Genomic DNA, 53,663 nt, shown 5'->3' on the forward strand with positions numbered 1-53,663 from the left:
GCTCGCCAGGTCCTTCATCTCGTTGGAGATGGTGGACAGCGTCTTTTCATCGGCATGGCGGATGATCGGCGTGATCAAGCCGCCGGGGATCGACACGGCGACGCCGACATCGGCGTGCTTGTGCTTGACCATGGCGCTGTCGGTCCACGAAGCGTTCGCATCCGGCACCGCCATCAGCGCCACGGCAAAAGCCTTGATGACCATGTCGTTGACCGAAAGCTTGTAGGCCGGCGCCTCGCCCTTTTCGGTCTTCTTCATCGGCGCTGCCGCATTCAACTGCGTGCGCAGCGCCAAGAGCGCATCGAGCTCGCAGTCGAGCGTCAGATAGAAATGCGGGATGGTGGACTTCGCCTCGACCAGACGGCGCGCGATGGTCTTGCGCATATTGTCGTGCGGCACGAGTTCGTAGGAGCCTTCGGCGAAAAGCTTCAGCACCTGATCGTCCGACATCGGCTTAGGTGCGGTAGCCGGAGCCGACGCTGGCGCGCCTGCCGGCGCCTTCGCCGCCGGTGCGGCCTTGGCGCCGCCGGAAGCGATCGCGGCCTCGACGTCGACCTTCACCACGCGACCATGCGGGCCGGAGCCGGTCATTGCCGTTACATCGACGCCGGCATCCTTGGCGATGCGGCGGGCCAGCGGCGATGCGAAGACGCGGTCGCCAGAGGCGTGCCCGTTGGCGGCGGGAGCGGGCCCGGCCTTCGCCGGTGCGGGCGCCGTAGCGGCTGCTGCCGCTTTCGGCGCTTCCTTGGGCGCCTCGGCCTTCGGAGGCTCGGCCTTGGGTGCCTCCGCCTTCGACGCGGCATCGCCACCGCTCTTGGCCGCGGCTCCGGCATCCTCGCCTTCACCGGCCAGGATGGCGATCAGCGCGTTGACCTTGACGCCTTCGGTGCCGGCCGGAACCACCAGCTTGGCGACCGTACCTTCGTCGACGGCTTCGACTTCCATCGTCGCCTTGTCGGTCTCGATTTCGGCGATCACGTCACCGGGCGAAACCTTGTCGCCTTCCTTCACGAGCCACTTGGAAAGATTGCCTTCTTCCATGGTGGGCGACAGGGCCGGCATGGTGATGTTGATAGGCATCGCTCACTCCTGGATGAATTTGAACAGGCCGCGCATGACTGTCAGCGTGGCGACGATGAACACCGGTGGCAAGACACCGAAATGGAAACCGCTTTTGCTCATTTCCAGGCTCATCATGGCGCCTGTCTGGTCGACCCGAGCGGAGCCGGTCGCAACAATGGCGAGAACAAGCGATGCGGCGCCGCTGAACATCAACAGGATCGCGTCGAATTTGCCCGTCATGGAACGCACAAAAAAGGCAACCGCGACGGTGGGAAGGATGACGGCAGCCAAGACCCAGAAAGACGGCATTGGCGTAGCCCCCTAGCGATAGGTAACGGCTTTGACGGCCTCGACGACCTCGCCGACATTGGGCAAAGCCAGCTTCTCGAGGTTCGCCGCGTAAGGCATCGGCACGTCCTTGCCGGCAATGGTGATCACCGGCGCATCGAGGAAGTCGAAGGCGCGCTGCGAGACCTGGTTGGCGATGTGATCGCCGACCGAGCTCTGCGGGAAGCCTTCCTCGACCACCACCAGCCGGTTGGTCTTCTTGACCGAGGCGATGATGGTGTCGAAATCGAGTGGGCGAATGGACCGCAGATCGATGATCTCGGCATCGATGCCCATGCCGCGCAGTTCGGCTTCCGCCTTGACCGCATAGGTCATGCCGATGCCGAAGGAGACGAGGGTGACGTCCTTGCCCTGCTTGTGGATGCGCGCCTTGCCGATCGGCAGCACGAAGTCGTCGAGCTTCGGCACGTCGAAGGACTGGCCGTAGAGGATCTCGTTTTCGAGGAAGATGACCGGGTTCGGATCGCGGATCGCAGCCTTGAGCAGGCCCTTGGCGTCGGCTGCAGTGTAAGGCATCACCACCTTCAGGCCTGGAATGTGGCTGTACCAGGCGGCATAGCACTGCGAGTGCTGGGCAGCGACGCGGGCGGCGGCGCCGTTCGGGCCGCGGAAGACGATCGGCGCGCCCATCTGGCCGCCGGACATATAGAGCGTCTTGGCGGCCGAGTTGATGATCTGGTCGATCGCCTGCATGGCGAAGTTGAAGGTCATGAACTCGACGATCGGCTTCAGCCCAGCCATCGCGGCACCCACTCCGACGCCGGCAAAGCCATGCTCGGTGATCGGCGTATCGACCACGCGACGCGGGCCGAATTCCTGCAGCAACCCTTGAGTGATCTTGTAGGCGCCCTGGTACTCGGCGACCTCCTCGCCCATGACGAAGACGTCGCCGTCGCGGCGCATTTCCTCGGCCATGGCGTCGCGGAGCGCTTCGCGCACAGTGGTCGAGACCATCTCGGTGCCGGCGGGAATGTCGGGGTCCGCAGCGACTTCCGTTTTCGGCGCGGCGGCGGCAGGTGCCGCGGCCTCGCCCTTGGCTGCGGCGGGTGCCGGCGCCGGCGCTGCGGCCTCAGGCTTGGCAGGCTCTTCTTCGCCGATGCCTTCGCCGGCCTTGTCGACGTCTTCGCCGTCGACGGCAAGCACGGCGATCACCGCGTTGACCTTGACGCCTTCCGTGCCGGCAGGAACCACGATCTTGGCGAGCGTGCCTTCGTCGACGGCTTCGACCTCCATCGTCGCCTTGTCGGTCTCGATCTCGGCGATGACGTCACCGGCGACGATCTTGTCGCCTTCGTTCTTCAGCCATTTGGAAAGATTGCCCTCTTCCATGGTCGGGGAAAGCGCGGGCATGAGAATTTCGATCGGCATGTCCTTGCCCTCTCCTTAGAGTACGATATCGGTCCAGAGCTCGGACGGATCCGGCTCGGCGTCGTGCTGGGCGAATTCGGCGGCGTCGGCGACGATGTCGCGGACTTCCTTGTCGATAGTCTTGAGCTCGTCCTCGCTCGCCCACTTCTTGTCCATCAGCCGCGCCTTGACCTGTTCGATCGGGTCGTGTTCGGAGCGCATCTTCTGCACTTCTTCCTTGGAGCGGTACTTCGCCGGGTCGGACATCGAATGGCCGCGATAGCGGTAGGTCTGCATTTCGAGGATCAGCGGACCGTTGCCGGCGCGACACCATTCGGTGGCAAGATCGGCCGCCGACTTCACGGCGCGGACGTCCATGCCGTCGACCTGGATGCCGGGGATCTTGAAGGAAGCGCCGCGATGCGAGAAATCGGTCTCGGCCGACGAGCGCGACACAGACGTGCCCATGGCGTAGCGGTTGTTCTCGATGATGTAGATCACCGGCAGCTTCCATAGCGAAGCCATGTTGAAGCTTTCATAGACCTGGCCCTGGTTGGCGGCGCCGTCGCCGAAATAGGTCAGCGAGACATTCTTGTTGTCGCGATAGCGATTGGCGAAGGCGAGGCCGGTGCCGAGCGACACCTGCGCGCCGACGATGCCATGGCCGCCATAGAAATGCTTCTCCTTGGAGAACATGTGCATGGAGCCGCCCTTGCCCTTCGACAGGCCGCCGCGGCGGCCGGTGAGCTCGGCCATGACGCCGCGCGGCGACAGGTCCATCGCCAGCATGTGGCCATGGTCGCGATAGGCGGTGATCATCTGGTCGCCTTCGATCAGCGCCATCTTCATGCCGGTGACGACGGCCTCCTGGCCGATATAGAGGTGGCAGAAGCCGCCGATGAAGCCCATGCCGTAGAGCTGGCCGGCCTTCTCCTCGAAGCGGCGGATCAACAGCATGTGCCTATAGGCGGAAAGCTCTTCTTCCTTGGTGAAATCCGCCGGCTTCGGCGCTGACAGATTGGGCTGTTTGTCGGATCTGGATTTGGCGGGCGCTTTTTTGGCGGCGGTGGCCATGCGTCACTCCCTGTTGGCGTCTCTTTGCGGACATTCGGGGAGATCGATCGTCTCCCCACCGATTTCTGGGAAGCTAACACGCAAGGATGTATTGCGCCATGCTGAAAAGTGCATGGCTGGCATGCATCTAAGCGATTAGAATCGTTGCAAATAAAGGTGATTAACCGAATTTCGATTATTTCGTCGGAGCAGGCAGCATGATGGTGATTTCGTCAGGATGGGACAGATTGAGCCCCTTTCGGGCCTGCTCGTCAAGCATATCCTTCTCCAGCGTGCCTTCATGCATCAGCTGGACGCGGCGCTCGAAGTCGATCCGGCGCGCCTTGACGGCATCGAGTTGTGCCTGCAATTCGACCTTTCGAGCTTCAAGCCGGTACTTGGAATAGATGCCGAATTCGCCGTGATAGGCATGGAAGCCGAAATAGGCCAGGAACAGCACGCAAAGCGAGGGGATGATCAGCCTGCCGGTGTTTCTCTGCTTGTGCTGACGTGTCCACATGACCCGAACCCTCGCGGCCGCGAACGCAAGCGGCCATGAGTCATATTTCGCCCGATTGTGCTTAATGGACAGTTACGGACGGCCTGATCCGGGATCGCTGGAAACGAAAAAGGGCGGGAATGCCCCGTCCCCTCCGGATTGTTCGAACAGGCTGGATCAGCCCTTGACCACCGACTTGCCGGCGTAGCGCGCCTGCTTGCCGAGCTCTTCCTCGATGCGGATGAGCTGATTGTATTTGGCCATGCGGTCCGAACGCGACAGCGACCCGGTCTTGATCTGTCCGCAATTGGTGGCGACGGCGAGGTCGGCGATGGTCGAATCCTCGGTCTCACCCGAGCGGTGCGACATGACGGCGGTGTAGCCGGCCTTGTGCGCGGTCTCGACCGCGTCAAGCGTTTCGGTCAGCGAGCCGATCTGGTTGACCTTGACCAGGATCGAATTGGCGACGCCCATGCGGATGCCGTCGCGCAGCCGCGCCGTGTTGGTGACAAAGAGGTCGTCGCCGACGAGCTGGATCTTCTTGCCGATCAGATCGGTCAGGATCTTCCAGCCTTCCCAGTCGTCCTCAGCAAGGCCGTCCTCGATGGTGATGATCGGATAATCGGAGGCGAGCTTGGCGAGATATCTGGCCTGCGCCTTCGGGTCGCGGGTCTTCTTCTCGCCCTCATAGACATAGTTGCCGTCCTTGAAGAACTCGGTGGCGGCGCAGTCGAGGCCGAGCGCGACGTCCTCGCCCGGCTTGAAGCCGGCCTTCTCGATCGATTCCATGATGAAATCCAGCGCTGCGGGCGCACTTTTCAGGTTGGGGGCGAAGCCGCCCTCGTCGCCGACATTGGTGTTGTGGCCGGCATCCTTGAGCTTCTTGCGCAGCGTGTGGAAAATCTCCGAGCCCCAGCGCACGCCGTCGCGCAACGTCGGCGCGCCGATCGGCAGGATCATGAATTCCTGGAAGTCGATCGGGTTGTCGGCATGCGCGCCGCCATTGATGATGTTCATCATCGGCACCGGCAGAATGTGCGCCTTGGTGCCGCCGACATAGCGGTAGAGCGGCAGGCCTGCGGCTTCCGCCGCGGCCTTGGCGACCGCCAGCGACACGCCGAGGATGGCGTTGGCGCCGAGGCGGCTCTTGTTCGGCGTGCCGTCGAGCTCGATCATCGTCTGGTCGATATGGATCTGGTTCTCGGCTTCCATGCCGCCGATCGCCTCGAACAGCTCGCCGTTCACGGCCTCGACAGCGCGCTGGACGCCCTTGCCCAGATATCGCGGCCCGCCGTCACGCAATTCGACCGCCTCATGCGCGCCGGTCGATGCGCCCGACGGCACCGCGGCGCGGCCCATCGAGCCGTCCTCAAGCACCACATCGACCTCGACGGTCGGATTGCCACGGCTGTCCAGGATTTCACGCCCGACAATGTCGATGATGGCGGTCATTTGCGATGTCCCCGATTGATCGATTGAAGCGTCGCGACCCTCTTAGCCAAAGCGGAGCAAAAGGCAATCGGCGGGGCCGCAATTATTGCCGCGCGCACGATTCACGAAGCGCAAATTTCTGTCATCATAAGTCATGCGCGCAGCGTGGCCTTCTCATCTATGGTCGCGTTCGCGCGGGGCGAAACAGGAGGAGTTTCGCCATGTCCCAGTTGAGCGGTATCGTGAGTTTGTTCCTGATCGCGGCGGCGTTCCCTGACGTCATGCGACGATCGGAAACCCCAGCAGAGCTCGGTAGAGCTATCGACCCTCCAAGCGGCGCAGTAGCACCAAGCTGAAGGGCTCTCGGCCTGCCGGGAGCCCTTCGATTTCCGTGTGCCGGTCAGTGCGTCAATGCCAATAGGGCTTCACGTGGTAATACTGGAATGAGGCATCGCGAGCGGCTTCACCGTCCGCGCCGGTCAGTTCGTCGATCGAATATGCGGGCGCGGCCTGGAGCTGCTCCTTGGTGAATGGCACGACGTAGCCGCCTCTGTCCTCGTCATAGTCGAGGGTCGCCCACGGAACGGCGTGGTACTTTTCGCCCATGCCGAGAAAGCCGCCGAAACCGATCACGGCGAACATGATGCCGTTCGACATCTTGTCGAGCATGACGTCCTCGATGCTGCCGATGCTCTTGCCCTCGGTGTTATAGACTGACGTGCCGATGACGCGCGAGGCGGCAATGGCTTCGGTATGCCCGGACGGGGTGGTCATGGTGGTGCTCCTCTCGTTTGAATGCCTGCACTGACAATGAGAGGAGCGGGCGAAGGTTCCCCGACTTTTGTGCTCAGTTGTCGGTGAGAATGAAGGTGACCTTCATGTTGACCCGGTAAGCCGCGATCTTACCATCCTCGACCACGATCTTCTGGTCCTGGATCCAGGCACCCTCGACGTTTTTCAGGGTCTTTGCGGCGCGCGCAATGCCCTTTTCGATGGCGTCCTGAAAGCTCTTCTTGGACGACGACGTGATTTCGGTGACGCGGGCAACAGACATGGCTTCCTCCTGCCAGGACGCTCAGTTACGGAAAGGAGCGTATCGCCGGCTCAGCGTAATCACAAGCCGGCGCAGGGTCGGTTCAGCCGCCGGGATCAGAGCCCCTTGGCGATGCGGTCAAAAGCCATCAGCTTTTCCAGCAGCGCCGGCATGTCCTTCAGCGGCACCATGTTGGGACCATCGGAAGACGTCGAGTTGTCCGGGTCCTGATGGGTTTCGATGAAGACACCGGCGACGCCGACGGCAACGGCAGCGCGCGCGAGCGTCTCGACAAAGCGCCGTTCGCCACCCGAGGAGCCGCCCTGTCCGCCCGGCTGCTGCACGGAATGGGTGGCGTCGAAAATCACCGGAGCGCCGATCTCGGCCATGATCGGCAGCGCGCGCATGTCCGAGACCAGCGTGTTGTAACCGAAGGAGGCGCCGCGCTCGGTGGCCAGCACGTTCGGGTTGCCGGAGCCGGTGATCTTGGCGATCACGTTCTTCATGTCCCAGGGAGCAAGGAATTGGCCCTTCTTGACGTTGATGACCTTGCCGGTCCTGGCCGCTGCCACCAGCATGTCGGTCTGGCGCGACAGGAAGGCCGGTATCTGCAGCACATCGACATGCGGGGCGACGATCGCGCATTGCTCCTCGGTGTGGACGTCGGTCAGCACCGGAAGGCCGAACTCCTTGCGCAAATCGTCGAAGATCGGCATCGCCGCCTCGATTCCGGCGCCGCGTGTCGCCGACAGCGAGGTGCGGTTGGCCTTGTCGTAGCTGGTCTTGTAGACGAGGCCGATGCCCAGCCGTTGCGTCAGTTCGTTCAGCGCGCCGGCCATGTCGAAGGCGTGTTGGCGCGATTCAAGCTGGCACGGGCCGGCGATCAGCGACAGCGGCGCATTGTTGGCGAAGACGACCTTGCCGACGGTTACCGATGCATTGGGCGCCAGGGGCTTGCTCATGGGATCTCCCGGAAGATGAAGGCGGCACCCTGCCCGGGCGCCGGCGGAACGACGATATCATTGCCGCACATGTCGTGATCGATTGCGCCTGTCGCAAGCGCGCGTGCGGCTGAAGCTTTGTCGCGGATCGAGAATACAACCGCCTGAAACCGCAAATGCCGCGATGGCTGGGCGACCAGGCCGAAGCGCTGCGCGTAGCTTTCGGGCGTGACGACGCTCAGGATCGCATTCGGCAGCCGCACCGCGTCGTCACCCGCCCCCAACTCGGCCGCAATCGCGTCGGTGGCGATAGAGATCAGTCCGATCTGCGCGGAAGGCGCATCGCTGACCGCGATCACTTCGACGATGCCGGTTACGCCATTGGCATGGGCCTGTAGCGCCGTGCGGTCGATGTTCGGCGCATTGATGCGTTCGGTGGCAAAGAGGAAGGCATCCATTGTCTCTTTGCCAGATGCGAAGGCGAGCTTGAACGATGCCGTGTCGCTCCTGCCATTTGGATCGGTGAAGGCGCGCGAGAAGCTCAACGTATTGCCGGCCGACAGGCCGGCTTCAAGATAGCGGGTGTGGTCGGCGTCGGCATTGCCGGTGCCGAGGGCGACGGCGGAAAAACCGTCGTCGCCCAGCCTGTCGCGATAGAGGCGATCGCGCGCGACGAAGACATTGCCCGAGCCGATCGCCTGTGCGGCTATGGCTTCATTGCCCACTGCCAGAGGCTCCAGATAGGTGCCGTCGACGAAAAAGACGCAAGCATTCTCGGTTCCGAAAGGATGGACGCCGATCGGTGCGACGACAAAACCGAGCGAGGCCAGACGCGTACGCGCGGCGTCGAGGCTCCGTACCGGCAACACCAGATGGTCGAGTGGACGGGCGGATTTTTTGATCATGCCGGCGCGGTGTGCCCCATTCCGGCCGGCGGTTCAAGAGCACTGGACCGACGGAGCGCGCCGCGGCGCGGGCAGTTCAGGCCGCGGCCACGACATCCGCCGAATAGCGCAGTTCGCGCAGCGGCTTCACCTTGCTGGTCGTATCGGCATAAATCGGATGCGCCTTGTAAGCGGCAAGAGCCGCGTCGTCCTCGAACTCGGCATAGACGACCACATCGATCGCGTTGGAGAACAGATCGACCTTGGTGTTGAGCGTCACCTCGAAATGCCTCGAGTGCGGAATCCTGCCGAGCGCCAGCAGGCCCGAGCGCACAGCTTCGACATCTTCCTTGCGCCGCACGCTGAAGAAAACGATGTGCCGGATCAATCCAGCCTCCCTGGTCGTCGGTTCAGCGGTGTTTCTGTGGGAGCAATGCCCGGGCGTCAACCGGCAACGATGTCGCGCCCGCGATGCAAAAATTGGCGAGGCCTACCCGGTGACGTAGCGCACTATGCGCGACATTTCCCGGACGGTCACATCGAGATAGTGACCATGATTGTAAAGGCCGTCCCAGATCAGGAAGAAGGTGATGGCGGCGATGACGATCACATAACGCATAGCTAAAACTATCGCATGTGAACGGCCGGAACCAGAGTAGGGACGTCAGCGATTGATCGAGTTAACTGCTTTTTGCCTGGGACCGCATTCTGCCGACGGCGGTGCCCCCCGAAAGAGGATGTCCGGCCGCATGGGTGCGAGACCACGCGCTCGTGAGGCATGTGATGAAACCGCGATCGCCATCGCATATTTTCGATGCCAGCCGACGCGAGCACTGCAGTCCCGAAGCGTCAAAGCGTGATGCGGCATTTGGCAAAGCCCGCCTCGCCCTCGCCGGCGGGCTCGATCTTCAGGGATTTCACCTCGGCGATGAAATCCTTAGCCCTCGGTCCAGTCTCGAAGACGACGCTGGCGCCGGGCAGCGGCGCGAAGGACCAGTTGCCGTCCGCCGACGGGTTGATCGTGCCCTCGCTGACGATATAGCGCACGATCACGTCGCGGTTGGTGTCCGGCGCCTCGTAGATGATCTTCGAGGCGTTGATGTCGGGGAAATTGCCGCCGCCGCCAGCGCGGTAGTTGTTGGTGGCAACAACGAATTTCGCTGCCGGATCAATCGCTTTGCCGTTGAATTTCAAATCGATGATACGGTTGGAACCGGCGTTCGCGACGCCGCCCTTGGCATCATATTTCGGCGGTTGCGACAGGTCGATCCTGTAGGTGACGCCGTCGATGACGTCGAAATTATAGGACGGGAAGTCGGTGTTGATGAGCGGCTGATCCGGTTTGCCCGGCTCGATACGGTTGAAGATGCCGGCAGACATCTCCAACCATTCCTTCACCTCCGCGCCGGTGATTTCGACCGCGCGCACCGTGTTGGGATAGAGGTAGAGATCGGCAACGTTCCTGATCGCGATGTCGCCCACGGGAACGTCGGTGTAGTAGTCGGCGCCGTTGCGGCCGCCGGCCTTGAAGGGTGCCGCCGCCGACAGCAGCGGCACGTCCTTCCACTCAGTGCTCTTCAATATGTCCTTGAGATACCAACTCTGCGCCTGGTTGACGATCTGCACGGACGGATCGTCGGCAACCAAGGCGAAATAGGAATAGAGCGGTGCCGATGTCTTGCCGACCGGGCGGCGGACATAGGCAAGTGTCGCCTGATGGTCCTGCTCGAGCGCCGCGATGATGTGCTTGTCGTCGCCAACCGTCGCCTTGTTCTTGTTGTCGACCCGCTCATAGATCGGCCGCGCCTCGGAGGTCGCCGAGACGACCCGCCATTTCGAACCGTCGCGCTGCAAAAGCAGGTCGATGAGACCCATATGCGAGCCCCAGAAGCCGCCCATGACAGCCGGCTTGCCCTGCAGCGTGCCTTTCTCGGTGTCGACGCCTTCGAGCGCCTGGAAATCCTTCTTGCCCGGGAAGACCAGATGCTGGTGACCGGTGAAAACCGCGTCGATGCCCGTGACGCCGGCGACGAAGAAGGAGGCGTTCTCCATCTTGTCGCCCAGCTTGATGTCGATGCCGGAATGCGAGAGCGCGATGACGATGTCGGCGCCCTCTTCCCTTATCTGCGGCACCCACGCCTTGGCCGCCGCGACGATGTCGCGCGTCTGGACGTTGCCTTCGAGGTTCTTCAGGTCCCAGACCATGATCTGCGGCGGCACGAAGCCGATGACGCCGATCCTGATCGGCTGCTCGGCTCCGGACCCGTCCTTGATCTTCTTGTCGAGGATGACATAGGGCTTGAGATAGAGCTTGTCGTCGCGCGGGTTCGTGGCAAGCGTGGTGCCGCGGATCAGGTTCGCGCAGACGAACGGGAAATTGGCGCCGGCCAGCACTTTGTCGAGGAAGGACAGGCCGTAGTTGAATTCATGGTTGCCAAGCGTCGAGCATTCATAACCGAGCAGGTTCATGCCCTTCATGACCGGATGCAGGTCGCCATCCTTCATGCCCTTCTCATAGGCTACATAGTCGCCCATCGGACTGCCCTGTAAGAGGTCGCCATTGTCGATCAGCATTGAATTCGTAGCTTCCTTGCGCACCGCGCCGATCAGCGAGGCGGTTCGCGACAGACCCATCGTGTCGTTCGCTTTGTCGGCGTAGTAGTCGTAAGGCAGCAGGTTCACATGGATGTCGGTCGTCTCCATGATCCTGAGATGCGCCTGACCGGCCGCGGCGCGGGCGGAGAAGGGGTGGAGCATGATCAGCGCGCCGCCAGCGGCCGCACCGGCCAGGAACCCGCGACGGGAGAAGTTGCGATGGGAGATGGGCAGTCGCGACATTTTATTCTCCGCTTCGACAACACGACAACCCCTGCCCCAAGCATGGAGCATGGCGCTGAAGACCCTTTGAGTCCATGTGCTCGGAAAACCTTTCGATCACGAGAAGGTGACGCGTCGATGAAGCAGGCGACAGCGAGGAGAAGATCAGCTCTTGTCGTCGTCGCCCTGCGTGATCAGCCGCGCGCTACGCTGTCCGGTGAGGTATATCCATAGCCAGCTAAGTGACACCGCGAGCCGGTTGCGGAAATCGATCAGGAAATAGATGTGGGCAATGCCCCAGAGCCACCAGGCGAGCCAGCCGGTGAGCTTGATCCAGCCGAAATCGATCGCGGCGGCGCGCTTGCCGATTGTCGCCAGGTCGCCGGCATGGCGGTACTGGAAAGGACGCGTTGCGGTGTCGCCGGCAAGTCGTGCCTTGATCGTCGCGGCAACATGCTTGCCTTCCTGCTTGGCCGAGGGCGCCACACCCGGCACCGGCTTTCCATCCGGCCGCAACACATGTGCGGTGTCGCCGATGACGAAAATGTCGGGGCTGCCCGGCACCGTGAGGTCGGGCTCGACCAGCACCCTGCCCGCCCGATCGGCCGCCGCCTCCAGCCACTCGGCCGCCGGCGAAGCGGCAACGCCAGCCGCCCAGATGATCGTTCTTGCCGGCAGGCGCTTGTCGCCGAAGACGACGCCTTCGGCATCCAGTTGAGTGACGGGGCGCCCGAGTTCGACGGTGACGCCGAGCCGTTCGAGCGCCTTTTGCGCATAGGCCGACAGCTGCGGGGCGAAATTGGCCAGGATCCGGTCGCCGGCCTCGATCAGGACGACGCGCGCCTGCCGCGTGTCGATGTTGCGGAATTCGCCGCGCAACGTGTCATGCGCAAGCTCGATGATCGTACCGGCGAGTTCCACGCCTGTGGGACCGCCGCCGACAATAACCAGCGTCAGCAGTGCCTGACGCTTGGCCGGATCGGTTTCGCGCTCTGCCTGCTCGAAAGCGAGCAGGATGCGGCGGCGGATCGTCGTGGCGTCCTCGAGCGTCTTCAGCCCCGGCGCGAAAGGCTCCCATTCGTCATGGCCGAAATAGGCATGGCGCGCGCCCGTGGCGAGCACCAGCGTGTCGTAGGGAATAGAGCTGCCGTCTTCGAGGAGCACGCGTTTGCCTGCGCGGTCGACGCCGGTGACATTGCCCAGTAGGGTCGTCACGTCCTTGCGCCTGCGCAACAGATGACGGATCGGCCAGGCGACCTCGGAGGTCGCGAGCGACGTCGTTGCCACCTGGTAAAGCAGCGGCTGGAACAAATGGTGGTTGCGTTTGTCAATCATGGTGATGCGCACCGGAACACCGGCCAGGGCGCGGGTGAGCTCGAGACCGCCGAAGCCGGCGCCGACGACAACGACCTTATGCTCGGTTTCGCTCATTTCATTCCACCTCGCCAAGTGCGATCGCCGTCCATGATGTAAGTATTTTTGTGCGCTGCAACAATATTGCATCCGGCAATGATCATGCCCGGGAGTCGTCGCGCGGCGTCGTGAATGCACAGGCGACCACATAAGCGCGAGTATAGCGTGAAACAAAACGACAGGGAGCCAAGCATGGCTGACGACCGCGATGACGAAGGGCCGGCACAATACGCTTCACCACCCTGCTTTATGCATGAACTCGACCCGGAATACCGGGAGCCGCTCTCCGATTGGACGGACGTCAGGCGATGGCGCAAAGCCGAGCGCGAGCGGCTCATCGGCGCCCGCCTCGCCGTTTCAGCCGATGCTCGCACCGCAATGTCGGCGCGTGTTGCGGGCGGCCTCGATGCGCTGATCGGAGACATCGCCGGCCGGATGGTCAGCCTCTACTGGCCTTTTCGAGGCGAGCCGGATTTGCGTGGCTGGATGGCCGCGGTCAACGAGCGCGGCGGCCGCACCGCGCTGCCTGTCGTCATCGAGAAGGGACAACCGCTGGTATTTCGCGCCTACAAGCCGGGCGACCGGCTTGAAAAGGGTGTCTGGAACATTCCGATCCCGGCCGAGGGCGATCCGGTGTTGCCCGACATCGTGATTTCGCCGATCGTCGGCATCGATCCCGGCAAGTACCGGCTTGGCTATGGGGGCGGCTTCTTCGACCGCACGCTGGCGGCGATGCCGTTCAGGCCGCTCGTCATCGGCGTCGGCTATGAATTGCAGCGCATCCCGACCATCTATCCGCAGCCGCACGACATTCCCATGACGACCGTGGTGACGGAGGCTGCCGGCGCTTAGCAACGCCTAGGCCATCTCAGGCCGCAGCCCGACCGCCGTGCGATCGACGATCTCGCGCAGCGCGAAGGACGAGTTGATCTTCGTCACATGCGGCATGGCCGACAGCCACTCCTTGTGGATTCGCTCATAGTCGACGAGATCTTTCGCCGCGATGCGCAGGATGTAGTCGTATTCGCCTGACATCAGGTGGCAGGAGAGCACGTTCGGACAGCGCTTGATCGCCGCCTCGAAATCCGACAGCGTCTTCTCGAACTGGCCTGACAGCGATATATGCACGATCGCCGTCATCTGGTGGCCGAGCGCGCTGTTGGAGAGCCGCGCGTGGTAGCCGCGGATGGTTCCGGACTTCTCCAGATTGTCGAGCCTGCGCGAGCAGGCCGATTGCGAGAGGCCGACCTTCTCGGCAAGCGCAGCATTGGGTATCCGACCATCCTTCTGCAAAGTCTCCAGAATGGCGATATCAATCCTATCGAGCGGCATTTTTCGTGGTTCCTGCGAATTTCCTGCCATTTTGCGCAACGATTATCGAAGAACGGTCATTGCCGCAAGTGCATTCGCAAACACATACGGAACGATTCGTGGTTGACTGCGGTTACTGCGTGTCCGCCTCCACATTTGGAGCCGGCGGCATGCACGAGTGACAGGGAGAGCGCCCCTTGAAGGGCGCGGACAGGAGAAGAAAGATGCGCGTCGGCTGCCCCAAGGAAATCAAGAACCATGAATATCGCGTCGGCCTGACGCCCGGCTCGGTCCGCGAATATGTCGCGCATGGCCACGAAGTGCTGGTCGAGACCGGAGCGGGCGCTGGGATCGGCGCCGACGACAACGCCTACCGCGCAGCCGGCGCCACCATCGCCAAGACGGCCGCCGACGTGTTCGCCAAGTCGGACATGATCGTCAAGGTCAAGGAGCCGCAGCCCAACGAATGGATCCAGCTGCGCGACGGCCAGATCCTCTACACCTATCTCCATTTGGCTCCGGATCCGGAGCAGACCAAGGGTCTTCTCGGTTCAGGCGTCACCGCGGTTGCCTATGAGACAGTGACCGACGATCGCGGCGGCCTGCCGTTGCTCGCGCCGATGTCGGAAGTCGCCGGCCGCCTGTCGATCCAGGCCGGCGCGACCGCGCTGCAGAAGGCCAATGGCGGCCGTGGCGTGCTGCTTGGCGGCGTGCCTGGCGTGCTGCCCGGCAAGGTCACCGTGCTCGGTGGCGGCGTCGTCGGCCTGCATGCGGCCAAGATGGCAGTTGGCCTCGGTGCCGACGTCACCATCATCGACCGCTCGATCCCGCGCCTGCGCCAGCTCGACGACATCTTCGGCGGCCGCGTCCATACCCGCTACTCGACCGTCGAAGCGCTGGAAGAAGAGTGCTTCTCGGCTGACGTCGTCGTCGGCGCTGTGTTGATCCCGGGCGCCGCGGCGCCCAAGCTCGTTACCCGCGAAATGCTTTCCGGCATGAAGAAAGGCTCGGTGCTGGTCGATGTGGCGATCGACCAGGGCGGTTGCTTCGAGACCTCGCATGCCACGACCCACGCTGATCCGACTTATGAGGTCGATGGCGTCATCCACTATTGCGTCGCCAACATGCCTGGCGCCGTGCCGGTCACTTCGGCGCATGCGCTCAACAACGCGACGCTGCACTACGGCCTGCAGCTTGCCGACAAGGGTCTCAAGGCGCTGGTTGACGATCATCACCTGCGCAACGGCCTCAATGTCCACAAGGGCAAGATCACCAACCGCGCCGTCGCCGAGGCGCTCGGCTACGAAATGGTCGAGCCGAAGGCAGTGCTTGCCGCCTGACAAGCTCGCAGAGCTTTCTTCCAGTCGCCCGCCGGTCATTCCGGCGGGCTTTTTGTTGCGCGGAAACTGGCTCCCGTCGAGAAATCCTGGCAACAAAAAAGCGGAGCAAAAGCCCCGCTTCCTCGGTGTTGCGATCTGCCGCCGGTCCATCCGCGGTCGACAAATCATCAACCATTACTTTTTAGCGCGGTAGTACGACGGGAATACGACAGTCTTGAAATGCGCCCGGTCTTGATCTTCCCGGCCATTATGCGTGCTTGTGTGAAATGCTTCACATTCGCTCCGCGGGAAAGTTGCCTAGACACGTGCCGTTACTGGCGGCCTGAGCTGCTCGCCGGGTCGGACAAGTCCGGCCCGGACAGCACTTGCCGACAGCTTCTGTCACAGACCCTCCAACGGCCCGCCAGACCATCGGCGGGCTTCTTTTTTGGTTTGGGTCATGCCCGCTCGATGCGGCATTGATAGCAGTTGTTCCGCGCCGAGCGGACATGTATGTAGGCGACGTCGTCGCGGGCGAGCAGCGTTTCCGCGCGGGCGGCAATATCGCCCGTCGGCGTGACGGCGCCGGTGCCATAGACGATGCGATCGTCGATGCCATAGCCCCTGACGATATAGTCGCTGCCTTCGAGCATCTCCGGCAGCGCATCCCCTTCGGCGGTGCGCTCGCATTCCTCGGCATGCAGGAAGATCGGGCCGGTTTCGGCGTAGGGCTGCAGCTCCGGGAACGGCCGGTAGGCTACGATCAGGTAGCCTTCGCCTGCCGCAACATTCTTCATGCAGTGCCTGCAGGGCACGCCGTCGCCGTCGGAAATCCGGTGCTCGGGGGTGCGGCCGTAGGCATCGGGCCCTCCCTGCTGCAAGGCGCGCACGGCTTCGGTCGGCAAGGCTTTGAACTGGATGCTCATGGCAAAATCTCCGGTGTCGATATCCGGAAACTATGCCCCCTCGACGAGGGCTCCCACCCGATTCCTGACGGGCGGCCTGCGCGTATGAATGAGCCCGGCTGCTTTGAGCAACCGGGCTCTCGATCACCGGCATTATCGGCTTGAGCGTTACCGCACGAAATCGTCGAAGCGGCGCAGCGTCACGCGGCGGTTGCGCCAGTTCTCCTGCTGGGTCTGCACAAGCAGGAATTCCTCGCCATAGCCAACGGTCTCCAATGCGAAGGCGGGAACGCCGAACGCGCCTGCCAGCGTCCGCTTCAGGGAGGCGGCGCGGCGTTCGGACAGGACCTGGTTCGATTCGAAAGAGCCCACGGCGTCGGTGTGACCCTCGATCTGGATACGGGCGCCGCGGTCGCGTCGCAGGATGCGATGCAGCGCATCGGCAATGATTTCGACCTTGCCGTATTGCGAGGGCGCGATGGCGGCCGAGCCGAACTCGAAATTGATCGACTGGATGTCGATCGAACGCGCCATGCGCCGAAGATCCGGCCGGCGCTTGAACTCACGAATGGTGACACGCTCGTTGGGGCGCAGCTTCTTTCTGGGGGCAGCATCGAGCTGGCGCTCGATGGTCGCGGCGGAGGGCGTGGTCGCCTGCGCGGATGCCAGGCTCGGCATGGCAATTGCCGCAATCACGGCCACGGCAAATGTACGTCGGGTCAACATGTCTTTCTCCTATTAGCTCGGCCTCGTAATGCGACCGGACAATGGCAAAGACAGCCTGAAGCGGCGATGAACGAGGTGTTCAACTAGGCTCGCATGACGCTGGCCGAACGCTCGGCGAAGGTCAGCGGATGCACGACTTCCTTCTTTTGCGCCACCGGCGTGAAGCCGAGCTTCTGATAAAGCGGCAGAGCCGCCGGATGGTCGAGCGTGCAGGTCTGCACGGTGACACGCCTTGGTCCATGTACCCAGGCCGCCGAGATCGCCGCACCGAGGAACCAGCGGCCGATGCCCTGGCCATGCGCATGCTCCATCATGCCGAAATAGGCGAGCTCCACTTCGTCCGGCAGATGCGGCTTGAGGTCGAAGAAGCCGGCGGGAGCGCCGTCGAGATAGAGCACCCGGATGTCACGGTCCTCGCGGTGCAAGCCGGCGGCAAGCTCCTCGTCGCTTAGCCTGAGCACATTGACCCAGTGCCATTTGCGCCCAACGCGATCCATCAAATAGCGATAAAAATGGAGCGGGATATCCTTCGTCTTCAACAGCGCTATCTGGCGGTTGTAGGGGATTGGCGGCGAAATCGCCGGCGCGGCATGCATCTCCAGGAACGTGACCGTGACGTCGATATCTTGCAGCGCGCCGTTTTCCATCATTGTTTCCCCGTCACCACCGGCGTGTCGATAAGACCGCCCCATTCTGTCCAGGAACCGTCGTAAAGCCGGTTGTCGCTATGGCCGAGCGTCTCAAGCGCCAGCGTGATCGCCGCCGCCGTGATGCCCGAGCCGCAGGACGTGACAACCGGCTTCGACAGGTCGATGCCGGCACCCTCGATCACCTTGCGCAAGCGGTCCTTGGACAGCAGCTCGCCATTTTCGGCAAGCGCCGTGATCGGGACATTATGCGCACCCGGCATGTGGCCTGAACGGACACCCGGGCGCGGCTCCGGATCGGTTCCGGCAAAACGGCCGGCCGAGCGCGCGTCGGCGATCTGGCTCTCGCGGCCGTCGACGATCCCGCGCATCTCGTCGAGGCCGACGACCCCGCCTGCATCGAAATCGGCATGGAAGATGCTCGGCGCGATCTTTGTCGGCTCAGCCGTCACGGGTCGCCCCTCGGCCCTCCAGCGATCGATGCCGCCGTTCAGGATGTAGACCTGGAAAACGCCCATGACCCGGAACATCCACCAGGCGCGCGGCGCCGAGAACAGGCCCGGCCCATCATAGACGACGATGGTGTCGTCGGCCGAAACGCCCATGGCGCCGACATATTGGGCGAAGTGCTGCGGCGACGCCAGGGTGTGCGGCAGTTTCGAATCCGGATCGGAAACCGCATCCTGATCGAGGAAGCGCGCGCCAGGGATATGAGCGGCGTCGTACTCGGCGCGGGCATCGCGCTTCTGCGCCGGCAGATACCAGGAGGCGTCGATGATGGTGAGGCCGGGCTCGCCCAGCCGCTTCTGCAGCCAGTCGGCGTCGACGATGAAAGGACTGTCCTGCGCCATTCTTCTTCTCCCTGCCCCGCGCTCGTTCAGTTCGCCGGCATCGGCCCGAAGCGGATGCGGAAGCGTCGGTTCTCGCGGCCTTTCTTCTCGATCTTGCCGATATGGATCTCGCCGACCTCGCCGGTCGATTTCACATGCGTGCCGCCGCATGGCTGGCTGTCGATCGAGCCGTTGTCGCCGATACAGACCAGTCGGATTTTTCCGGTGCCAACAGGCGGGCGGACGTTTTTCGATTTGACCAGGCCGGGATTGGCGGCGAGCTCGTCGTCGGTGATCAGCCGGGTGAAGATCGGATGGTCGGCGCGCACCAGCTCCATCAGCCGAGCCGTCACATCCTCCCTGGTGAAGCCGGCGTCGGGAATGTCGAAGTCAACACGGCTGTCGTTTTCGGCGACCGCCGCCCCGGTGATCGGAAATGGACAGACCACGGTCAGCAGGTGACAGGCGGAGTGCATGCGCATCAAAAGGTGCCGCCGCTCCCAGTCGATAAGAAGCTTCAGCTTTTCACCGACCGACGGCAGCGCCTGATCCGCCGCCGGCACGTGGATGATCTCGTCCTTGGTCTCGCCGGTGATCGTGGCGGCGATCGCGATGCGGCCGCCGTCGGCTCGCTCGAACATCCCGGTGTCGCCCGGCTGCCCACCGGACGTTGCGTAAAAGACTGTACGGTCGAGGAGGATGCCGCCACGGTCGTTGACCGCGACGACCTCGGCCTCCGCCGTCTTCTGATAGGCGTCGTCACGAAACAGCGCCACGGTTTTCCGGGCCATCATGCCACCTTTTCGAACGGCACCGAAATGTCGGCCTTCTCTTCCATCCAGCCCGGCACCGGAAGATTCTTGCTGCGCAGGAATTCCGGATTGAACAGCTTCGACTGATAGCGTGTCCCATAGTCCGCGAGGATTGTCACAATGGTGTGGCCAGGGCCGAGCTCGCGCGCCAGCCGAATGGCGCCTGCGATGTTGATGCCGGTCGAGCCGCCGACGCAGAGCCCCTCTTCCTGGATCAGGTCGAAGATGATGGGCAACGCTTCCTCATCCGGGATCTGGTAGGAGAGGTCCGGCGTGAACCCGTCGAGATTGGCGGTGATGCGGCCCTGGCCGATACCTTCGGTGATCGAGCTGCCATCGGATTTCAGTTCGCCGCTGGTGTAGAAGCTGTAGAGCGCGGCGCCCAGCGGATCGGCTAGCGCGATCTTTACATCCTTGCTTTTGCCCTTGAGCCCGATCGCAACGCCGGCGAGCGTGCCGCCGGAGCCGACGGCCGAGACGAAGCCGTCGATCTTGCCGCCGGTCTGAGCCCAGATCTCCTGCGCGGTCGTGTGGATATGGCCGTCGCGGTTGGCGACATTGTCGAACTGGTTGGCCCAGATCGCGCCGTTCGGCTCCGATCGCGCCAGTTGCTCGGCAAGGCGGCCCGACAGTTTTATGTAATTGTTGGGGTTCTTGTAGGGCACGGCCGGCACCTCGATGAGCTCCGCGCCCAGGATCTTGATCACGTCCTTCTTTTCCTGGCTCTGCGTGTCGGGGATGACGATCACGGTGCGGTAGCCGAGCGCCTTGGCGACCAGCGTCAAGCCGATGCCGGTGTTACCGGCAGTGCCTTCGACGATGAGCCCTCCAGGCTTGAGGAACCCACGCTGCTCGGCATCGCGAATGATGAACAGGCCGGCCCGATCCTTCACCGACTGCCCCGGATTCATGAACTCGGCCTTGCCGAGGATCTCACAGCCGGTCGCTTCCGAAGCCTTGTTGAGCCGAATCAGGGGCGTGTTGCCGATCGCTTCGATCACAGAACGGGGCATGCGGGATTCCTTTATGTGTGCGGCGAGACCCTAAAAACCGGACGCCGCGGTTTCAAGGCAAGATTTTGCCTGGTCCAGTCGCATTCCAGACGCTGCAATGCTCGCGATCATTTCGACGCCAAGCGCAAAAGCGCTCTTTTCATTCGATTTCTTCGCCGCTAGAGCAAGCCCTAACATTCACAGGACATCGCATGACACTCTACCGGGCCAATCCGAAGGACGGTGTCGCCTGGATCACGGGCGGCAGCAGCGGCCTTGGCCGCGCATTGGCCAAGGATCTCGCCAATCAAGGCTATGCCGTCGCTGTGACTTCGCTGCCGGAAGATCGGGCCGACACGCTGATCGTCGAAACGGCGCAAATGTCTGGACATGTGAAGTCCTTTCCGTGCGACGTGACCGACGAGCATGGCATGGCGCGCACGGCGGCGGCAATCGAGGAGCAGATGGGGCCCATCGTGCTTGCCGTCTTCAACGCCGGCAACTATATCGCCACACCCGGCGAGAATCTGGTTGTGCGCGATTTCCACCGTTCCTTTGCCGTGAACTATTTCGGCATCGTCAACGGCGTGGTGCCCGTCGTCGAGCACATGCGGGTACGCGGACGCGGCCATGTCGTTCTGGTCGGATCGGTCACCGCCTATTCCGGCTGGCCGACAACAGCGGCCTATGGCGGCACCAAGGCCGCGATCAACATCCTGGCGGAGTCGTTGAAATACGACTTCGACAAGATGAACATCCGCGTCCAGGTCATCAATCCGGGGTTCGTCGACACACCGCTGACCGAAAAGAACAAGCTGCCGATGCCGGGTCTCATGCCCGTGCATCGAGCGTCGCGCCGCATGGCCCGCGGCATCAAGAAGGGCGGCTTCGAAGTCACCTTCCCGCACCGCATAAGCTTGCCGTTGAAGCTGCTCGGCCTGCTGCCGCGGCCGATCGGCCGCTTTGTCATCGGCCTGACCACCAGCTGGTGGGGGCGGCCGTTGTATTTCGATCGCAGGCTGCCTGGCGACAAAGATCCGTCCCGCGACAAGGCGACATAAGCCGGCGAAACAGCGATTGCTTGCCGTCAGGGACGGCCATAGGTTGAGAATCATTGCCTGGAGACTGTAATGGGGCGGCGGATCGTGCTTGCGGTGCTTGGTCTTGCAGTCGTCCTGGTAGTCGGTTTCTTCCTCGGCCCCCGCGTGCCGGTCGATACGACAATCCGGTTCAATCCGTCGGTGATCGGCGACGATCCGCAGGCCTATCTGGCGCGTGAAGAGGCTGCCGTACCTAACATCCGCGACGGGCTCGACAAGGAAATCATCTGGGCGAACCCGATGGTCCATGCCAAGACGCCTTTGGCCATTGTCTACATCCACGGGTTTTCCGCCTCGAAGGGCGAGGTCCGCCCCTTGCCGGACGACATTGCGGATGAACTGGGCGCCAACCTCTTCTACACCCGCCTGACTGGTCACGGCCAGGACGGCGCGGCCATGGCCGAAGGCAGCGTCAATGCCTGGGTCAACGACTATGAGGAGGCTTTGGCCATCGGCCGCGACATCGGCGACAAGGTGATCGTCATCGGAACCTCGACCGGCGGCTCGCTGGCGGCATGGGCGGCGACACAGCCGGACGCTTCGAAAGGCGTCGCGGCGGTCGCATTCATATCCCCGAATTTCGGCGTCAAGGCCTCCGGCGCCGAGTTGCTGACCATGCCCTGGGGTGGGCAGCTCGCCGAGCTTGTCGGCGGCAAGGAGCGCAGTTTCCCGGCGCGCAACGCGCTCCACGAAAAATTCTGGACCACGAAATACCCCATGAAGGCGGTGCTGCCGATGGCCGCGCTCACCGAGCTCGCTTATGCCGCGCCGGTCGAGAAGGCAAAAATCCCTGCCCTGTTCATCTTCTCGGATTCCGACAAGGTGGTGCGGCCCGATCGGACGCGCGAGATCGCCGGGCGCTGGGGTGCCCCGCACGAGCTGGTGCCGGTCGACGACACCGGCGATCCGGACAATCACGTCATCGCCGGCGATGTGCTGTCGCCGCAGACCACGGCCTTTCTCACGCAGCGCATCGTGGTGTGGGTGAAGGCGCTGATGCAGCAGCAATCAAGCCAGTGAAATGAAAAACGGCCGGAGCGAAGGCTCCGGCCGTTTCGATTTGATCGAGCGAGGAAACTCAGGCCGCCCGATTGGCCGGACGCTTGCCGCCGAAGCGGCGCTTGTTGTTGCCCTTGAAACGCTTGAAGCCACCATCGGGCTTGCGCTCGCCACTCGGCTGCGTGCCTGCCGGACGCTCGCCCTGCGGCTTTGACGCGAATTGGCGCTCACCGCCAGGCTTGCCGCCAAATCGCTGCTTGCCGGATCCGTTGTTGCCGGGACGACGCCCGTCGCGACGGCCGCCATGATGCTCGCGGTCATTGGCCGGTTCGAAATGGCGCTCGGCCTTTTCCTTGGGGTCGCGCTGCGGATCCGGGCTGCCGAGATGGTCGGCGACGACAGGCAGCTTGGCGCGAATGATACGCTCGACCTGCCGCAGCTTGGCGTTCTCCGAAGGATCGCACAGCGTGATCGCGATGCCGTCCCTGCCGTTGCGGCCGGTGCGGCCGATGCGGTGGACATAGCTTTCAGCCTCGTCCGGCAGGTCGAAATTCACGACATGGCTGATGCCGGGCACGTCGATGCCGCGCGCCGCGATGTCGGTCGCGACCAGGATGCGCACCGAACCGTCGCGGAAATCGTTGAGCGCCTTCTGGCGGGCGTTCTGCGACTTGTTGCCGTGGATGACGGCGGCGTCGAAGCCGTCGCGGGCGAGGTCCTTGGTGACGCGGTCGGCGCCGTGCTTGGTGCGCGAGAACACGATCACCGAGCGCATCGCCTCGTCGGCCAGCATCTTGGACAGCACCTGGCGCTTCTGCTTGGTGCGCGCAAGCACCACGCTCTGCACGATCTCGGCAGCTGCCGTGCTCTGCGGCGCGACCTCGATGCGGACCGGGTTCTTCAACAGGCCCTTGGCGAGCTCGGCGATCTCATCCGGCATGGTGGCCGAAAACAGCGCAGTCTGGCGGTCGGGCGCGGTCGCCTTGGCGATGCGCTTGACGTCGTTGATGAAGCCCATGTCGAGCATGCGGTCGCCTTCGTCGAGCACCAGCCATTTGGTGTCGGCAAGGATGAGATCGCCCTCGCGCACCAGATCTGTCAGCCGGCCCGGTGTGGCGATCAGGATGTCGACGCCCGGCGCGATCTTCTTCACCTGGCTGAAGCGCGAAACGCCGCCCAGCACGAGCGCGGTGGAGACATGAGCGCCCTTGGCCAGGATCTTGATGGTCTCTTCGATCTGCACGGCCAATTCGCGCGTCGGCGCCAGAATCAGCGCCCGCGTCGTCTTGGCACGCCGCTTGGTGCCGAGCCCGATGATCTTGGACAGGATCGGCAGCGCGAAGGCCGCCGTCTTGCCCGAACCGGTCTGGGCGATGCCGAAAATGTCGCGCCCTTCGAGCTGCGGCGGGATCGCCTGCGTCTGGATCGGCTTCGGATCGGCAAAGCCCGCGGCATGGGTCGCCTTGAGCAGCGCGCCCGAAATTCCCAGAGCGGCAAAGCCCGAGAGCTGTGTGGCGGAACCGTTCAGTTCCGCGGAGTTTTCATTGGTCAAAATAATCTTCTTTCACGCGGCCTGTGGCCGCAAACATCAATGGCGGCAGGGCGCAACCTGCCGTCGGATAAACTGTCATGGAACGACAAGGCGGCGGACGCGTCGCGTCCGCTCGGCTGCGCTGTCGTGCCCGCAAGCATCATGCCTCGGGGCTTTTTCGCCATCTTGCCGATCGGCCGAGGCCGAAGTGCCGAAAAGAGGGAAAACAGACGCAACCAGTCTCATTCGTCGAGAAGGCCGGTGAGTCCGGCCCAAGCGCCTATGAAGCTGCATATGGCCGAGTTCGCCTTGAAATGCAAGGGCTTCATGTTGCAACGCAGCAAAACAGCTAAAAAGTGGCGGAGTTTCTCTCATTAAACTTCATCCGGCCATTTCCTAGCACCGTGTTGAACGAACAGAATTTCTGTCTGATTGTCGCCCCACTCGATATGCAACGAGGTAGGGTGTGTCCGGGATCACCAGTTCACGAGTGCCTTTGATCTCACCAACCCGTCCGATGAACGGATTGGCGGACAATAACCGTGCGGTCTTTGAGTGAATCTCATTGACGATTCGGGCGGCAGCCCTTGGGTTATATTGGGCGATGTAGTCGCCGATTGATGCAAGCTCGGTCAGATAGTGTCGGGTCCAGACAATTCGCACAGAGCGTTATGCCTGACCGTATTTATTCAATACGACTGCTATTTCTTCCTCATTTGCGAAGTCACCACGATCGGCGGACTCGATCCCCGCTTGGACGCCGGCGATCCACTTTTCTTGCCACGCCAGAGAACGGCCATGGGAGAGTGCATCCTCAATGATTTGGTCACGGGTGAGCGTCAACCGGGAGGTCACATTTCGATCCGACGATTCAAGTCTTCGGATATTTCTACGTTGTTCTTCATTGGCTCATTCTGCCATATCTGGCGAACGACTGCCAAGGCGTATCGCGCAGCGGCGATCGCGTGGGGCGCTGCTGAAACGCAATGCTTGCGCTCGCCCGCACGCGTCATTACCACATTTGCAGCCCGCGCAGGAGACCGACCATGAAGGACGTGCTGAAGGAACTCGAGCGCCGCCGCGAGATCGCCCGCATGGGCGGCGGCAAGGACCGCATCGAGGCGCAGCACAAGAAGGGCAAGCTCACCGCCCGCGAGCGTATCGAGATCTTTCTCGACGAGGGCTCGTTCGAAGAGTTCGACATGTATGTCGAGCACCGGTCGACCGATTTCGGCATGGAGAAGACCAAGATCGCCGGAGACGGCGTCGTCACCGGCTGGGGCACCGTCAATGGGCGCCCGGTCTATATCTTCGCCAAGGATTTCACCGTGTTCGGCGGTTCGCTGTCGGAGGCGCATGCCGAAAAGGTCATCAAGGTCCAGGAGATGGCGCTGCGCAACCGCGCGCCGATCATCGGCCTCTATGATGCCGGCGGCGCGCGCATCCAGGAGGGCGTGGCGGCGCTCGGCGGCTACGCGGAGATATTCCAGCGCAACGTGCTTGCCTCAGGCGTCATCCCGCAGATTTCGCTGATCATGGGTCCCTGCGCCGGCGGCGACGTCTATTCGCCTGCCATGACCGATTTCATCTTCATGGTTCGCGACACCTCCTACATGTTCGTCACCGGGCCGGACGTGGTGAAGACGGTGACCAATGAGACGGTAACGGCCGAAAGCCTCGGCGGCGCCAGTGTACACACCACCAAATCCTCGATCGCCGACGGCGCCTATGACAACGATGTCGAGGCGCTCTTGCAGATGCGCCGGCTGATCGACCTGCTGCCGGCATCCAACACGGCCGAGATCCCGGAGGTCGAATGCTACCAGTCGGTGACGGACCATGACCTGTCGCTCGACCGGCTGATCCCCGACAATGCCAACAAGCCCTACGACATCAAGGAGCTGATCCTGAAGGTTGCCGACGAAGGCGATTTCTTCGAGATACAGCAGAGCTTTGCCAAAAACATCGTCACCGGCTTCGGCCGGGTCGAAGGCCGCACGGTGGGCTTCGTCGCCAATCAGCCGATGGTGCTCGCCGGCGTGCTGGATTCCGACGCCAGCCGCAAGGCGGCGCGTTTCGTGCGCTTTTGCGACTGCTTTTCGATTCCGATCGTCACCTTCGTCGACGTACCGGGTTTCCTGCCAGGCACCGCGCAGGAGTATGGCGGGCTGATCAAGCACGGCGCCAAGCTGCTCTTTGCCTATGCCGAGGCGACCGTGCCGAAGATCACCGTCATCACCCGCAAGGCCTATGGCGGCGCCTATGACGTGATGGCGTCAAAGCATTTGCGTGGCGATATGAACTATGCCTGGCCGACGGCACAGATCGCCGTGATGGGCGCAAGGGGCGCGGTCGAGATCATCTATCGCAAGGATATCGGCGATCCGGAGAAAATTGGCGCACATACAAAGGCTTACGAGGATCGCTTCCTGTCGCCTTTCGTGGCCGCCGAACGCGGCTATGTCGACGAGGTGATCATGCCGCATTCGACACGGCGGCGCGTGGCGCGAGCGCTGCGCATGCTGCGCAACAAGGATATGCAGAACCCCTGGAAGAAGCACGACAACATTCCGTTGTGAGAAGCTGCACCGACAAGAAATGCGAATAACCCTTGCAGCTCAGAGCCTTATTCCAGCCAAGGGCTATGGCGGAACGCAACGCCAGGTCGAATGGCTGATCACCGAACTGGTCAGGCTCGGACACCATGTCGTCCTGATCGCCGCGCCGGGATCGTCGCATCCGATGTGCGAGGTCAGGCATGCGGTCAGCGATGCCGAATGCAGGTCGGCCATCCCGCGCGACACGCAGATCGTCAACCTCCACGCCTGGAAGGTCGAGGTCCCCTTCCCGACGCTCAACACCGAGCACGGCCATCTTCCGGATTACCCGCGGCCGCAGTCAAACTGGAACTTCCTCAGCGCCCGCCATGCCGCGCTGCACGGCCGCAAGACCTTCGTCTATAACGGGTTTCCGGCTGACGCCTACCGGCTGGCGCCTTCGAAGAACGACCACCTGTTCTTCATGGCGGCCATCGCGCGGGCCGGAAAGGGGTTGAACCGGGCGGTGGATCTTGCCAGTAAGTTCGATTTCACCCTCGATATCGCCGGCGGATCGCGCTGGAAGCTGCTCGGCCGCAGCAAGACGCGTCGCGAGGGCGTGTTCTTCAAGAGCCTTTCCGCCCGCTACCGGTTTCACGGCATGGTCGATGGCCAGGACAAGTTGCGCCTGCTGGGGGCATCGAAGGCGTTCCTCAACCCGATCTCCTGGGAAGAGCCTTTTGGCATGGCGCAGGTCGAGGCCATGCTGTGCGGCACGCCCGTGCTCACCACGCCGCGCGGCGCGCTCCTGGAAACCGTCGATGCGGATACCGGCCGCTTCTTCGAGACCGACGAGGAGTTCGGGCGCGGTTTTGCCCAGGTCGGAGGCCTGTCGGCGCGACGATGCCGCCAGTCGGCCGCCGACAGGTTCCCGATCGAGAAGACGGCGAAAGCCTATCTGGAACTCTATGCCCGCATCCTTGATGGCGAAGCGCTTCCGTGACAAATCACCGGCATGCTCGCCATTGGCGGCGCTTGGTCCGGATCGAAAAGGTAGCGCCTGTTGCGTCCCATCCTCGTCTTCTGCTTGCCGGCGATCGGTGACTTCATCCGTTGCCATTCGGCAATCCAAGATCCTCGCTGAGAAGTTTCCCGGACATCCGATCGACGTCGCCACCTCGCCGCTTGCCGCGCCGCTGGCGCGGTTGATGCCGCCTATCCGCAAGACCTGGATCGTCGGGAAGCACTGGAGGCCGGGGCTGAAAGAACGGGCAGGCCTGGCGCGCGAAATCCGCAAGGAGAACTACCAGGCGGCCTATTTTCCCCGGCCGAATGCTCACCAGCAGCACCAAGGCCGCGCTTGTGCCATGGCTGGCCGGCATACCGGAACGCATCGGCTATCCGCGCGAGTTTCAGTTCGGCATCATCAACCGCCTGCCGGCGGGCTGGCCGAAGAGCTTCGTGGCTTTCGGCCCGCGCAAGACAAGATTGTCCGAGCAGGTCTGCGCGATCGCGATGCTGGGTGAGAAGCCTGGCGATGACATGCGGTTGCCTGCGCCGCAGATGGCGGTTTCGGCCGCGGAACTTTCTGATTGGCGCGCCCGGCACGGCATCGATCCAGCAAGGCCGGCGCTGACGCTCTATACCGCCGCTTTCACCAACTTCCGCTCATGGCCGGCGGAGCGTTTCATCTCGGTAGCGAAGGATCACGCCCGGCGCGGCTGGTCGGTCTGGCTCATCGGCGGCCCGCGGGAACGCGAGGCCGCCGCCCAGATCCGGGCTGCGCTCCCGGAGGCGGTGGATTTCACATTGACACCGCAACTCACCGACGCCATCTGCCAGATCGCCGCCTCGACTGTCTTCCTCGGCGTAGATGGGGGGCTTTGCCATGCGGCCGCTGCCCTGGGCGGACCATGCGTGCTCATCTTCGGATCGAACCGTTCCTACGAGACCGGACCGGTGAACGACCAGGTCCGCTATCTCGAGCCGCCGATTTCGACGCCAAGCTGGGTCTACGACATACGAGGGGTCAGCGAGGAACGCGTTCTTGCCGCTTTGGCCGACGCCGTGGCGCAATCGCGCTCCGGGCAGGAGGCCTGACCTATTCCTCGGCTGCCGCGCCAAAGCCGGCGCCCATGCTCGCGCGAGCCGTGGTCGTCCATGGCTGTGATGCGCATCTGGAAAACCGGCCGCTCATCGGGCGCACTCCATCAACTCCCGCAGCACCGGCACCATAGCCAGGGGCAGGTCTTCGGCTATCAAACCCGGCCCAAAACGGCTGCCCGCTTCGGCATGTATCCAGACCCCGGCGCTAGCCGCTTCGAAAGCCGGCATGCCTTGAGCAAGCAAGCCGGCGATAATGCCTGCCAGCACGTCGCCCGAACCGGCGGTGGCAAGCCACGGCGCGCCATTGCTGTTGATCGCAGCGCGGCCATCCGGCGATGCGATCACGCTGTCGGCGCCCTTATAGACGATCACGGCGTTGGAACGCTCTGCGGCGGCACGTGCCTTGGCCAGCTTGGACAGTGCCTTGTCGCCTGCAATGTCCGGAAACAGCCTGCCGAACTCGCCCTCATGCGGCGTCATGACCAGCGCCGGCGCGTCCGGCCTGCCGGCAGCCTCAAACAGCGTCGTGGCCGCATTGCGAAAAGACGTGATGCCGTCGGCGTCGAGCACAAGGCCCTCGACACCGCCGTCCTGCCGTTTCCCGGCAAGCACTGCAAGGGTGAAATCGCGCGCCTTGTCGCCGATGCCGAAGCCGGGACCGAGGACAAAGGTCGACGGCCGGCGATCGCCGATAAGGTCATGCACATCCTCGATCGCGTCGACCTTGCGCAGCATGATCGAAGTGAGATGCGCAGCGTTGACCTGCATGGCGTTCGCCGGAGAGAGCACGGTGACAGCCCCTGCCCCGCTTCGGGCTGCCGCAAGTGCCGCAAGGCGTGCCGCGCCCGTCGCGGATGGTCCGCCCGAAAAGACGCTCGTGTGACCACGCCTGTATTTGTGCGCGTCGACGGCCGGCACAGGGAAGCTCGCGATCCAGAGCCCGGGTCGGTTCTCGAAGGCTCGTGGCGCGAGCTCATCGATAATCTCGTCACGAATGCCGATGTCGGCCAACACGATCTCGCCGCATCGCTCGCGGCCGGGCAGCAGCAGGTGTCCGGGCTTCTTTCGTGCGAAGGTCACTGTGAGGATCGCGCGAAATGCCGCGCCGAGAACTTCGCCGTTGTCACCGGAAACGCCCGAAGGCAGGTCGACGGCCACCACCGGCAGATCCAGCTCGGTCACTGCCTGAACTGCTTTGGCGGCATCCCCCGAGAGCGGCTTTGACAGGCCGGCTCCATAGAGCGCGTCGACCACGAGCGAGCCAGGTTCCGCCTGAAAAGCCGACAATGGCCGCCGCTCGATCCGACATTCGGCGGCCGCGAGCGCGGCGTCGCTGCCCGCCCGCGGTTCGCTCGTTACCCACAGCGCCACGCTGACGCCGGCCTCGGCCAGCAGCCGCGCCACGACATAACCGTCACCGCCATTGTTGCCGGGGCCGCACATCACATGCACCCGTGCCGACGCCGGGTAGCGCGCCAGCATCACCGCGGCAACCGCCTCGCCGGCGCGTCGCATCAGTCCGTAGCCGTCGAGCGGCCCGGCCGCGATCGCCAGCCTGTCCGCCGTGGCCATTTCGGCCGGGGAAAGAAGTTCATTGCGCATGGGATTGCCGATCTTCATGCGATCAAGCATTGTCCAGTTTTCGGTTCGAAGCAAACCACCGCGACCGCGCGTCATCTTGCTAACGAGGTCGTATCCGGGAGGGGGTCTGCCTGCAAATTGCGCTGCCTGCCCATTTTTTGCGCAGACGTGAGGAGGAGCGATGTATAGGGTTTGGGCGTCCATGACGCATCCGATGCAGCGGATGACGCGAATTTGCATCCGAATGCGGCATGGGGTCGAAAACGCCCCTCACCGCCTGCACTCCTCAGGATTGGCACGGTTCGTGCTTGATGGAGGCGCAAGCGGGGCACACAACCCGTCTTCTTGGCAGTGGAGGCCACTTTTTACATGAAAAAGATCGAAGCGATCATCAAGCCATTCAAGCTGGACGAAGTGAAGGAAGCGCTTCAAGAGGCCGGACTGCAAGGCATCACCGTCACCGAAGCCAAGGGTTTCGGCCGCCAGAAGGGCCACACCGAACTTTATCGCGGCGCCGAATATGTCGTCGACTTCCTGCCCAAGGTGAAGATCGAAGTGGTGCTCGGCGACGAGGCCGTCGAAGGCGCCATCGAGGCCATCCGCAAGGCGGCGCAAACGGGCCGCATCGGCGATGGAAAAATCTTCGTCTCCAACATAGAGGAAGTCGTGCGCATCCGCACCGGCGAGACCGGCATCGACGCCATCTGACCCGAACCTTCAATCCATTCCGGACGTCATCACACAGGGAAGAAATGACATGACGACAGCCAAAGACATCATGAAGCAGATCAAGGACAACGACGTAAAATTCGTCGACCTGCGCTTCACCGATCCGCGGGGCAAACTGCAGCATGTGACGATGGATGTCGTCGAGGTCGAGGAAGACATGTTCGCCGACGGCGTCATGTTCGACGGTTCCTCGATCGCCGGGTGGAAAGCGATCAATGAGTCCGACATGGTGCTGATGCCGGATACGGACACCGTCCACATGGATCCGTTCTTCGCCCAGTCGACCATGGTCATCCTGTGCGACATTCTCGATCCGGTCTCCGGCGAGGCCTACAATCGCGATCCGCGCGGCACCGCCAAGAAGGCCGAGGCCTATATGAAGTCGGAAGGCATCGGCGACACAATCTATGTCGGCCCGGAAGCCGAGTTCTTCGTGTTCGACGACGTCAAGTACAAGGCCGATCCCTACAACACCGGCTTCCGCCTCGACTCGACCGAACTGCCCTCCAACGACGACACCGACTACGAGACCGGCAATCTCGGCCACCGTCCGCGCATCAAGGGCGGCTATTTCCCGGTGCCGCCGATCGATTCCTGCCAGGACATGCGATCCGAAATGCTGACCGTGCTCGCTGAAATGGGCGTGCGGGTCGAAAAGCACCACCATGAGGTCGCCGCCGCCCAGCACGAACTAGGCATCAAGTTCGACACACTGGTGCGCAACGCCGACAAGATGCTGATCTACAAGTATGTCGTGCACCAGGTCGCCAACGCCTACGGCAAGACGGCCACCTTCATGCCGAAACCGGTGTTCGGCGACAACGGCTCGGGCATGCATGTCCACCAGTCGATCTGGAAGGGCGGCAAGCCGACCTTCGCCGGCAACGAATATGCCGGCCTGTCTGAGAGCTGCCTCTATTACATCGGCGGCATCATCAAGCACGCCAAGGCGATCAATGCCTTCACCAACCCGCTCACCAACTCCTACAAGCGTCTGGTGCCGGGCTACGAGGCGCCGGTGCTGCTCGCCTATTCGGCGCGCAACCGCTCGGCTTCCTGCCGCATTCCGTTCGGCAGTTCGCCGAAGTCGAAGCGCGTCGAGGTCCGCTTCCCCGATCCGGGCGCGAACCCATACCTCGGCTTTGCAGCCATGCTGATGGCCGGCCTAGACGGCATCAAGAACAAGATCCATCCCGGACAGCCTATGGACAAGGATCTTTACGACCTGCCGCCGAAGGAATTGAAGAAGATCCCGACCGTCTGCGGCTCGCTGCGCGAAGCGCTGCAGAGCCTCGACAAGGACCGCGGCTTCCTGAAGGCCGGCGGCGTCTTCGACGACGACCAGATCGACTCTTATATCGAGCTGAAAATGGCCGAGGTCATGCGCTTCGAAATGACCCCGCACCCGGTCGAGTACGACATGTACTATTCGGTCTAAGTTTCTGATCGGATAGACGATTCGGCCCTTGGAAGGTTCTCCCTTCCAAGGGCTTTTCATTTTTGGAGACGGATTTTCGCGCCTATGGTTTCCAAGCGGCAAAAAAGAACCCCGGCTTTCACCGGGGTTCTCGCAAGGACAGGCCGTCGGAGGGCTGACGCCTATCCCGCAAGCTCGTCGGGGCCGTGCAGGGTCCAGTTCGCGCGGCGCGACGGGAACAGCAGGTAATAGATCGCCGCGACCGCCATGATCGCCAATGTCGCACCCCTGCCCTGCCGCATGCCAAGCTGGTCGCAGCACTCAAATCGCATGGCGTCATTGCCGGGTGGCGGGCTGCGGGGAGAGCCCTCTCGTCGGTAGCTGCCATGCGAAAAAAGCCCCGGCGTTTACCGCCGGAGCTTCTTTTTCGTTCTCGTCGCGCCACAGGCTTGCAGCCTGCGCTGCCGAAACAGGTCAGGCTGCGGCGGAAACCTTCGCGTCGGTCGAAACCTCCGAGATCGTCTTCAGGACCTGCGAGGCGATCTGGTAGGGGTCGCCCTGGGAATTCGGGCGGCGGTCTTCCAGATAGCCCTTGTAGTCATTCTTGACGAAGGAATGCGGCACACGGACCGACGCGCCGCGGTCCGCGACGCCGTAGGAGAACTTGTTCCACGGCGCGGTCTCGTGCTTGCCGGTCAGGCGCTTGTCGTTGTCCGGACCGTAGACGGCGATGTGATCCATCAGGTTCTTCTCGAACTGCGCCATCAGCGCCTCGAAATAGGCCTTGCCGCCGACTTCGCGCATGTAGCTGGTCGAGAAGTTGCAATGCATGCCCGAGCCGTTCCAGTCGGTGTCGCCGAGCGGCTTGCAGTGGAACTCGATGTCGATGCCGTATTTTTCGGTCAGGCGCAGCAGCAGGTAACGCGCCATCCACATCTGGTCGGCGGCCTTCTTGGAGCCCTTGCCGAAAATCTGGAACTCCCACTGGCCCTTCGCCACTTCGGCGTTGATGCCTTCATGGTTGATGCCGGCGGCCAGGCAGAGGTCGAGGTGCTCGTCGACGATCTGGCGCGCGACGTCGCCGACATTCTTGTAGCCGACGCCGGTGTAATACGGGCCCTGCGGGGCCGGATAGCCGCTCTCCGGGAAGCCGAGCGGACGGCCGTCCTTGTAGAAGAAATACTCCTGCTCGAAGCCGAACCAAGCTCCCTCGTCATCGAGAATGGTCGCGCGGCTGTTCGATACATGCGGCGTGACGCCATCGGGCATCATGACTTCGCACATCACCAGAACACCGTTGCTGCGGGCCGGATCCGGATAGAGCGCCACCGGCTTCAGCACGCAGTCGGAGCTGCGGCCCTCTGCCTGGTTGGTGGAGGAACCATCGAAGCCCCACAGCGGCAGCTGCTCGAGCGTCGGGAACTCGGCAAACTCCTTGATCTGGGTCTTGCCGCGCAGATTGGGGGTCGGGGTGTAGCCGTCGAGCCAGATATACTCGAGCTTATACTTGGTCATTCCAGTGCCTCTCGTTGCTAGGACGCCGCAAGTGGGCGGCATCAATGCATGGCCGAACCGCGCCGGCCTGCCGATGATTAAAATGCAAGTCGTATGCCACTCCCATTCCATGGGGTGCGGCAAAATGGTCATGACAAAGCGTTGATTTTGCTGAGCCGCCTCTGCAATGCGCCCGGATCGTTCAGTTGCCATTTTTGCTTATAAATTAGGCATTTGCTGATCTTTTCATAGTCATATTGCCTAAAGGAATCGCAGGACCTATTTTGCTGGGAAGGTGAATCGACAAGCTTCCCAGGAAGCAAGGAGACCGGCCATGCAAGTCACGCCATCGCGTTCGTCGGCAAAAATCCTGATGTTCCCACTTGCAGCTCGCAAGTCTGCCTCAAATTTAGGCGCCAAGGCCAAATTCGCGGCAGAACTTGCAGCGCTTCGCGGCGAACAAGCCGACTTCGATGGCTGGTATCACGAAGCGGCCGTCGAGGAAGAGAACCAGCAGCACAAGAGCTGACCGCTTCTTCCCGGTCGCACGAAAAACCCGGCGTGATCACTCGCGCCGGGCTTTTCGTTGCAGATGATCGATCGGCTACTGCTTGGCGTGCAGATCGGTACCGAGCGTATCCCTGACGAAGATCATGCCGATGATGAGCGACATCGCCGCGATGATCACCGGGTACCAGAGGCCATAATAGATATCGCCTTTATAGGCGCTGAGCGCGAACACCGTCGCCGGCAGCAGGCCGCCGAACCAGCCATTGCCGATGTGGTAGGGCAGCGACATGCCGGTGTAGCGGATGCGGGTCGGGAACATCTCGACCAGGATCGCCGCGATCGGTCCGTAGACCATGGTCACGAGCAGCACCAGAAGGAACAGGATGCCGATCGTCATCGGCCAGTTGATGGCGGCCGGATCGGCGGTCATCGCGAAGGGGCCGCCACCTGGAATGTTGTAGACGGTGACGTCCGGCGCGCCGGCTGCCTCGTCCTTGGTCAAGAGCTTGTCGGTGATCGCCTTGTCGGTCGCAACCGTCGTCTTCTCGCCGCCGCGGATGGCTGCGGCATCGAGCTTCAGTTCCGGATTGGCTGCGATGAAGGCGTCGAGTTTCTGGTCCGGAACCTTGGCCGCGGCACGCTTCAGCGGATAGCCGCCGTCCCGCAGCGACGTGTTCACCGCTTTCTGGAAGGCGGCCTCCTTGGCCTTGGCCTGGTCGCCGGCGGCGACGGCGTCATAGGACTCCACCGTCTCGCTGCCAACCTTGACCGTGGCCGCCGTGCCGGGTGCCGCCGTCGTGACGACATCGTAAGGCACCGAGTTCTTGGTCAGGAACGAAGTTGCTATGTCGCAGGATGTCGTGAACTTCGCCGTGCCGACCGGATTGAACTGGAACTTGCAGTCGCCGGGTGCAGCCGTCACCGTCGCGCGGGTGTTCTGCTGGGCGGTGGCCAAAGCCGGATTGGCGGCCCAGGTCAGCGCCTTGAACAGAGGGAAGGTGCCGACGATGCCGAGTGCAAGGCCTGCCATGATGATGGGCTTGCGGCCGATCTTGTCCGACAGCCAGCCGAACACGACGAAGAAGATCGAGCCGACGGCCAGCGCGATCGCGATCATGATGTTGACCGACTGCGCGTCGACCTTCAGCACGTTGGTAAGGAAGAAAAGCGCATAGAACTGGCCGTTGTACCAGATCACCGCCTGGCCGGCGGTGAGGCCGAGCAGCGCCAAAAGCGCGATCTTGGCGTTCTTCCACTGGCCGAATGCTTCCGTCAGCGGTGCCTTGGAGCCCTTGCCCTCTTCCTTCATGCGCTGGAAGGTCGGCGACTCCGAGAGCGACACCCGGATCCAGACCGAAACGGCAAGCAGCGCGAAAGAGACGATGAAGGGAATGCGCCAGCCCCAGGCGGCGTAGGTTTCCTTGCTGAGCGATCCCTGCACGATCAGGATGACGATCAGCGACAGGAACAGGCCGAGCGTCGCCGTCGTCTGGATCCAGGATGTGTAGAAGCCGCGGCGGTCGTCGGGCGCGTGCTCGGCGACATAGGTCGCGGCACCGCCATATTCACCGCCGAGCGCCAGGCCTTGCAGCATGCGCAGCCCGATCAGGATCACCGGAGCTGCGATGCCCCAGCTCGCATAACCGGGCAGCAGGCCGACCAGGAAGGTCGACAGGCCCATGATCGTCATGGTGACGAGGAAGGTGTATTTGCGGCCGACGAGGTCGCCGATGCGGCCGAAAAGCAGCGCGCCGAACGGGCGAACAAGGAAGCCGGCGGCAAAGGCGAGCAGCGCGAAAATGTTGCGCGTCGCCTCCGGAATCGTCGGGCTGAAGAAGGTCGAGCCGATGAAGGCCGCCAGCGAGCCGTAGAGATAGAAGTCGTACCATTCGAAAACGGTGCCGAGCGACGAGGCGAAGATGACTTTCTTCTCCTCCCGCGTCATGCCGCGGCTGGTTCCGCCGGCGGTCGAAGCCATTGCCATTCAAATATCCTCCCGTGAGATCCCGTCTGTCCTCGGTGGCTGCGCGCCATCGTCCGCGCTCCTCCGAACCCGGACTCGAAAAACGCAGCCAACGAAGAAAAAAATGACAGAAAGGGCGGGCGAAAGGCACCGCGACGATGGGATTATGACTTTGGTATTAGGTGCGCTGCGAAAGCGGCGCGGCGCTTGGAGTGGCTCAGCCCTGGTGGATCGCCGATCCACTCCAAGTTTGTTTTACGCAATCCCGGACGAAGGGCTACGGCGAAGTCGCCGAGCCCAGCCGCGGCGCACTTTTCCTGGAATTGCTGTTTTCTTTTGTCGCAATTCCGGACGGAAGGCTACGGCGAAGTCGCCGAGCCCAACCGCGGCGCACTTTTCCTGGAATGGCTGTTTTCTTTTTGTCGCAATTCCGGACGGAAAACCGCGGCGCACTTTTCCTGGAATTGCTTTAGCCTTGCAGTGCCTCGAGCAGGCTGACCGCCGCCATCATGTCGCGTTTGCGGGCCGAGCGGCGCGCAACGGCCTCGGCATCATGGCCCCAGTGCTCGATCTGCCAGTCCTCGTCGACATGGCCGGCGGCCCAGGCTTCCTCACCATCGAGCTCGCCGAAATCGACGGCCAGCGCCAGCAGCGCCGAACCGGTCAGCGCGGTCATGACATGGAGGGCGGCCAGCCGCATCGGCTCGGAACGCTGGCCAAGATGCACGCCGAGGACGGCGATGGCTTCGCGCGGCTGCTCGACATGGATGACGCCTTCGGCAAGGTTGAAGCGCGCGCCGAGATGGCCTTGTGCCCAGTCCAGCACCGGGTCCCATAGCTTGTTCTGACGGTCGACCAGGCCTTGCGGACCATCGGCGCGGTAGCAGAGCAGATCGGACGAGGCGAAGCGCAGGACATCCTCCAGCACCGCCTGCGGGTCGGAGGCGACGCCGTCGATGGCGGTGTTGACGAGGCGCATGACCGGCATCGTGACGGGATCGATGACCTCAACCTGCGCGCTGAATTCATCGGCCACCAGCGCGGCCGCCTTTTCGGTCGGCAGCACCGTCACGGCCTTGCCCGGTGTGCGCACCGGCCTGCCGTCGAGATGCACGGCAAAGCCACCTTCCGCCGGGACGACCGAAACGGCCTTATAAAAACGCTTCGGTAGCGGCGTCTTCATCTGGATCTGGGCGCGGCGCACCGGATCGGGATCGGAAAGCAGTTTTCCGGCTTCGAGGTCTTCGAGGATGTCGCGCATGTCGAACTCCTTAAAGCAATTCCAGGAAAAGTGTGAAACGGTTTTCCGTCTGGAATTGCGTCAAAACAAAGAGATAGAGCGGTTTCCGTTTCTGTGAAACGGTGAACGCTCTAGGGTGCGGGCTGCCTGCGCGCCGGGCGGTTGACGGTGATCAGGCCAGCGGCGATCAGCCCCAGTGCCAGGAAGATCCTGATCGTCGGCGGCTCGCCCAACAGCACCGCGCCGCACAGAACGCCGAACACCGGCGACAGGAAGGCGAAGCTCGACAATCCGGCCGCCGGATAGCGCGTGAGCAGCCAGAACCACAACACATAGGTGAAGGCGACGATATAGAAAGACTGGAACAGCAGCGCCAGGGTCGGCAAGGCGGCAACCGCGCGGATCGGCGGGCCCGCGAACGGCATCACCAGGGCACCGACAATGGCGGCGCCTGCCAGTTGATAAAGCAGCAGTTTCTCGGCGCTGGTCTCGACCAGCTTCGACCGCTTGATGACGATGCTGGTCGTCGCCCAGAGGATGCCTGAACCGAGGCTGAGCAGGTCTCCTGTCCGCGTTGCGTCGTTTCCGGCGACGATGCCGTCGGAAAAGACCGCCACGAGGCCGCAGAATGCAAGGATGAGCCCGGCCAGCTTGCGGGCGTTGATGCGTTCGCCCAGCAGGAAATGGCCGCCGATCAGGACCCAGAACGGCATGGTGTTGACCAAGAGCGTGTTGCGGGCAACGGTGGTGTATTCGAGCCCGATATAGAGGCACAGGAACTCGACGCCGAAGAGGACGCCGACGACGATGCCGGCGCCAAGCGTCCCGTCGGCTTCGAAGAGCTTGATGCCGCGCAGGCGACACCATCCAAGCACGCAGAGCCCGCCGAGAAACGAGCGCGATCGAGACGAAGACAGGGTCGTAGCCAGCATAGGATATCTTGGCGGCAACGTAGTTCAGCCCCCAGGAAAATGTCAGCCAGACCATGATGGCGGCCGCGGCCATGTCGACCGCATTGCGGCGATCCAATGCAGGCGCAGCCGCCAATGTCAGTCCTCCGCACTCTGTTCGTCGAAGCCGATCAGGTTCCAGCTCTGACGCATATGCGGCGGCATCGGCGCCGTGACATCGATGACGCCGTGGTCGGGGTGCGGGATGATGATGCGGCGTGCATGCAGATGCAGGCGGTTTTGAATGCCGCCTGGGAAATCCCAGTTGGTATCGGCCTCGAAATATTTGGGATCGCCGATGATCGGGCAGCCGATATAGGCGGCATGAACGCGAAGCTGGTGTGTTCGGCCGGTATAAGGCTCCATCTCAAGCCAGGTCATGGTCTGTGCCGCCTGCTCGATGATGCGGTAGAAGGACACAGCGTGGTCGGCGCCTTTTTCACCATGCGCGGCCACGCGTACGCGGTCGCCGTCCTCAGTCGACTCCTTGGTCAGCCAGGTCGAAATCTTGTCCTCGCGCTTCGGCGGCACGCCCTTGACCAGCGCCCAGTAAGTCTTCTTGGTCTCACGCGCCCGGAACGCTTCCGACAGCTTCATCGCTGCAAGACGCGTGCGGGCAACCACCAGCACGCCGGAGGTGTCGCGGTCGAGGCGGTGCACGAGGCGCGGCTTCTCGCCCTTCTGGTTGCGCCAAGCCTCCAGCATGTCGTCGACGTTGCGGGTGACACCCGAGCCGCCCTGCACCGCCAAGCCGGCCGGCTTGTTGAACACGAAGACTTTCGGATCCTCATGCAAGAGCATCTTGGCGAGCACGTCGGCATCACCCTGATTGCGGATCGAGTGGCCAGTGAGTGGCGCGTCGCCTTTCTTGTCGACATCAAGCGGCGGGACGCGCACGGTCTGGCCGGGCTCGACGCGCGTGTCGGCCTTTACCCGACCGCCGTCGACCCGGACCTGGCCCGAGCGTAAGAGCTTTTGCAGGTGGCCGAAGCCGAGGCCTGGGAAATGGACCTTGAACCAGCGATCGAGCCGCATGCCCGCCTCGCCGGCCTCCACCGTGATCTGTTCAACACCTGCCATGACTTCGCTTTTCCATTTGAAAGCGGCGCCATAGCACTAAGGCACGCAGGTTGCGAGCCAAAGACCCAACAAAGCACGGCGATTGCCCCAATCGTCGCGATGTCAGATCATCGACACCAGCCGAACCACGGCAACAGCTCGATGCCCAATCAGTTGGCGGCGGCCTTCGGCTTGGACGAGCCGATCATCTTCCAATTCTTGTAGAAGACGGAATTGATGCGCTCGACGCTGACCGAGACGATGGCAAGAAGGCCCGCGATCAGCCTCGGGAATGGAGACGGACGGATGATGTCGACGAAAACGCAGTAGCGGCGGCCGTCATATTCGTTGACCGACCGGTGGAACAGCGTGTCATCGAAGATGAAGAGCGGATTGTCGTACCAGTAGTTCTTCTTGCTGCCGCACTGGACGAATATCTCGGCCTTCACCGGAATCAGATTGTAGAGGATGCGCAGGCTGAGCCGGAGCGGACCGAAGTGCCAGGACGTGGATTCGCGCTTGCTGAAAACGGATACCGCGATCGTCTTGATGTATTTGTAGTCCTTGTTGAATTCGGGGACGTTGTCGATCTTGTGCTTGCCGTACCACTGGTAGACATACATGCCGCGACGGCCGGCGCCGAAATTGGCGTCGATATCGGCGATGATTTCGTCCTTGCGCGCGTTGAAGACGCCCAGGACCTCGTTGATCTCGCGCTGATAGTCCTCGGGGAACTGCTCGGGCTTCCAGACACCGGGATTGCGGTAGCAGAGCAGGTCGACGATCAGGTTGAACGGCGACAGCAGCCAGGTGAACAGGCCGTTGCCGAGGAAATAGCGGTCGAACAGATTGCGGTCCTTCTGGTCGTTGCGCATGACGTCGATCAGGCCGCAGACAACGAAGATCGCCGTAATGATCGGGATGAAGTAGAAGCCGAGCCCGAGAACCACGACCGCGATGGCAGCCTTGCGGAGCGTCTTGACGGTTTGCTTTGTCATTGTCATTCGCGCGGGAGCGCGATCCTGTTCCGTTTGCCAAAATCACGGCGACCCCCGCCCGCCGTGGGTCTAGATAAGATTTTTTGTTTCCCGGCACAATGCCGTCGCACAGGTCTCAATGGTCGGCCAGCGCAAGTATTTGGAGTATGTTACTCCACTTCAACTCAATGCACAGGCGGCAAGCCAAGCTCGTCCCCGGCCAAGGCGTGGCTTCGCGGTCGCCGACCACAGGGGGCGCAACTCAACCGTTCCGTTCGCTGCGCAGCTTTGCCCAGTATTCCAGCCGCTTGCGGATATCGCGCTCGAAACCGCGCTCCGGCGGATCGTAGAAAGTGCGCCGACCCATCTTTTCCGGAAAATAGTCCTGGCCGGAAAACGCGTCCGGCTCGTCATGATCGTAGCGATAGCCGGCGCCGTAATCGTCCTGCTTCATCAGCTTGGTCGGCGCGTTGAGGATGTGCTTGGGCGGCAGCAGCGAGCCGAACTCCTTGGCGGCCGCTGTCGCTGCCTTGAAGGCGTTGTAGACAGCATTCGATTTCGGCGCGGTGGCGAGATAGACGGCAGCCTGGGCGAAGGCGAGCTCGCCCTCGGGCGAGCCAAGATAGTCATAGGCGTCCTTGGCCGCATTGGCGACGACAAGCGCTTGGGGATCGGCGAGCCCGATATCCTCCACCGCCATGCGCACGAGCCGGCGGCCGAGATAGAGCGGATCCTCGCCGGCATCGAACATGCGGGCGAGGTAATAGAGGGCAGCATCCGGATCGGAGCCGCGCACCGACTTATGCAGCGCCGAGATCAGATTGTAGTGACCGTCCTGGCCCTTGTCGTAGATCGGCGCGCGGCGCTGGATGACGCGCTGCAGGCCTTCCGGGCTGAATACCTCGCCTTTCTTGGCGGCGCGCCAGACCTCCTCGGCCAGCGTCAGCGAGGCGCGGCCGTCGCCGTCCGCCATGCGGATGAGCATCGCGCGCGCCTCTTCATCGAGCGGCAGCGCCCTGCCCTCGGCTTCTTCCGCGCGCGCCAGAAGCTTGGTGATGCTTTCTTCGCCCAGCGAGCGAAACACCAGCACGCGGGCGCGGGACAGAAGCGCGGCGTTCAGCTCGAAGGACGGGTTCTCCGTGGTGGCGCCGACCAGCACCACCGTGCCGTCCTCCATGACGGGGAGAAAACCGTCCTGCTGGGCGCGGTTGAAGCGATGGATCTCGTCGACGAAGAGCAGCGTCTGGCGGCCGTTGGCACGCCTCAGCTTGGCGGCCTCGAAGACCTTCTTGAGGTCCGCGACGCCAGAAAACACGGCCGATATCTGCTCGAAGGCAAGATTGGTCTCGCCGGCCAGCAGCCGCGCAACCGTTGTCTTGCCGGTGCCGGGCGGACCCCAGAAGATCATCGAGCCGAGCGAACCGGAATCGATCAGCCTGGTCAGCGCGCCGTCGGGGCCGGTCAGATGCTCCTGGCCGACGACCTCGCCGAGGTTCTTCGGGCGCAACCGGTCGGCAAGCGGCCGCCCGGGTGGCGCTTTCTCCGGTTCATCAGAGCTGAACAGATCGGCCATGCATGTCTTTTGGTTGGAGCGCGATCCTCAGAGATGGGAAGATCGCCTTAGTAACGCAACACCTGGCGCAGTATCTGCCCGCCGCGCTCGACGGTAAAGCGCCACCAGCGCGTGTCCTGCTGGGCAACCTGTGCCAGCGTCGCCGCGGTATCGACGGTGGTGCCGTTCACCTCACGCACGATATCGCCGGGCTGGAAGCCGAAATCGGCGGCCGGCGAATCGCGGCTGATGTCGACGACGGTGACGCCCTTGAGATCGGTGCGAAGGCCAAGCCGCTGGGCAAGCCTCGGCGACAGTTCCGCGACCTTGGCGCCGGAAAAGGGGCTGCGGCCACGCAGGACAACTTCGCTGGGCTTGGCGCCTTCCGGCGCTCTCTCCAGCGGGATTTCCAGCGTCGCCTGTTGACCCTTGCTCAGCACGGCGAACGTCGCCTTGGTGCCGATCGACAGCGTCGCCATGCGGTAGTCGAGCGCCTCGATGCTTTCGACCGGTGTGTTGTTGAGCGACAGGATGACATCGCCCGGCTTCAGCCCCGCCTTGCCGGCGGGGCCCGCGGCGTCCACCGTCGAGACCAACGCGCCGGTCGGCTTCTCCATGCCGAGCGATTCGGCGATCTGCAGCGTCACCGCTTCGAACTCCGCGCCGATATAGGGCCGCTCGAAGAAGTCGAGCCCGGCCTTGGCGGCATCGGCAAAGGCGCGCACCATGTTCGAGGGGATGGCGAAGCCGATGCCGATCGAGCCGCCGCTGCGGCTGTAGATGGCCGTGTTGATGCCGACCAACTGGCCGCCCATGTTGATCAGCGCGCCGCCGGAATTGCCGGGGTTGATGGCGGCATCGGTCTGGACGAAATAGCCCGAATCCGAAACGCCGATATGGCTGCGGGCAAGTGCCGAGACAATGCCGCTGGTGGTGGTCTGGCCGACGCCGAACGGATTTCCGATGGCCAGCACGAGGTCACCGACCTCGAGCGCGTCGGAATCGCCGATGGCGATCACCGGGAACGGTTTGTCGGCCGAAATCTTGAGCACCGCGAGATCGAGCGTCTCGTCCTTGAGCATGACCTTGCTGGCGAATTCGCGCCCGTCCGCGGTCGCGACCTTCACTTCATCGGCGTCCTTGATGACGTGGTAATTGGTGACGATCACGCCGCTCGGATCGACCAGCACGCCGGAGCCCAGCGACGACTGCGCGCGCGGCTGCGCGCGACCGAAGAACTCCTCGAAGAAGGGATCGCCTTCGAAGGGCGACGTCACCTTTGCGGTCTGCGAGGCATAGACATTGACGACGGCCGGCGCCGTTTGCTTGACCAGCGGCGCGAAGGAGAGCTGCACCTGCTCGCGGCCGAACGGCACGCGCTTGTCGGGGCCGGAGGTGCCGTTCTCGCCTTCGACGCCATGCAAGAGATCGGTCAGCACGTCGGATAGGCCCGGATCGGCCGGCTTGGCAGCGCCCTCGGCCAATGCCTGTCTTGCGGCCGGAGCCGCGGCGAAAACGGCCAGCGCGGCAACAAGAAACAGTCGTTTGAGGTGCATTTTCGAATCCCTCCAGATCGGGCGCCATTGTCCCCACGATTGTGCAGAATGAAAGGCTAATGCACACAAATGCGACACTTGTCGCGCAAAAGCATGAACCCGGGCGTGAAATTCCTCTCACCCGGCTCAAACTGTTCCGAATGCAAAAGGGGCCCGCGGGCCCCTTGAAGTCATTGAAGAAAACGCGTGCCTCAGGCGGCCGCGGCTTCCTCATTGGCGCCTTCCGCCTCGAGGCGAGCGCGGTCGCCGGCGCCCTTGGCCGAGGTGTCGCGGTCGACGAACTCGATGACCGCCATCGCGGCGTTGTCACCCTTGCGGAAGCCCGCCTTCATGATGCGCAGATAGCCGCCGTTGCGGGTGGCGTAGCGCGGAGCGATGGTCTCGAACAGGCGCTTGACGACGCCTTCATTGCCGATCTGCGCGATCACCTGGCGGCGGGCGTGCAGATCGCCGCGCTTGCCGAGCGTGACGAGCTTCTCGACGATCGGACGCAGGTCCTTCGCCTTCGGCAGGGTGGTGACGATCTGCTCGTGCTCGATCAGCGAGACGGCAAGATTGGCGAACATCGACTTGCGATGGCTGATGCTGCGGGCGAAGCGGCGGCCTTTGAAACCGTGGCGCATGGCTCTTTTCCTTCTTCAGTTGTTCAAGAGGCCACGGCCTCTGATGATTTTCCGCATGACCGTCGGATCGAGCGGCTCTCGCCGCCGATCCTTGGAATTCATGCTCAATATTGGTCTTCGTAACGCTTGGCGAGATCTTCGATGTTTTCCGGCGGCCAGTCCGGCACTTCCATGCCGAGATGGAGGCCCATTGCCGCCAGCACTTCCTTGATCTCGTTCAGCGACTTGCGGCCGAAGTTCGGGGTGCGCAGCATCTCGGCTTCGGTCTTCTGGATCAGGTCGCCGATATAGACGATGTTGTCGTTCTTCAGGCAGTTGGCCGAACGCACCGAGAGCTCGAGCTCGTCGACCTTCTTGAGCAGCGCCGGGTTGAAGGCGAGCTCGGTGACGGCCTCGGCGGCGACTTCCTTCTGCGGCTCATCGAAGTTGACGAACAAAGCGAGCTGGTCCTGCAGGATGCGGGCGGCGAAAGCGACCGCGTCCTCGCCCGAGATCGAGCCGTTGGTCTCGATGGTCATGGTCAGCTTGTCATAGTCGAGCACCTGGCCCTCGCGGGTGTTCTCGACCTTGTAGGAGACCTTCTTGACCGGCGAGTAGAGGCTGTCGACCGGGATCAGGCCGATCGGCGCGTCCTCGGCGCGGTTGCGCTCTGCCGGCACATAGCCCTTGCCGGTGTCGACGGTGAACTCCATGCGGATCTCGGCGCCCTCGTCCAGCGTGCAGATGACGTGGTCGGGGTTGAGGATCTCGACGTCGCCGACGGTCTGGATGTCGCCAGCGAGCACGGCGCCCGGGCCCTGCTTGCGCACGACCATGCGCTTGGGACCATCGCCTTCCATGCGGATGGCGATTTCCTTGATGTTGAGCACGATGTCGGTCACGTCCTCGCGCACGCCGGCGATGGACGAGAATTCATGCAGCACGCCGTCGATCTGCACGGCGGTCACAGCCGCGCCGCGCAGCGAAGACAGAAGCACGCGCCGCAGCGCGTTGCCCAGCGTCAGGCCAAAGCCGCGTTCGAGCGGCTCGGCCACCAGCGTGGTCAGCGTCTTCTTCTTCGACGAGAACTCGATCTTGTTCGGCTTGATCAGTTCCTGCCAGTTTTTCTGAATCATAGATGTCTTCCTTCCTTTGCCCCGCCACCATCCAATCGTGGCGGGCGACACGGAAAACCGCGGAGGAACGCCTTGGCGTTCACGCGGCGTTTAAAAAATTAGACGCGGCGCTTCTTGCGCGGACGGCAGCCATTGTGCGGGATCGGCGTCACGTCACGGATCGAGGTGATGGTGAAGCCAGCCGCCTGCAGCGCGCGAAGGGCCGATTCACGACCGGAGCCGGGTCCGCAGACCTCGACCTCGAGCATGCGCATACCGTGCTCCTGCGCCTTCTTGGCGACGTCCTCGGCAGCCATCTGGGCGGCGAACGGGGTCGACTTGCGCGAACCCTTGAAGCCCTGCGCACCGGCCGACGACCAGGCAATCGAATTGCCCTGCGCGTCGGTGATGGTGATCATGGTGTTGTTGAAGGTCGAATTGACGTGGGCAACGCCCGACGAGATATTCTTGCGTTCGCGACGGCGAACACGAGCGGCTTCCTTGGCCATGGTAGTCCTTTCAGTTGATCTCTACACCGCCGTAATGCCAGCGGCTCCACCTTGGGAAGGCAGTAGGGGAGTAAGGCAGTAAGGGAGTAGGGAAAACGCGATCCCCTATTGCCTTACTGCCCTACTCCCTTACTCCCCTAAATTACTTCTTCTTGCCGGCGATTGCCTTGGCCGGGCCCTTGCGGGTGCGCGCATTGGTATGCGTGCGCTGGCCGCGGACCGGCAGCGAGCGGCGGTGACGCAGGCCGCGGTAGCAGCCGAGGTCCATGAGCCGCTTGATGTTCATCGAGACTTCGCGGCGCAGGTCGCCTTCGACCTGGTAGTCGCGGTCGATCGTCTCGCGGATCTGCAGCACTTCCGCGTCGGTCAGCTGGTTGACGCGGCGGTCCGCCGGGATGCCGACCTTGTCGACGATCTCCTGGGCAAACTTCTTGCCGATGCCGTGAATGTACTGAAGCGCGATGACGACGCGCTTGTTGGTCGGAATGTTGACGCCGGCTATACGAGCCATTTTCTTCTCTTTCTCCATATGGGCCGGACAAGCCGGCGCTTTCGAAGTTGCCCCGCGTCCGGTGGAGGCCGGCCCTTGCGGGAGTTTCCTGGTTCAAAGCGACTGCCTTGCCCGCAAGGGCAAGCAAAGTCCATGCCTGATAGGAAGACGGGCCGCCATAACCCAACGGCCCACTCCAGTCAAGCGCAATCTTTAATTGTCAGCGCGGCTCACTTCGCCGCTGCCGAGAGCACCTTGCCGATCTCGGTCGTCACCGCATCGATACCCGCCATGCCGTCGACGGTCTTGAGCTTGCCTTTGGCGTAGTAGTAGCCGATCAGCGGCGCCGTCTTCTTGTAGTATTCGCGCAGGCGTTCTTCGAACACCTCGGGGTTGTCGTCCTTGCGCACCGGCTGGCCGACGGCCTTGGCATCCTCGGCGCGTTTGACGATTCGGCCGACCAGCGCCTTGTCGTCGACGACGAGCTCGATGACTGTGTCAAGCGCAATGCCGCGCTCGGCGAGCATGGCTTCCACCGCATCGGCCTGGACCAGCGTGCGCGGATAGCCGTCGAGGATGAAACCCTTGGCGCAATCCGGCTGATCTATGCGTTCGGCGACGATGGCGTTGACGATCGCATCCGAGACCAGCTCACCGGCATCCATCACCGCCTTGGCGCGCTTGCCGACCTCGGTTCCGGCCTGGACGGCGGCACGCAGCATGTCACCCGTCGAGAGCTGGGGTATGCCGTGTTTTTCTACCAGTCTTTGTGCTTGCGTCCCCTTGCCCGCTCCTGGCGGCCCAAGCAATATCAGCCTCATCTGCTCCTCTTACCCCCGCGCAACTTCGACTTCTTGATCAGGCCCTCATACTGGTGCGCGATCAGGTGACCCTGAATCTGCGCTACCGTGTCGAGCGTGACACTGACCACGATCAGAAGCGATGTGCCACCGAGGTAGAAAGGTACGCCAGTCGCCGAAATCAGGAACTCCGGCAGCAGACAGACCAGCACAAGGTAGATGGCGCCGACGACGGTGATACGCGTCAGAACATAGTCGATATAATCGGCGGTGCGCTCACCCGGACGGTAGCCCGGGATGAAGCCGGAATGCTTCTTGAGCTGGTCTGCCGTGTCCTTCGGGTTGAAGACGATCGCCGTGTAGAAGAAGGCGAAGAAGACGATCATGCCCGCATAGAAGAGCATGTAGAGCGGCTGGCCGTGGCCGAGCGAGGCCAGGATCGTGCTTGCCCATGCCGGCAGGTTGGTCGCCTGCGAGAAGCCCGCGACCGTCGCCGGCAAAAGCAGCAGCGAAGAGGCGAAGATCGGCGGGATGACGCCCGAGGTGTTGAGCTTCAGCGGCAGGTGCGAGGTATCGCCCTGGAACATGCGGTTGCCGACCTGGCGCTTCGGATACTGGATGAGCAGGCGGCGCTGCGCGCGCTCGAAGAAGACGATCAGCGCGATGACGATGATGGCCAGCACGATAATCGCCAGGATCAAGCCGGTCGACAGCGCGCCGGTGCGGCCCAGTTCCAGCGTGCCGGAGATCGCCCGCGGCAGGCCGGCGACGATGCCGGAGAAGATGATCAGCGAAATGCCGTTGCCGATGCCGCGCGCGGTGATCTGCTCGCCGAGCCACATCAGGAACATGGTGCCGCCGACCAGCGTGACGACGGTCGAGATGCGGAAGAACATGCCGGGATCGTTGACGATGCCGTTGCCGCCTTCGAGGCCTATCGAAATGCCGTAGGCCTGGATCAGCGCCAGAAGCACGGTGCCATAGCGCGTGTACTGGTTGATGATCTTGCGGCCCTGCTCGCCTTCCTTCTTCAGCGCTTCCAGCGACGGGATGACCGACGTCATCAGCTGCATGATGATGGAGGCGGAAATGTAAGGCATGATGCCCAGCGCAAAGATCGCCATGCGCTGCACGGCGCCGCCGGCAAACATGTTGAACATGCCGAGCACGCCCTTGCTCTGCGAGGAGAAGGCCTGGGCGAACGCGTCGGGATTGATGCCGGGAAGCGGGATGTAGGTGCCGAGGCGATAGACAAGCAGCGCGCCGATCGTGAACCAGATGCGCTTCTTCAGATCCTCGGCCTTGGCGAAGGCCGCGAAATTGAGATTGGAGGCTAGTTGTTCAGCAGCCGAAGCCATGCCTGATTCTCCGCTAGAGCATGATGCCGAAAAGTGTGGAGCGGTTTTCGGACTACATCATGCTCTACTTCTTTGATTTCTGTGTCACGCTCGATGCCCGCAGCTCAGGCGGCGCGTGTCACCGAAGCTCACGAGATAAGCTCCGGACCGTAAACATGCAAGCGGCCGCGTTGACGCGGCCGCCCAATTCACCAGATCGAAGCACGGTTCGGCGGAGGATTCGAAGTCATTCCCGCCGGCCGCGCTTCAAATCGCCGTTACTCGGCGGCGGCAGCTTCCGGCAGCTTCACCGAACCGCCGGCCTTCTCGATCTTCTCGATCGCGGCCTTAGAGGCGCCGGCGACGTCGAAGGAGAGCTTCGCCTTCAATTCGCCGTCGGAGAGCACGCGCACGCCGTCCTTGGCGCGGCGGATGACGCCGGCGGCAACCAGGGCCTCGGCCGTCACGGTCGCCTTGGCGTCGAGCTTCTTGGCGTCGATCGCGGCCTGGATACGAGCCAGCGACACGACAGTGAAGCTCTTGGCGAAGATGTTGTTGAAGCCACGCTTCGGCAGGCGCCGGTAGAGCGGCATCTGGCCGCCTTCGAAGCCGTTGATGGCAACGCCCGAGCGGGCCTTCTGACCCTTGACGCCGCGACCGGCGGTCTTGCCCGAGCCGGAGCCGATGCCGCGGCCGAGGCGCTTCCTGGAGTGCGTGGCGCCGTCCTTGTCACGCAGATCGTTGAGTTTCATGTTGCTTCTCCTGCGCTTCCGTTCAGGCCTCGTCCACGACGCGGACGAGGTGCTGGACGGCGGCGATCATGCCGCGCACGGAAGGGGTATCTTCCAGCGTGCGCCGCTTGTGCATCTTGTTCAGGCCGAGGCCGACCAGCGTCGCGCGCTGCTCCTTCGGCCGGCGGATCGGCGAACCGATCTGCTCGACGGTGATAGTCTTGGTAGCTTTCTTGGCCATGGTCGAAATCCCTGGTCAGCGGCGACTATTCTTCAGCCGCAACGGCGGTGCCGCGGCGGGCCTGAAGGGTCGAGTACTTGATACCGCGCGCGGCAGCCACATCCTTCGGATGCATCTGGCTCTTCAGCGCATCGAAGGTGGCGCGAACCATGTTGTAGGGGTTCGACGACCCCATCGACTTGGCGACCACGTCATGCATGCCGAGCGTCTCGAAGACAGCGCGCATCGGACCGCCGGCGATGATGCCGGTACCCTGCTTGGCGGCGCGCAGCAGAACGCGTCCAGCGCCCCAGCGGCCCTCGACGTCGTGATGCAGCGTGCGGCCCGAACGCAGCGGCACGAAGATCATGTCGCGCTTGGCCGACTCGGTCGCCTTGCGGATCGCTTCCGGCACTTCGCGCGCCTTGCCGTGGCCGAAGCCGACGCGGCCCTTCTGGTCGCCGACGACGACGAGAGCGGCAAAGCCGAAGCGACGGCCACCCTTCACCACCTTGGCGACGCGGTTGATGTGGACGAGCTTGTCCACCATGCCATCGTCGCGCTCTTCGCGTTCGCGGCCGCGGCCGCCTTCTCTACGTTCCTGTGCCATATCCTGTTCCTTGTTCTTTTCCGGAAGCACGGGTTGCTGTTTGCCGGCGCCTCATTCGGGTCGCCGACGGCGGATTTTCCCTTTGCATGATCTTATCCGAAAAGTCTGCAACTTTTCGGGAACATGCATCAGAAGCTCAGGCCGCCTTCGCGGGCAGCCTCGGCCAGCGCCTTGACGCGGCCATGATAGATATACGGACCGCGGTCGAAGACGACTTCCTTGACGCCGGCCTTGGTGGCGCGCTCGGCGATCAGCTTGCCGACCGCGGCGGCGGCTGCGGTGTCGGCGCCGGTCTTGAGCGAACCCTTGAGGTCCTTCTCGAGCGTCGAGGCGGCAGCCAGCGTGTGGCCGTTGGCATCGTCGATGACCTGGACGTAGATGTTCTTCGAGGTGCGGTGCACCGAAAGCCGCGGGCGCGCGCCGGCGACCTTCTTCAGCTGGCGGCGTACGCGCTGCGCGCGGCGCTGGATGGTCTCTTTGGGGCTTGCCATAATGTCAGTTCCTTGCCTTCAGAAAACGGGGGCAACCATGTGCGGTAGGCCAGGCCTCCCGCGGCCGCTCCCCGCGGCGTTACACTTCCCGGGCTTGGCCCTTTCCGAAAAGTCCGCAACTTTTCGGGGCCAAGCCTATTACTTCTTCTTGCCTTCCTTGCGCACGATGCGCTCGTCGGCATAGCGCACACCCTTGCCCTTGTACGGCTCCGGACCGCGATATTCGCGAATCTCGGCGGCGACCTGGCCGACCTGCTGCTTGTCGATTCCCGAGACCGTGATCTCGGTCGGCTTCGGCACGGTGATCGTGATGCCCTGCGGCGTCTCATAGACCACATCGTGGCTGAAGCCGAGGGCCAGCTGCAGGTTCTTGCCCTGCAGCGCCGCACGATAGCCGACGCCGGTGATCTCGAGCTTCTTCTCGAAGCCGTCCTTTACGCCCTGCAGGATGTTGACGATCTGCGTGCGCGACATGCCCCACTTGGAGCGGGCCGCCTTGGTCTGGTCGCGCGGCTCGACAGCGATCTCGCTGCCTTCCATCTTGACCAGCACTTCGTCGTTCACCACGAACTTCAGCTCGCCCTTGGGGCCCTTCGCCGTCACGGTCTGGCCGTTGACGGTCGCGGTCACGCCCTGCGGCAGCGAAACGGGTTTCTTTCCGATACGAGACATTTTGTTGTCCTCGTCACTTCTTTGGTTTCAGGTTCCAGTTCCCGGGCGCGATCCCGAGAACCGAAGCCCATTCATCAATCTCGCGCCGGATCAGAAGATCTGGCAGAGGATCTCGCCGCCGACATTCTGCTCGCGCGCTTCGTGGTCGGCCATCACGCCCTTCGGCGTCGAAAGGATGGCGATGCCGAGGCCGTTGGCGACCTGCGGGATCGACTTGGCCGAGACATAGACGCGGCGGCCGGGCTTCGAGACACGCGCGATTTCGCGCACGACCGGGGCGCCGTCGAAATACTTCAGCTCGATCTCGATTTCCGACTTGCCGTTTTCAAAATCGGTCTGGCTGTAGTCGCGGATATAGCCTTCCGACTTCAGCACTTCGAGGACGCGGGCGCGCAGACGCGAGGCCGGGGTCGAAACGCTCGACTTCTTACGGCCATAGGCGTTGCGGATGCGGGTCAGCATATCGCCGAGAGGATCGCTCAATGACATCTCAGTGTCTCCTTACCAGCTCGACTTGACCAGGCCCGGGATCTGGCCGGTATTGCCCAGATCGCGAAGCGCGATACGCGAAAGCTTGAGCTTGCGATAGTAGGCACGCGGACGGCCCGTGACTTCGCAGCGGTTGCGGATGCGGATCTTGGCCGAGTTGCGCGGCAGTGCCGAAAGCTTCAACTGGGCGCGGAAACGCTCTTCCATCGGCTTGGACTGATCCATGATGATGGCCTTGAGCGCCGTGCGCTTGGCGGCGTACTGGTCGGCGAGCTTGCGGCGCCGGTTGTTCTTCTCGACTGAGCTGGTCTTTGCCATTTCAGATGTTTCCTTTTTCGCTGCCGTTACTGGCGGAAGGGGAAGTTGAAGGCCTTGAGCAGCGCTCTCGCCTCGTCGTCCGTCTTCGCCGTCGTACAAACGATGACGTCCATGCCCCAGACCTGATCGACCTTGTCGTAGTTGATCTCCGGGAACACGATGTGTTCCTTGATGCCCATGGCATAGTTGCCACGGCCGTCAAAGCTCTTCGGGTTCAGTCCGCGGAAGTCGCGAACGCGCGGCAGCGCGATGTTCACGAGGCGGTCGAGGAACTCGTACATGCGTTCCTTGCGCAGCGTGACCTTGGCGCCGATCGGCATATTCTCGCGCACCTTGAAGCCGGCAATCGAGTTGCGGGCACGGGTGACGACGGCCTTCTGGCCGGCGATCATCGCGAGATCCTCGGCCGCGACCGAGGGCTTCTTGGAGTCCGCGGTCGCTTCGCCGACACCCATGTTCAGCACGATCTTGTCGATGCGCGGAACCTGCATGTCGTTGTCGTAGCCGAACTGCTCCTGCATCGCCTTGCGGATGGTCTCGTTGTAGACCTTCTTGAGGCGCGGCTCGTTCTTGGCAGTTGCCTGCTTGGTTTCAGCCTTAGCCATTGATGACTTCTCCCGAACGCTTGGCGACGCGCACCTTCTTGCCGTCCTTCTGGATGGTGAAGCCGACGCGGGTCGGCTTGCCGTCCTTGGGGTCGGCCAGCGCGATGTTCGACAGGTGGATCGGCGCTTCCTTGGTGATGATCCCGCCCTCTTGGGACTGGCTCTGCTTCTGGTGACGGCGAATGAGGTTCACGCCGCGAACGAGCGCGGTGTCTTCCTTCGGCTGCACCGACAGGACCTCGCCCGAACGGCCCTTGTCCTTGCCGGCAAGCACGACGACCTTGTCGCCTTTTTTGATCTTTTGCATTGGTCCGGCTCCTTACAGCACTTCAGGCGCGAGCGAGATGATCTTCATGTGGTTCTTGGCGCGAAGCTCGCGCGGAACCGGTCCGAAGATACGGGTGCCGATCGGCTCTTTCTTATTGTCGACGAGAACGGCCGCGTTCTTGTCGAAACGGATCACGCTGCCGTCCGGGCGGCGGATGTCCTTGGCCGTGCGAACCACGACCGCCTTCATCACGTCGCCCTTCTTAACGCGGCCGCGCGGAATGGCTTCCTTGATCGACACCACGATGATGTCGCCGACGGAGGCATATTTCCGCTTCGAACCGCCCAGCACCTTGATGCACATGACACGACGGGCGCCGGAATTGTCCGCGACGTCGAGGTTTGTTTGCATCTGAATCATGACTGGCCGCCTTCTTCTTTTCTAACGGGACAGGCTCGAAGCCCCTCCCCGGTCTGTCCAAAATTCGTTTGTTTACGCCTGGTCCGAGGTGACGACGATCCAGCGCTTGTCCTTCGAAATCGGCTTCGATTCCTGGATGAACACCTGGTCGCCGACCTTGTGGGCGTTGTTCTCGTCGTGCGCCTTGTACTTCTTGGTCATGCGCACGGTCTTCTTCATCACGGGATGCGTGAAGCGCCGCTCGACCTTGACGACAACCGTCTTCTCGTTCTTGTCGCTGACGACGGTGCCCTGCAAAATGCGCTTTGGCATGGT

General features: G+C 62.8%; 59 protein-coding genes and 2 pseudogenes. 10 read left to right on the plus strand and 51 right to left on the minus strand.

Features of this window, described 5'->3' with window-relative positions; translation table 11 throughout:
* The 14 genes from ACWGS9_RS26130 to ACWGS9_RS26195 form a co-directional block, all read right to left on the minus strand.
* On the minus strand, positions 1-1,080 hold a 1,080-nt coding region (locus tag ACWGS9_RS26130), incomplete at its 3' end, for a 2-oxo acid dehydrogenase subunit E2 (protein WP_454507977.1).
* A gap of 3 nt (positions 1,081-1,083) precedes the next feature.
* Positions 1,084-1,353, minus strand: a complete 270-nt coding sequence (locus tag ACWGS9_RS26135) for a hypothetical protein (protein ID WP_454507978.1) — start codon at positions 1,351-1,353, stop codon at positions 1,084-1,086.
* A gap of 30 nt (positions 1,354-1,383) precedes the next feature.
* Complete coding sequence (locus ACWGS9_RS26140) at positions 1,384-2,778, minus strand: pyruvate dehydrogenase complex E1 component subunit beta (RefSeq protein WP_454507979.1); 1,395 nt, start codon at positions 2,776-2,778, stop codon at positions 1,384-1,386.
* A gap of 15 nt (positions 2,779-2,793) precedes the next feature.
* Positions 2,794-3,831, minus strand: a complete 1,038-nt coding sequence (pdhA, locus tag ACWGS9_RS26145) for a pyruvate dehydrogenase (acetyl-transferring) E1 component subunit alpha (RefSeq protein ID WP_454507980.1) — start codon at positions 3,829-3,831, stop codon at positions 2,794-2,796.
* 175 nt (positions 3,832-4,006) lie between these two features.
* Positions 4,007-4,330 (minus strand): FtsB family cell division protein, encoded by a 324-nt coding sequence (locus ACWGS9_RS26150; protein ID WP_454507981.1) that lies wholly within the window; start codon positions 4,328-4,330, stop codon positions 4,007-4,009.
* A gap of 156 nt (positions 4,331-4,486) precedes the next feature.
* Positions 4,487-5,761 (minus strand): phosphopyruvate hydratase, encoded by a 1,275-nt coding sequence (eno, locus tag ACWGS9_RS26155; RefSeq protein ID WP_454507982.1) that lies wholly within the window; start codon positions 5,759-5,761, stop codon positions 4,487-4,489.
* A 387-nt stretch (positions 5,762-6,148) separates the two neighbouring features.
* On the minus strand, positions 6,149-6,514 hold the full coding sequence (locus ACWGS9_RS26160; protein ID WP_095765629.1) for a PRC-barrel domain-containing protein: 366 nt from the start codon (positions 6,512-6,514) through the stop codon (positions 6,149-6,151).
* Positions 6,515-6,587: 73 nt separating this feature from the next.
* Complete coding sequence (locus ACWGS9_RS26165) at positions 6,588-6,794, minus strand: dodecin family protein (RefSeq protein ID WP_112099570.1); 207 nt, start codon at positions 6,792-6,794, stop codon at positions 6,588-6,590.
* A gap of 95 nt (positions 6,795-6,889) precedes the next feature.
* On the minus strand, positions 6,890-7,735 hold the full coding sequence (kdsA, locus tag ACWGS9_RS26170) for a 3-deoxy-8-phosphooctulonate synthase (RefSeq protein WP_454507983.1): 846 nt from the start codon (positions 7,733-7,735) through the stop codon (positions 6,890-6,892).
* Positions 7,732-8,619 (minus strand): VOC family protein, encoded by an 888-nt coding sequence (locus ACWGS9_RS26175; RefSeq protein WP_454507984.1) that lies wholly within the window; start codon positions 8,617-8,619, stop codon positions 7,732-7,734. Before ACWGS9_RS26175 ends, kdsA begins: the two co-directional genes overlap by 4 nt.
* A 76-nt stretch (positions 8,620-8,695) precedes the next feature.
* Positions 8,696-8,986, minus strand: a complete 291-nt coding sequence (locus ACWGS9_RS26180; protein WP_454507985.1) for a Dabb family protein — start codon at positions 8,984-8,986, stop codon at positions 8,696-8,698.
* A gap of 102 nt (positions 8,987-9,088) precedes the next feature.
* Positions 9,089-9,217, minus strand: a complete 129-nt coding sequence (locus ACWGS9_RS26185) for a hypothetical protein (protein WP_320217745.1) — start codon at positions 9,215-9,217, stop codon at positions 9,089-9,091.
* Between the two features lie 230 nt (positions 9,218-9,447).
* Positions 9,448-11,436, minus strand: a complete 1,989-nt coding sequence (locus tag ACWGS9_RS26190) for a bifunctional 2',3'-cyclic-nucleotide 2'-phosphodiesterase/3'-nucleotidase (RefSeq protein WP_454507986.1) — start codon at positions 11,434-11,436, stop codon at positions 9,448-9,450.
* 144 nt (positions 11,437-11,580) lie between these two features.
* Positions 11,581-12,846: an NAD(P)/FAD-dependent oxidoreductase gene (locus tag ACWGS9_RS26195; RefSeq protein ID WP_454507987.1), complete on the minus strand. Its 1,266-nt coding sequence runs from the start codon at positions 12,844-12,846 to the stop codon at positions 11,581-11,583.
* Positions 12,847-13,020: 174 nt separating this feature from the next.
* Here ACWGS9_RS26195 and ACWGS9_RS26200 point away from each other — a divergent pair, with 174 nt between their 5' ends.
* Positions 13,021-13,680: a 5-formyltetrahydrofolate cyclo-ligase gene (locus tag ACWGS9_RS26200; protein ID WP_454507988.1), complete on the plus strand. Its 660-nt coding sequence runs from the start codon at positions 13,021-13,023 to the stop codon at positions 13,678-13,680.
* Between the two features lie 6 nt (positions 13,681-13,686).
* Here ACWGS9_RS26200 and ACWGS9_RS26205 read toward each other — a convergent pair whose 3' ends face one another.
* Positions 13,687-14,160 (minus strand): Lrp/AsnC family transcriptional regulator, encoded by a 474-nt coding sequence (locus tag ACWGS9_RS26205; protein WP_040994689.1) that lies wholly within the window; start codon positions 14,158-14,160, stop codon positions 13,687-13,689.
* A gap of 203 nt (positions 14,161-14,363) precedes the next feature.
* Between ACWGS9_RS26205 and ald the strand changes: the two genes are divergently transcribed.
* The gene (gene ald / locus ACWGS9_RS26210; protein ID WP_454507989.1) at positions 14,364-15,479 is read left to right on the plus strand and encodes an alanine dehydrogenase; all 1,116 of its coding nucleotides are present in this window, start codon (positions 14,364-14,366) and stop codon (positions 15,477-15,479) included.
* A gap of 437 nt (positions 15,480-15,916) precedes the next feature.
* Here the strand turns inward: ald and ACWGS9_RS26215 are convergent, their stop codons facing one another.
* From ACWGS9_RS26215 to ACWGS9_RS26240, 6 genes are all read right to left on the minus strand, one after another.
* Positions 15,917-16,384 carry a DUF1203 domain-containing protein gene (locus tag ACWGS9_RS26215; RefSeq protein ID WP_454507990.1) on the minus strand — a complete coding sequence of 156 codons (468 nt, stop codon included), beginning with the start codon at positions 16,382-16,384 and terminating at the stop codon, positions 15,917-15,919.
* Between the two features lie 147 nt (positions 16,385-16,531).
* On the minus strand, positions 16,532-17,089 hold the full coding sequence (locus tag ACWGS9_RS26220) for an OmpA family protein (protein ID WP_454507991.1): 558 nt from the start codon (positions 17,087-17,089) through the stop codon (positions 16,532-16,534).
* A gap of 83 nt (positions 17,090-17,172) precedes the next feature.
* Positions 17,173-17,736: a GNAT family N-acetyltransferase gene (locus tag ACWGS9_RS26225; protein ID WP_454508012.1), complete on the minus strand. Its 564-nt coding sequence runs from the start codon at positions 17,734-17,736 to the stop codon at positions 17,173-17,175.
* On the minus strand, positions 17,736-18,587 hold the full coding sequence (sseA, locus tag ACWGS9_RS26230) for a 3-mercaptopyruvate sulfurtransferase (protein WP_454507992.1): 852 nt from the start codon (positions 18,585-18,587) through the stop codon (positions 17,736-17,738). The genes ACWGS9_RS26225 and sseA overlap by 1 nt, the downstream gene beginning before the upstream one ends.
* Before the next feature lie 26 nt (positions 18,588-18,613).
* Positions 18,614-19,357, minus strand: a complete 744-nt coding sequence (locus ACWGS9_RS26235) for an alanyl-tRNA editing protein (protein WP_454508013.1) — start codon at positions 19,355-19,357, stop codon at positions 18,614-18,616.
* The gene (locus ACWGS9_RS26240; RefSeq protein ID WP_454507993.1) at positions 19,357-20,391 is read right to left on the minus strand and encodes a cysteine synthase A; all 1,035 of its coding nucleotides are present in this window, start codon (positions 20,389-20,391) and stop codon (positions 19,357-19,359) included. The genes ACWGS9_RS26235 and ACWGS9_RS26240 overlap by 1 nt, the downstream gene beginning before the upstream one ends.
* A 191-nt stretch (positions 20,392-20,582) precedes the next feature.
* Here ACWGS9_RS26240 and ACWGS9_RS26245 point away from each other — a divergent pair, with 191 nt between their 5' ends.
* Positions 20,583-21,431, plus strand: a complete 849-nt coding sequence (locus tag ACWGS9_RS26245; RefSeq protein ID WP_454507994.1) for an SDR family NAD(P)-dependent oxidoreductase — start codon at positions 20,583-20,585, stop codon at positions 21,429-21,431.
* Positions 21,432-21,500: 69 nt separating this feature from the next.
* Positions 21,501-22,490 (plus strand): alpha/beta hydrolase, encoded by a 990-nt coding sequence (locus tag ACWGS9_RS26250; RefSeq protein ID WP_454507995.1) that lies wholly within the window; start codon positions 21,501-21,503, stop codon positions 22,488-22,490.
* A 58-nt stretch (positions 22,491-22,548) separates the two neighbouring features.
* Here ACWGS9_RS26250 and ACWGS9_RS26255 read toward each other — a convergent pair whose 3' ends face one another.
* The 3 genes and pseudogenes from ACWGS9_RS26255 to ACWGS9_RS26265 form a co-directional block, all read right to left on the minus strand.
* Positions 22,549-24,021 (minus strand): DEAD/DEAH box helicase, encoded by a 1,473-nt coding sequence (locus ACWGS9_RS26255; protein WP_454507996.1) that lies wholly within the window; start codon positions 24,019-24,021, stop codon positions 22,549-22,551.
* A gap of 375 nt (positions 24,022-24,396) precedes the next feature.
* Positions 24,397-24,663, minus strand: coding sequence for a type II toxin-antitoxin system RelE/ParE family toxin (locus ACWGS9_RS26260; RefSeq protein WP_454507997.1), 267 nt, complete (start codon positions 24,661-24,663; stop codon positions 24,397-24,399).
* 6 nt (positions 24,664-24,669) lie between these two features.
* Positions 24,670-24,905 (minus strand): annotated as a pseudogene (locus ACWGS9_RS26265) (transcriptional regulator).
* Positions 24,906-25,046: 141 nt separating this feature from the next.
* Between ACWGS9_RS26265 and ACWGS9_RS26270 the strand changes: the two are divergent.
* The 3 genes from ACWGS9_RS26270 (at position 25,047) to ACWGS9_RS26280 (ending at position 28,637) form a co-directional block, all read left to right on the plus strand.
* Complete coding sequence (locus ACWGS9_RS26270) at positions 25,047-26,579, plus strand: acyl-CoA carboxylase subunit beta (RefSeq protein WP_454507998.1); 1,533 nt, start codon at positions 25,047-25,049, stop codon at positions 26,577-26,579.
* Between the two features lie 19 nt (positions 26,580-26,598).
* Positions 26,599-27,540: a glycosyltransferase gene (locus ACWGS9_RS26275; protein ID WP_454507999.1), complete on the plus strand. Its 942-nt coding sequence runs from the start codon at positions 26,599-26,601 to the stop codon at positions 27,538-27,540.
* A gap of 329 nt (positions 27,541-27,869) precedes the next feature.
* Positions 27,870-28,637, plus strand: coding sequence for a glycosyltransferase family 9 protein (locus tag ACWGS9_RS26280; RefSeq protein WP_454508000.1), 768 nt, complete (start codon positions 27,870-27,872; stop codon positions 28,635-28,637).
* Between the two features lie 93 nt (positions 28,638-28,730).
* Here ACWGS9_RS26280 and ACWGS9_RS26285 read toward each other — a convergent pair whose 3' ends face one another.
* Complete coding sequence (locus tag ACWGS9_RS26285; protein ID WP_454508014.1) at positions 28,731-30,245, minus strand: NAD(P)H-hydrate dehydratase; 1,515 nt, start codon at positions 30,243-30,245, stop codon at positions 28,731-28,733.
* A gap of 348 nt (positions 30,246-30,593) precedes the next feature.
* Between ACWGS9_RS26285 and ACWGS9_RS26290 the strand changes: the two genes are divergently transcribed.
* Both ACWGS9_RS26290 and glnA read left to right on the plus strand, forming a co-directional pair.
* Complete coding sequence (locus tag ACWGS9_RS26290; protein WP_018428041.1) at positions 30,594-30,932, plus strand: P-II family nitrogen regulator; 339 nt, start codon at positions 30,594-30,596, stop codon at positions 30,930-30,932.
* Positions 30,933-30,981: 49 nt separating this feature from the next.
* Positions 30,982-32,391 (plus strand): type I glutamate--ammonia ligase, encoded by a 1,410-nt coding sequence (gene glnA / locus ACWGS9_RS26295; RefSeq protein WP_224509847.1) that lies wholly within the window; start codon positions 30,982-30,984, stop codon positions 32,389-32,391.
* 161 nt (positions 32,392-32,552) lie between these two features.
* Here the strand turns inward: glnA and ACWGS9_RS26300 are convergent, their stop codons facing one another.
* Together ACWGS9_RS26300 and ACWGS9_RS26305 are read right to left on the minus strand one after the other, a co-directional pair.
* Positions 32,553-32,702, minus strand: a complete 150-nt coding sequence (locus ACWGS9_RS26300) for a hypothetical protein (protein WP_454508001.1) — start codon at positions 32,700-32,702, stop codon at positions 32,553-32,555.
* Positions 32,703-32,844: 142 nt separating this feature from the next.
* Positions 32,845-33,885 carry a glutamine synthetase beta-grasp domain-containing protein gene (locus ACWGS9_RS26305; protein ID WP_454508002.1) on the minus strand — a complete coding sequence of 347 codons (1,041 nt, stop codon included), beginning with the start codon at positions 33,883-33,885 and terminating at the stop codon, positions 32,845-32,847.
* Between the two features lie 313 nt (positions 33,886-34,198).
* Here ACWGS9_RS26305 and ACWGS9_RS26310 point away from each other — a divergent pair, with 313 nt between their 5' ends.
* Positions 34,199-34,393: a DUF2735 domain-containing protein gene (locus ACWGS9_RS26310; protein WP_454508003.1), complete on the plus strand. Its 195-nt coding sequence runs from the start codon at positions 34,199-34,201 to the stop codon at positions 34,391-34,393.
* 75 nt (positions 34,394-34,468) lie between these two features.
* Here ACWGS9_RS26310 and ACWGS9_RS26315 read toward each other — a convergent pair whose 3' ends face one another.
* From ACWGS9_RS26315 to rpsQ, 24 genes and pseudogenes are all read right to left on the minus strand, one after another.
* A complete protein-coding gene (locus ACWGS9_RS26315) occupies positions 34,469-36,358 on the minus strand; it encodes an MFS transporter (RefSeq protein ID WP_454508004.1) in 1,890 nt (629 codons plus the stop codon).
* Positions 36,359-36,806: 448 nt separating this feature from the next.
* A complete protein-coding gene (locus ACWGS9_RS26320) occupies positions 36,807-37,598 on the minus strand; it encodes an ATP12 family chaperone protein (RefSeq protein ID WP_454508005.1) in 792 nt (263 codons plus the stop codon).
* 110 nt (positions 37,599-37,708) lie between these two features.
* Positions 37,709-38,582 (minus strand): annotated as a pseudogene (locus ACWGS9_RS26325) (DMT family transporter).
* 44 nt (positions 38,583-38,626) lie between these two features.
* Positions 38,627-39,607: an RluA family pseudouridine synthase gene (locus ACWGS9_RS26330; RefSeq protein ID WP_454508006.1), complete on the minus strand. Its 981-nt coding sequence runs from the start codon at positions 39,605-39,607 to the stop codon at positions 38,627-38,629.
* Positions 39,608-39,756: 149 nt separating this feature from the next.
* Positions 39,757-40,584, minus strand: coding sequence for an aspartyl/asparaginyl beta-hydroxylase domain-containing protein (locus ACWGS9_RS26335; RefSeq protein ID WP_454508007.1), 828 nt, complete (start codon positions 40,582-40,584; stop codon positions 39,757-39,759).
* A 241-nt stretch (positions 40,585-40,825) separates the two neighbouring features.
* The gene (locus ACWGS9_RS26340; protein WP_454508008.1) at positions 40,826-42,136 is read right to left on the minus strand and encodes a replication-associated recombination protein A; all 1,311 of its coding nucleotides are present in this window, start codon (positions 42,134-42,136) and stop codon (positions 40,826-40,828) included.
* Between the two features lie 47 nt (positions 42,137-42,183).
* Positions 42,184-43,671 carry a DegQ family serine endoprotease gene (locus ACWGS9_RS26345; protein ID WP_454508009.1) on the minus strand — a complete coding sequence of 496 codons (1,488 nt, stop codon included), beginning with the start codon at positions 43,669-43,671 and terminating at the stop codon, positions 42,184-42,186.
* A gap of 191 nt (positions 43,672-43,862) precedes the next feature.
* Complete coding sequence (gene rplQ / locus ACWGS9_RS26350) at positions 43,863-44,294, minus strand: 50S ribosomal protein L17 (RefSeq protein WP_320311070.1); 432 nt, start codon at positions 44,292-44,294, stop codon at positions 43,863-43,865.
* A 104-nt stretch (positions 44,295-44,398) separates the two neighbouring features.
* Complete coding sequence (locus ACWGS9_RS26355) at positions 44,399-45,409, minus strand: DNA-directed RNA polymerase subunit alpha (RefSeq protein WP_040983001.1); 1,011 nt, start codon at positions 45,407-45,409, stop codon at positions 44,399-44,401.
* Positions 45,410-45,507: 98 nt separating this feature from the next.
* The gene (rpsK, locus tag ACWGS9_RS26360) at positions 45,508-45,897 is read right to left on the minus strand and encodes a 30S ribosomal protein S11 (protein ID WP_006205444.1); all 390 of its coding nucleotides are present in this window, start codon (positions 45,895-45,897) and stop codon (positions 45,508-45,510) included.
* Positions 45,898-46,039: 142 nt separating this feature from the next.
* Positions 46,040-46,408 carry a 30S ribosomal protein S13 gene (gene rpsM / locus ACWGS9_RS26365; RefSeq protein ID WP_027170351.1) on the minus strand — a complete coding sequence of 123 codons (369 nt, stop codon included), beginning with the start codon at positions 46,406-46,408 and terminating at the stop codon, positions 46,040-46,042.
* 209 nt (positions 46,409-46,617) lie between these two features.
* Complete coding sequence (locus ACWGS9_RS26370) at positions 46,618-47,208, minus strand: adenylate kinase (RefSeq protein ID WP_454508010.1); 591 nt, start codon at positions 47,206-47,208, stop codon at positions 46,618-46,620.
* Positions 47,205-48,545, minus strand: a complete 1,341-nt coding sequence (secY, locus tag ACWGS9_RS26375; protein ID WP_320311068.1) for a preprotein translocase subunit SecY — start codon at positions 48,543-48,545, stop codon at positions 47,205-47,207. The genes ACWGS9_RS26370 and secY overlap by 4 nt, the downstream gene beginning before the upstream one ends.
* A gap of 257 nt (positions 48,546-48,802) precedes the next feature.
* The gene (gene rplO / locus ACWGS9_RS26380) at positions 48,803-49,276 is read right to left on the minus strand and encodes a 50S ribosomal protein L15 (protein WP_140646279.1); all 474 of its coding nucleotides are present in this window, start codon (positions 49,274-49,276) and stop codon (positions 48,803-48,805) included.
* Positions 49,277-49,298: 22 nt separating this feature from the next.
* The gene (gene rpmD, locus ACWGS9_RS26385; RefSeq protein WP_027170355.1) at positions 49,299-49,496 is read right to left on the minus strand and encodes a 50S ribosomal protein L30; all 198 of its coding nucleotides are present in this window, start codon (positions 49,494-49,496) and stop codon (positions 49,299-49,301) included.
* 25 nt (positions 49,497-49,521) lie between these two features.
* Positions 49,522-50,085, minus strand: a complete 564-nt coding sequence (rpsE, locus tag ACWGS9_RS26390; RefSeq protein WP_032933400.1) for a 30S ribosomal protein S5 — start codon at positions 50,083-50,085, stop codon at positions 49,522-49,524.
* Between the two features lie 128 nt (positions 50,086-50,213).
* On the minus strand, positions 50,214-50,576 hold the full coding sequence (gene rplR, locus ACWGS9_RS26395) for a 50S ribosomal protein L18 (protein ID WP_320214075.1): 363 nt from the start codon (positions 50,574-50,576) through the stop codon (positions 50,214-50,216).
* Between the two features lie 138 nt (positions 50,577-50,714).
* The gene (rplF, locus tag ACWGS9_RS26400) at positions 50,715-51,248 is read right to left on the minus strand and encodes a 50S ribosomal protein L6 (RefSeq protein WP_140802996.1); all 534 of its coding nucleotides are present in this window, start codon (positions 51,246-51,248) and stop codon (positions 50,715-50,717) included.
* A gap of 90 nt (positions 51,249-51,338) precedes the next feature.
* Complete coding sequence (gene rpsH, locus ACWGS9_RS26405; protein ID WP_320311066.1) at positions 51,339-51,737, minus strand: 30S ribosomal protein S8; 399 nt, start codon at positions 51,735-51,737, stop codon at positions 51,339-51,341.
* A gap of 12 nt (positions 51,738-51,749) precedes the next feature.
* A complete protein-coding gene (gene rpsN, locus ACWGS9_RS26410; protein ID WP_042642199.1) occupies positions 51,750-52,055 on the minus strand; it encodes a 30S ribosomal protein S14 in 306 nt (101 codons plus the stop codon).
* A 26-nt stretch (positions 52,056-52,081) separates the two neighbouring features.
* Positions 52,082-52,660 carry a 50S ribosomal protein L5 gene (rplE, locus tag ACWGS9_RS26415; protein WP_036260373.1) on the minus strand — a complete coding sequence of 193 codons (579 nt, stop codon included), beginning with the start codon at positions 52,658-52,660 and terminating at the stop codon, positions 52,082-52,084.
* On the minus strand, positions 52,653-52,967 hold the full coding sequence (gene rplX, locus ACWGS9_RS26420; protein WP_454508011.1) for a 50S ribosomal protein L24: 315 nt from the start codon (positions 52,965-52,967) through the stop codon (positions 52,653-52,655). Before rplX ends, rplE begins: the two co-directional genes overlap by 8 nt.
* Positions 52,968-52,979: 12 nt before the next feature.
* Positions 52,980-53,348, minus strand: coding sequence for a 50S ribosomal protein L14 (gene rplN, locus ACWGS9_RS26425; RefSeq protein ID WP_006205457.1), 369 nt, complete (start codon positions 53,346-53,348; stop codon positions 52,980-52,982).
* A gap of 72 nt (positions 53,349-53,420) precedes the next feature.
* The gene (gene rpsQ, locus ACWGS9_RS26430; protein ID WP_027170362.1) at positions 53,421-53,660 is read right to left on the minus strand and encodes a 30S ribosomal protein S17; all 240 of its coding nucleotides are present in this window, start codon (positions 53,658-53,660) and stop codon (positions 53,421-53,423) included.
* Positions 53,661-53,663 lie beyond the last annotated feature (3 nt).

The sequence above is a fragment of the Mesorhizobium sp. Arg314 genome (assembly GCF_053714275.1).

Bases quoted from the DNA above. Each gene is read 5' to 3' on its own strand.
- ACWGS9_RS26300 (WP_454508001.1), bottom strand. From the start codon at position 32,702: ATGCGATTTGAGTGCTGCGACCAGCTTGGCATGCGGCAGGGCAGGGGT.
- ACWGS9_RS26285 (WP_454508014.1), bottom strand. From the start codon at position 30,245: ATGCGCAATGAACTTCTTTCCCCGGCCGAAATGGCCACGGCGGACAGG.
- ACWGS9_RS26370 (WP_454508010.1), bottom strand. From the start codon at position 47,208: ATGAGGCTGATATTGCTTGGGCCGCCAGGAGCGGGCAAGGGGACGCAA.
- ACWGS9_RS26305 (WP_454508002.1), bottom strand. From the start codon at position 33,885: ATGACCAAGTATAAGCTCGAGTATATCTGGCTCGACGGCTACACCCCG.
- ACWGS9_RS26160 (WP_095765629.1), bottom strand. From the start codon at position 6,514: ATGACCACCCCGTCCGGGCATACCGAAGCCATTGCCGCCTCGCGCGTC.
- ACWGS9_RS26270 (WP_454507998.1), top strand. From the start codon at position 25,047: ATGAAGGACGTGCTGAAGGAACTCGAGCGCCGCCGCGAGATCGCCCGC.
- pdhA (WP_454507980.1), bottom strand. From the start codon at position 3,831: ATGGCCACCGCCGCCAAAAAAGCGCCCGCCAAATCCAGATCCGACAAA.
- eno (WP_454507982.1), bottom strand. From the start codon at position 5,761: ATGACCGCCATCATCGACATTGTCGGGCGTGAAATCCTGGACAGCCGT.
- ACWGS9_RS26235 (WP_454508013.1), bottom strand. From the start codon at position 19,357: ATGGCCCGGAAAACCGTGGCGCTGTTTCGTGACGACGCCTATCAGAAG.
- ACWGS9_RS26280 (WP_454508000.1), top strand. From the start codon at position 27,870: ATGCTCACCAGCAGCACCAAGGCCGCGCTTGTGCCATGGCTGGCCGGC.
- ACWGS9_RS26240 (WP_454507993.1), bottom strand. From the start codon at position 20,391: ATGCCCCGTTCTGTGATCGAAGCGATCGGCAACACGCCCCTGATTCGG.
- ACWGS9_RS26315 (WP_454508004.1), bottom strand. From the start codon at position 36,358: ATGGCAATGGCTTCGACCGCCGGCGGAACCAGCCGCGGCATGACGCGG.
- glnA (WP_224509847.1), top strand. From the start codon at position 30,982: ATGACGACAGCCAAAGACATCATGAAGCAGATCAAGGACAACGACGTA.
- ACWGS9_RS26185 (WP_320217745.1), bottom strand. From the start codon at position 9,217: ATGCGTTATGTGATCGTCATCGCCGCCATCACCTTCTTCCTGATCTGG.
- rplO (WP_140646279.1), bottom strand. From the start codon at position 49,276: ATGAAACTCAACGATCTGCGTGACAAGGACGGCGCCACGCACTCCAGG.
- ACWGS9_RS26335 (WP_454508007.1), bottom strand. From the start codon at position 40,584: ATGACAAAGCAAACCGTCAAGACGCTCCGCAAGGCTGCCATCGCGGTC.
- ACWGS9_RS26150 (WP_454507981.1), bottom strand. From the start codon at position 4,330: ATGTGGACACGTCAGCACAAGCAGAGAAACACCGGCAGGCTGATCATC.
- ACWGS9_RS26175 (WP_454507984.1), bottom strand. From the start codon at position 8,619: ATGATCAAAAAATCCGCCCGTCCACTCGACCATCTGGTGTTGCCGGTA.
- ACWGS9_RS26190 (WP_454507986.1), bottom strand. From the start codon at position 11,436: ATGTCGCGACTGCCCATCTCCCATCGCAACTTCTCCCGTCGCGGGTTC.
- ACWGS9_RS26340 (WP_454508008.1), bottom strand. From the start codon at position 42,136: ATGGCCGATCTGTTCAGCTCTGATGAACCGGAGAAAGCGCCACCCGGG.
- ACWGS9_RS26290 (WP_018428041.1), top strand. From the start codon at position 30,594: ATGAAAAAGATCGAAGCGATCATCAAGCCATTCAAGCTGGACGAAGTG.
- ACWGS9_RS26220 (WP_454507991.1), bottom strand. From the start codon at position 17,089: ATGTTGACCCGACGTACATTTGCCGTGGCCGTGATTGCGGCAATTGCC.
- ACWGS9_RS26330 (WP_454508006.1), bottom strand. From the start codon at position 39,607: ATGGCAGGTGTTGAACAGATCACGGTGGAGGCCGGCGAGGCGGGCATG.
- ald (WP_454507989.1), top strand. From the start codon at position 14,364: ATGCGCGTCGGCTGCCCCAAGGAAATCAAGAACCATGAATATCGCGTC.
- rpsE (WP_032933400.1), bottom strand. From the start codon at position 50,085: ATGGCACAGGAACGTAGAGAAGGCGGCCGCGGCCGCGAACGCGAAGAG.
- secY (WP_320311068.1), bottom strand. From the start codon at position 48,545: ATGGCTTCGGCTGCTGAACAACTAGCCTCCAATCTCAATTTCGCGGCC.
- ACWGS9_RS26195 (WP_454507987.1), bottom strand. From the start codon at position 12,846: ATGAGCGAAACCGAGCATAAGGTCGTTGTCGTCGGCGCCGGCTTCGGC.
- rplQ (WP_320311070.1), bottom strand. From the start codon at position 44,294: ATGCGCCACGGTTTCAAAGGCCGCCGCTTCGCCCGCAGCATCAGCCAT.
- rplR (WP_320214075.1), bottom strand. From the start codon at position 50,576: ATGGCAAGCCCCAAAGAGACCATCCAGCGCCGCGCGCAGCGCGTACGC.
- rplN (WP_006205457.1), bottom strand. From the start codon at position 53,348: ATGATTCAGATGCAAACAAACCTCGACGTCGCGGACAATTCCGGCGCC.
- ACWGS9_RS26355 (WP_040983001.1), bottom strand. From the start codon at position 45,409: ATGATTCAGAAAAACTGGCAGGAACTGATCAAGCCGAACAAGATCGAG.
- rplE (WP_036260373.1), bottom strand. From the start codon at position 52,660: ATGGCTAAGGCTGAAACCAAGCAGGCAACTGCCAAGAACGAGCCGCGC.
- kdsA (WP_454507983.1), bottom strand. From the start codon at position 7,735: ATGAGCAAGCCCCTGGCGCCCAATGCATCGGTAACCGTCGGCAAGGTC.
- sseA (WP_454507992.1), bottom strand. From the start codon at position 18,587: ATGGCGCAGGACAGTCCTTTCATCGTCGACGCCGACTGGCTGCAGAAG.
- rplX (WP_454508011.1), bottom strand. From the start codon at position 52,967: ATGCAAAAGATCAAAAAAGGCGACAAGGTCGTCGTGCTTGCCGGCAAG.
- ACWGS9_RS26320 (WP_454508005.1), bottom strand. From the start codon at position 37,598: ATGCGCGACATCCTCGAAGACCTCGAAGCCGGAAAACTGCTTTCCGAT.
- ACWGS9_RS26200 (WP_454507988.1), top strand. From the start codon at position 13,021: ATGGCTGACGACCGCGATGACGAAGGGCCGGCACAATACGCTTCACCA.
- rpsH (WP_320311066.1), bottom strand. From the start codon at position 51,737: ATGTCATTGAGCGATCCTCTCGGCGATATGCTGACCCGCATCCGCAAC.
- rpsK (WP_006205444.1), bottom strand. From the start codon at position 45,897: ATGGCCAAGGAAGCCGCTCGTGTTCGCCGTCGCGAACGCAAGAATATC.
- ACWGS9_RS26245 (WP_454507994.1), top strand. From the start codon at position 20,583: ATGACACTCTACCGGGCCAATCCGAAGGACGGTGTCGCCTGGATCACG.
- ACWGS9_RS26345 (WP_454508009.1), bottom strand. From the start codon at position 43,671: ATGCACCTCAAACGACTGTTTCTTGTTGCCGCGCTGGCCGTTTTCGCC.
- ACWGS9_RS26250 (WP_454507995.1), top strand. From the start codon at position 21,501: ATGGGGCGGCGGATCGTGCTTGCGGTGCTTGGTCTTGCAGTCGTCCTG.
- rpmD (WP_027170355.1), bottom strand. From the start codon at position 49,496: ATGGCCAAGAAAGCTACCAAGACTATCACCGTCGAGCAGATCGGTTCG.
- ACWGS9_RS26165 (WP_112099570.1), bottom strand. From the start codon at position 6,794: ATGTCTGTTGCCCGCGTCACCGAAATCACGTCGTCGTCCAAGAAGAGC.
- rpsQ (WP_027170362.1), bottom strand. From the start codon at position 53,660: ATGCCAAAGCGCATTTTGCAGGGCACCGTCGTCAGCGACAAGAACGAG.
- ACWGS9_RS26215 (WP_454507990.1), bottom strand. From the start codon at position 16,384: ATGAGCATCCAGTTCAAAGCCTTGCCGACCGAAGCCGTGCGCGCCTTG.
- rplF (WP_140802996.1), bottom strand. From the start codon at position 51,248: ATGTCTCGTATCGGAAAGAAACCCGTTTCGCTGCCGCAGGGCGTGACC.
- ACWGS9_RS26140 (WP_454507979.1), bottom strand. From the start codon at position 2,778: ATGCCGATCGAAATTCTCATGCCCGCGCTTTCCCCGACCATGGAAGAG.
- ACWGS9_RS26205 (WP_040994689.1), bottom strand. From the start codon at position 14,160: ATGCCGCTCGATAGGATTGATATCGCCATTCTGGAGACTTTGCAGAAG.
- rpsM (WP_027170351.1), bottom strand. From the start codon at position 46,408: ATGGCTCGTATAGCCGGCGTCAACATTCCGACCAACAAGCGCGTCGTC.
- ACWGS9_RS26275 (WP_454507999.1), top strand. From the start codon at position 26,599: ATGCGAATAACCCTTGCAGCTCAGAGCCTTATTCCAGCCAAGGGCTAT.
- ACWGS9_RS26310 (WP_454508003.1), top strand. From the start codon at position 34,199: ATGCAAGTCACGCCATCGCGTTCGTCGGCAAAAATCCTGATGTTCCCA.
- ACWGS9_RS26225 (WP_454508012.1), bottom strand. From the start codon at position 17,736: ATGGAAAACGGCGCGCTGCAAGATATCGACGTCACGGTCACGTTCCTG.
- rpsN (WP_042642199.1), bottom strand. From the start codon at position 52,055: ATGGCAAAGACCAGCTCAGTCGAGAAGAACAACCGGCGCCGCAAGCTC.